Here is a 57,671-nt window from a genome sequence, read left to right as displayed (position 1 = left end):
CGCGGCGCCTGTGGCTGAGCTGAAGCTGTTGTCGGAACACCCGGTGGAAGGCATGCGCGGCGGTAACCTGTCGGGCCTGGCCTTATGCGGTAACGAATTGTGGACAGTCTCCGATCGCGATGACGACCAGATCTACCGGCTCGATACCGCTGGTGATGTCTGGAAAGCAGAGAAATACGGGATTGACGTGCCGCCGGTGCCGGAGTCGGGTTTGCCCTTTGGCCTGCGCTCACGCACCAAGGCAGCTGCGTTGATTCGTGGCGGCGACCTGGATTTTGAAGGCATCAGCTGCGATGCGGCGGGCAACCGTTACATCGTCAGTGAGGCTCACGCGGCGGTTCTCAGGGTGCCTTTCTCCGCAGAACACGGTGATACGGAGTGGCTGAAGATCGCCCCGGGCATGGTTCGCGAAGCTCGGGCCAGTGGCATGTTGCTGCACTTCAATGCGTTGTTTGAAGGCATCGTGGTGAACCCGGAAGGCAATCAAATCTGGCTCGCGGCAGAGCGTGAGCGGCGCGGGCTGATCTCCATCAAGCGCCCGCAAACCCTTTGGGATTGTGATGGCCCTTGTGTGTTGCTGAGCGAGGCCGGCCAGGAGATGCAGCCGGCGCAGTTCCCGGGCGCCAAGGCGGTGTCCAAGGACTTTGCCGATTTGGCGCTGTTCAATGGCAAGCTGTTTACCCTGGAGCGCAATGCGTTTCAGGTGTGTCGCCGGGATGCGGTCACGGCCCAGGTGGAGTTGTGCTGGTCGTTTGCCGATGAAGCGCTGACGCCGAATCGGCGTTATGCCCAGGCCTATGGGTTGGCCGAAGCCTTGGTGGTGGACGCTGACGGTGCCTGGATCGGCATCGACAATAACTTCGGCGCCCGCGCCGATGGCGAAAAGCGGCCGGTGGTCTATCGTTTCGCCGCCCCTGCGGGTGGCTGGAGCGCCAAGCCATGAGTGCGCAACCACCCGGCAAGCGCGCCGGCCGTGTGTTGATGTTCGTCGCGTGGGGCGCGGGATTGTTTTTGACGACACGATTTTTTGGGCAGTGGGAAGCGCGTCAGGAAAATCCCAATGCCGTGGTGACCTCGGAGCAACACGAGGGTTACATCGAAGTCAAACTGCTGGGCAACGGCCAAGGGCATTTCGTCGCCACTGGCCAGATCAACGGCCAGCCGGTGCAGTTCATGCTCGACACCGGGGCCACCGACGTGGCGGTTCCGGCTGAATTGGCTGACCGTCTCGGGCTTAAACGCGGCATGCCGGTTGGTGTGAGTACGGCCAACGGGCGAACCCAGGGCTTCCGGACCGAACTGGGCCGCTTGCAACTGGGCGATATCGTTCTGCAGGACGTGCGCGCCCTGGTGGTGCCAGGGTTGGGCGACGAACAGGTATTGCTGGGCATGAGTGCTTTGAAACAACTTGAATTTACCCAGCGCAGCGGCACCTTGCTGCTGCGCCAGACCAAACAATGATGAGGCCCGCATGAGTGACATCCTTGCAGACAGCTTAGACGGCGTAGAACGCCGGTCGCTGGCTGACTTCACCGAAAGTGCCTACCTCAACTACTCCATGTACGTGATCATGGACCGTGCCTTGCCGCATATCGGCGACGGCCTGAAGCCCGTACAGCGGCGCATTATCTATGCGATGAGTGAGTTGGGCCTGGACGCGGACTCCAAGCACAAGAAGTCGGCGCGTACCGTCGGTGACGTGCTCGGTAAGTTCCACCCCCACGGCGACTCGGCGTGCTACGAAGCCATGGTGCTGATGGCCCAGCCGTTCAGCTATCGCTACACGCTGGTGGATGGCCAGGGTAACTGGGGTGCGCCGGATGATCCCAAGTCCTTCGCCGCCATGCGTTACACAGAAGCACGCTTGTCGCGGTATTCGGAAGTGCTGCTCAGCGAACTGGGCCAGGGCACGGCCAACTGGGGCCCGAACTTTGACGGTACCCTTGACGAACCGTTGGTGTTGCCAGCACGTTTGCCGAATATCCTGCTCAATGGTACCACCGGCATCGCCGTGGGCATGGCCACTGACGTGCCGCCCCACAACCTGCGGGAAGTGGCCAGCGCCTGTGTGCGCCTGCTGGATGAGCCGAAGGCTACGGTCGAGCAGCTCTGCGAACATATCCAGGGCCCGGACTACCCGACCGAAGCGGAAATCATCACGCCTCGCACAGATCTGCTGAAAATCTACCAGACCGGTAAAGGCTCGGTGCGCATGCGCGCGGTGTACCACATCGAAGATGGCGACATCATCGTCACCGCGCTGCCGCACCAAGTGTCCGGCGCCAAGGTGCTGGAGCAGATTGCCGCGATGATGCAGGCCAAGCCGTCGAAGCTGCCGCAAGTCGCCGACCTGCGTGACGAGTCCGACCACGAGAACCCGTGCCGCATCGTGATCATCCCGACCAACAGCCGGGTCGACCACGAAGTGCTGATGCAGCACTTGTTCGCCAGCACGGAGCTGGAGTCCAGCTACCGGGTCAACGTCAATATCATCGGCCTGGACGGCAAGCCGCAGTTGAAAAACCTGCGGGCATTGCTGGTGGAATGGCTGGAGTTCCGGGTGCAGACCGTGCGTCGCCGCCTGCAATTCCGCCTGGACAAGGTCGAGCGCCGCCTGCACCTGTTGGACGGCTTGCTGATTGCCTACCTCAACCTGGATGAAGTGATCCACATCATCCGTACCGCCGAACACCCGAAGGCCGAACTGATCGCGCGCTTTGAACTCAGCGAAATCCAGGCTGACTACATCCTCGACACCCGTCTGCGTCAGTTGGCGCGGCTGGAAGAGATGAAGCTGCGCGACGAACAGGACGCGCTGCTCAAGGAACAAGCCAAACTCCAGGCCCTGCTGGGCAGCGAAGCCAAGCTGAAGAAGCTGGTACGCACCGAGCTGATCAAAGACGCCGAAACCTATGGCGACGACCGCCGTTCGCCGATTGTCGAGCGCGCTGAAGCCAAGGCCCTGACTGAAACCGAGCTGCTGCCTAACGAGAAAATTACCGTCGTTCTGTCGGAAAAGGGTTGGGTTCGCTCAGCCAAAGGGCATGATATTGACGCTACCGGCCTGTCGTACAAGGCCGGCGACGGTTTCAAAACCGCTGCGGCGGGGCGTTCCAACCAGTTTGCGGTGTTTATCGACTCCACCGGTCGCAGTTATTCGGTGCCGGCGCATACGTTGCCGTCGGCGCGGGGGCAGGGTGAACCGTTGACCGGGCGCCTGACACCGCCGCCGGGTGCGAATTTTGAGTGCGTGCTGCTGCCGGACGATGATTCGCTTTACGTCATCGCCTCCGATGCGGGTTACGGCTTCGTGGTCAAGGGTGAAGACCTGCAGGCCAAGAACAAGGCGGGCAAGGCGTTGTTGAGCCTGCCGAACAACGCCAAGGTAATCCTGCCGCGTCCGGTGGAAGACCGTGAAGGCAATTGGCTGGCATCGGTGACCACCGAAGGGCGCCTGCTGGTGTTCAAGATCAGCGATTTGCCGCAGTTGGGCAAAGGCAAGGGCAACAAGATCATTGGTATCCCCGGGGAGCGGGTGGCCAGTCGCGAAGAGTACGTGACCGACATCGCAGTGATCCCGGAAGGCTCGACCCTGGTGTTGCAGGCCGGCAAGCGCACGTTGTCACTGCGCCCTGACGACCTCGAACACTACAAGGGAGAGCGAGGGCGTCGTGGCAATAAACTGCCGCGCGGCTTCCAGCGAGTGGATGCTTTACTGGTGGAAACACCGGTTTAACGCGATATAGAGCGCCCGATCTACGATTTAACCCGTAGATCGACGCTTTCGCGCTGGAGTCATGGCGCATATTCACGGATGATATGGCCTTTCCAGCGCCGGCGTGGCTGAGCGCGTATAGGTTATTTTTAAGTATTACATTGTGGTTCGCCTTGTGGCAGCCACCTGGATGGGATGATGACTGCTCCGCGCCTTCCTTTATTTTTGTTGCTCGCTGGCGTTTTGGGCCTGGCGGGTTGCAGCACACATCAACCTGTGTCGCTGTATCAGCTGGACAGTGGAAGTCCGGCTCAGCCTGCACAAAGTGCCGGCATGGCCGTATTGCTTGGCCCGGTTGTGGTGGCCGACTACCTGCAACGTGAAACCCTGCTGCAACGTCAGAACGACGGCAGCCTGCAAGGTTCCACCGATGGTCGCTGGGCCGGTAGCCTGTCGTCCGACATCAATCAGTTGATGTTGCGCCAGGTGGCTGGCCATCTGGACAGCCAGCGTGTGGTATTGGCGCCGGCGCCGTTGGGTTTTGCCCCAGACGTACAGGTGCTGCTGACCATTACGCGGCTGGACTCGGGCGTTTCGCAGCCCGCGATCCTCGACGCGCAGTGGCGCTTGATCGACCGCCGCGGCCAGGTGCGGGATAACCGCATCGTGCACTTGCAGGAAGAACACGCCGGCAGCACCGCGTCCCAGGTCCAGGCCCAGGGTGTGTTGCTGCAGCATTTGGCTGAGCAGCTGTCCATCGCTCTCAAGCCATTGGCCAATCAGCCGGCGGTTGCAGAGGCGCCACGCAAACAGGCCCCGGCGCAGCCCAAGGCTGCGGCACCGGAGAAGCCGAAGATGCCGATGGCCGTGCCGATTCGTACGGATATGGAAGTGTTCAGGTTCTGACCTGGCATACCAACGAAAAGGCCCCCCTGTAGGAGCGAGCTTGCTCGCGAAAAACACAAGAGCGACACGTTTTACCAGTACGCCACCCGGAGCAAGCTCGCTCCTACAGAGAGCCAATAAAAAGCCCGCCAATGAGTGATCATTGGCGGGCTTTTTTATGGCTTAGGGTTAGTTCTTCGCCCGCGTCTCATGCATCCGCGCCAGCTGGCGCTCAAGCATCGACGGGTAAGGCTCCATCAACCGCTCCACACAGCACGCACCCTCAGGGCTGGCAATCGGGCGGATCCGCGCACGCTGGCGAATCAGCACGTCGTCACTGATCTTGCGCTCCACCAGCAGCAGGTTGCGGCTGTGTTGCGACAAGGCCAGGGCGTCCTGGGCAATCTCGGTCAGCAGCAGATCAATCTGGCTCATGCCATACAGATCGTCACCCACCGTCAGGCCCAGTTGCAGCTGCAAGGTGATGCCGCTGTCGGCCACTTCGATCTGCAGCGCATGGCCCAGGGCCCGCAGCAGCTCACCGCAGCAGATGGCGTTGGTCAGGTAGTCTTCGCCGCTGTCTTCGCTGTGGAACAGCATCAACGTGCTGCCATCGTTCAGGGTGTGCAACTCGCTCTGATACAGCGAGGCAGCCTGGTCGAGGCAATCACGATAGCGCTCCAGCAACTCCGTCAGGCGTGCCCGCGGCAAGCGGCGCAGTTGGTCCTGTGCGCCCAACTGCACGGCCAATACGGCGCTGTGCTGGGGCTGGGTGCTGCGCACAGGTGCCGGTTGCGGCACGGTGGTCGTTGGCGCTGAGTTGTCGCGAAGATCGGCGAACGGGTCTTCTTCGTCCAGTTCGTCTTCTTCGGCCTTGATCACCTGACGGGCTGCCGGCTTGAGACCGGCCACCGGCGCGGACTCGTCGAAGCTTGGGTCGCGCAGGTTGCGCACTTCAAACTCGGGCTCGTCGTCTTCGTACTCGGTGTCGTCGAACTCGGGCTCGGGTTCAACCTCGGGCACCACGGGCTCCGGCGCGAAGCTGGTGTGCAGCTGGCGGGCGAGGTCGCCGATTTCGTCCTGGCGGTCGGTGGCCGGGGTGTGCTCGTCGATATCCCGCAGCCAGATGCGCAGTTGCATCAGTGGCGTGGAGATATGCCGGCCCAGGCGCAGGCTCAAGGCCAGGGACAGGGCCAGCAGGATCGCACTCAATATACCCATGCTTTGCAGGCTGATGGTCATCGGCTGCTGGAACTGTTGCATGTCCAGGCTGATGCGCAGTTGGCCGGCCTTCACGTCCTGAAACGTGATATTGCTCTGGTACAGGCCTTCGGCTTCACCCAGCAGGCCGTTTTTCGGGCGTTGCCCGGCTTCGGCCATGATCCGGTTGTCCACGCTATAGATAGCGGCGTGGGCCACCAGCGGGTTCTTGGTCAGGTTGTTGAGCAGCACATTGAGGCTGAGGATGTCGTTGGACACCAACAACTCAGTCGCCGAGGTGGCGGTCTGGGTGGTCAGGCTCTCGCCCAGGGCGTCGGCCTGCTCATGCATGGCCTGCTTGAACTGCAAACCCATCACGCAGGCGTAGATGACCAGGGCCAGAGCGACCAGGATCACGTTATGGCTGGCGATGCGTAATGCGATCGGTACACGGCGGTGGCGCAGTGCCCGGAAGATCAGCAGGAAGAAGTTATCGGTTTTTACTGGCGTGGGCCGGTTCACTTAAGCTCGGCTCTTTAGTCCGTGAAGTTGACGCGCAGTATAGCGACAGGCCCAAGACCGGCAAAGCGCTGGCTGTGCCCGATGGTCACTGAAAGTGGGTAGAATGCGGTTTTTTTCCAGCTCGGGGGTGCGCTTTGCGCGAAATTGTCCTGATTAACATCACAGGTGAAGACCGTCCGGGTCTCACCGCAGCCATTACCGGTGTTCTGGCCCAGGGTGGTGTGAACATTCTCGACATCGGCCAGGCGGTGATTCACGACACGCTGTCGTTCGGCATCCTGGTGGAAATTCCCAGCACCGAGCAGGCCTCTTCCGTGCTCAAGGACATCCTGTTTACGGCGTATAAGCTCGATCAACAGGTGCGTTTCACCCCGGTGTGTGAAGAGGATTACCAGAGCTGGGTGGCCGGCCAGGGCAAGAAACGCCATATCGTGACGCTGTTGACCCGCAAGGTGACGGCTGAGCAATTGCAGCGGGTCAGTTCGATCACAGCTCAGTACGGTTTGAATATCGACCATATTGACCGTCTGTCGGGTCGCATGCCGTTGGACACGCCAGCGGACAAGGGCAAGGGCTGCATCGAGTTCTCCGTACGCGGTGAGCCGGCAGATCCTCAGGCCCTGCGTGCCGAATTCCTGAGCGTTGCCCAGGAACTGAACGTCGATATCGCCTTCCAGGAAGATTCGCTGTTCCGTCGCAACCGTCGCCTGGCGGTGTTCGACATGGATTCGACGCTGATCGAAGCCGAAGTCATCGACGAGTTGGCCAAGGCTGCCGGTGTCGGTGAGCAAGTCTCGGAAATCACCGAGCGTGCCATGGCCGGTGAGCTGGATTTCCGTGCCAGCTTCAAGGAGCGCCTGGCGCTGCTCAAGGGGCTGGATGTGAGTGTGCTGGACTCCATCGGTGCTTCCCTGCGACTGACCGAAGGCGCCGAAACCCTGTTCGCCGAACTCAAGCGCCTGGGCTACAAGACTGCGATCCTGTCGGGCGGCTTCACCTACTTTGCCAAGCAATTGCAGGCCAAGCTGGGCATCGACTATGTGTTCGCCAACGAGCTGGAAGTGGTGGACGGCAAGGTGACGGGCGTGGCGGTGGAGCCGATTGTCGACGCACAGCGTAAAGCTGACTTGCTGCGGGAATTGGCACACAAGGAAGGGTTGCGTCTGGAGCAGACCATTGCGGTCGGCGACGGGGCGAATGACTTGCCGATGCTGGCGATTGCCGGGTTGGGTGTGGCGTTTCGTGCCAAGCCGCTGGTCAAGCAGTCGGCCAAACAGGCGATTTCGACTTTGGGGCTGGATGGCGTGCTGTACCTGCTGGGCTTCCGCGACCGCGACGGTCAGCTCTGAAGATCGTTCCCACGCTTTGCGTGGGAACGCCGCCCTGGACGCTCCGCGTCCGATTTTGAGGTTGGGACGCGGAGCGTCCCGGGATGCATTCCCACGCGGAGCGTGGGAACGATCGTTGGGTTAGGCTTTCGGCAAACCCATGCCCTGGCCCATCTGCACCGGCGTCCCCGCGCGCATTTCTGCCGACCATGTCACCTGGTCCGGCCCAAACAGCACGATTGCCGTCGAACCCAACTTGAAGCGTCCCAGCTCCGCGCCTTTTTCCAGGTAAATCGGCCCGCGGGCAGCTTCGTCGTAGCGGAAGGTTTTCAGTTCGCGCTTCGGCGGTGTAACCAGGCCGGCCCATACGGTTTCAATCGACGCCACGATCATCGCGCCCACCAACACCACAGCCATCGGGCCACGTTCGGTGTCGAAAATGCAGGCAACACGCTCGTTACGTGCAAACAGCTCCGGCACGTTTTCGGCGGTGGTCTGGTTCACCGAGAAGATGCGGCCAGGGATGTAGACCATTTCCCGCAGGGTGCCGGCCAGTGGCATGTGCACCCGGTGGTAGTCCTTCGGCGACAGGTAGACCGTGGCGAAATCACCGCCCATGAATGGCGCAGCCACCGCCGAATCGCCACCGAGCAATTCCAGCACGCTGAAGCTGTGGCCCTTGGCCTGGAATACCCGACCATGTTCAATCGGGCCCAACTGGCTGACGGCGCCGTCGGCCGGGCTCAACACCGCGCCTGGAGTTTGATCCAGCGGGCGTGCGCCGTCTTTCAGGGCGCGGGTGAAGAAGGCGTTGAAGTGCTCGTAAGCGGTCACGTCTTCAACCAGGGCCTGGGACATGTCCACTTGATAGCGCTTGGCGAACCAGGTGGTGAACGCATTCTTGAACCAGCGCACGCGGCATTCGGCAATGCAGCCGGCCAGACGCGACAGCAGGTGGTGGGGCAGCAAGTACTGGCTGAGGATGAACAACTGCTTTTTCATTAACTGTCCTTAAACCTTAAATCTCAACGGGGGTGTCGGGGTGGTTGCCCCATTCGCCCCAGGAACCGGCATAACCTTTGACTCGCGGATAACCGAGCGCCTTGGCCACCAGGTAGGTGAAGCCAGAACGGTGGTGAGTCTGGCAGTGGGTGATGATTTCTTTGTCCTTGGTCAGCCCTAGGTCTTCGAGGATCTGCGGCATGTCGCGGCGGATGCGCAGTTGGCGGGCCTTGTCCATGCCGGCGGTCCATTCGAAGTTCACCGCGCCCGGGATGTGTCCACCCTTGGCCGCGAGGACTTTCTCCCCGGAGTATTCCAGCGGGCCGCGAGCATCCCAGATGCCCAGGTCGGCAGCGCCGAGGCGGCTTTGCAGGTACTCGCGGGTGGCGGTGGGTTCTTCATGCAACGTCAGGCTGACCGGGCCGCCGGCGCTGGCCGGTACCTCGGTGGACACGGGGTGTTTTTCTTCCAGCCACGCCAGCAGGCCGCCGTCGAGGTAGTGGTATTTCTTGTGGCCGATGACGTCGAGCATCCAGATGAATCGCCCGGCCCAGCCGCCGCCTTCGTCGTCGTACACCACGTAGGTGGCATCCGGGGTGTGGCCCAGTTCGCCGAACAGCTTTTCCAGATCAGCCTTGCCCGGCAGCAGGCCCGGCGCTGGCGCCTGTCCCAGTTGGGTGCGCTTGGGGTCGACAAAGCGTGCGCCGGGGATATGCCCTTCGGCGTAACGCGCGGCGCTGGTGAGGTCCACCAGAATCAGGTGTTCTGCATCAAGGCGACCGAGCAGGTCGCTGGCCTCGATAACCAGCGGCAAGCCAGAGAAGTCAGGCATGTGAGGTCTCCTGGGCATAAAAGTTGGGCGCTAAAGGAGGGCGATTGTAGCGCAAGCTTCAGGCGCTGCGGTTGGTAAAGCTGTGCAGGGCCTTTTCGATGCATTGGGCGGTTTTGCCGAAGGCCTGCACGGTGGTTTCCGAGAACGGCCCGCCACCCTGGTCGGCCACCATCAGCATCACCACCCGGCCATTGCAACTCAGGGAGCGCAGCAGCAGATGTTCGCCCTTGAACAGGCGGCGCAGTTGCGCAGGCAGGAGTGCCGAGAACTGAGCATGGTTGTCGGGGTTGAGGCGCACCTGGGCGGACTTGGCCAGCAGGCGTTGCAGCAGGGTGCTTTGTGTCGCGTCGAGGCTCAGGTGGTCGGCGTCCTTGGGCAGGCCGTCGACTTGATGCACCCGCAAGGCGCTCAGGGTTTTGTCCGCCATCAGCAACATCACCCGTTGCATGCCGCAGGCCACGAGGGCTTCCTTGGCGCAGGTGGTCAGGTGCATGGCGTTGGCAAAGCGGCTCGGCTCTACCAGCAATTCGGTGCAGCGCTTGCGCCAGATCGCCAGGGATTCGGCGGTGGGCGGCGGTGCCGGCAGCAACCCGTGGTGAACGCGCTGCACATCCCAGGGCCAGATCAACGACAACGCCGGGTGCCACAGGTCGCGCATGAGGGTGTTGCGGGCACTGATCGCTGCGTGTTGGTGAGACTGTTGTTGCACCTCGGCCAGCGATTGTTGCAAGTAAAGCGCGGTCAGGTATTGCCATCGTTGGGTGTGCGGGCAGGTCCACGACTCCTGCGCCGCCAGCGCCAGGCCGTTGGCCAACAGCACGGTATTCGCCGGCTGATTCAGCCAGCGGCGCAGGTTCGGGTCGGCATCCAGCAACTGCTGTTGGCGCAACGGCTCGTCTTCGCGGGCGATGCGCAGCGCCTTGGCCAGCAAACGCTGTTCCGTCAGCAGCAACGTATAACCCTGGGACACCCAGATCGGCAGGCGCCAGGCCTCGGTCAATCCCAGGCACAGGTCCAGCAGGCGTACGCCAAATAATTCCTGTTCGACTGTGCGGGCCGATTCGCCCTTGTGAATCACCCGCAGCTCCCATTCTTCCAACAGCTTGGGGTACGCAATCGCCATCGGCCACAGCGGCGAAAGAAACAGCAGGCTGCCCCAGTGGATGTCCTGCCACAGCCGCGCCAGGCGGCTGGCGAAGAGCCCGCTGGCTTGTTGCGATGCGTGTTGGCTGATCATCTGCAATTGGCGCAGGGCCACGGGGATTTCATTCAGTGGCACTGAAAGCAAGCGCGACAGCAGTTCCTCGGTGCGTTTGAGGCCGAGGCGATTGATCGCCACTTCGAGGTTTTCCGCCGGTTCCGCCAGGCTGCCGTGGGCCTGGTTATTCGCCTCGCGCATCACGCTGAGGACCAGTGCCGGGCTGTTCTGCATCAGCTCCGCAATATCGCGCAACGAACTACGGTTGTCGCCGATGGCCTTGCAGACCCGGTCGTGGCTCGCCTGTGGAACAGGCAAGAGCACATCGTCCAGACGCTTTATCCAAGCGGCCAGCGTCGTGGGTTTTTGAGGTGGGACTGTCGTTTCATTTGCCATGATTGGGGCGCGATCATCACTTGCGGTCAACACGCCCGGGACGGGCCGAACTGGTTTTTCGCCATAACGAGCTATAGTCTGGCGCAGATTTGCCGATAAGTAGAACAAGAGTTTTCAACTCTTGCGAATATGACCCTGAACCCGACGGCGCAAGTACTCATCCCCTATGGCTAAAATTATCGGCATCATCGTCGTCATCGCGAGCGTGCTCGGCGGATACGTCCTTTCCCACGGCAAGATTGCGGCGCTGATCCAGCCCTTCGAAGTGCTGATTATCGGCGGTGCGGCGTTCGGTGCATTCCTGCAAGCCAACCCTGGCTACATGACCATGCACGTGATCAAGAAGTCGCTGGGCATGTTCAGCTCGCGCTTCTCCCACACCTTCTACCTGGAAGTGCTGGGGTTGATCTACGAGATCCTCAACAAGAGCCGCCGCGAAGGCATGATGGCCATCGAAGGCGACATCGAGGACGCTTCGGCGAGCCCGATTTTCGCCAAGTACCCGGCGGTGCTTAAAGACGAGCGCATGACCGCCTACATCTGTGATTACCTGCGCATCATGTCGTCCGGCAACATGGCGCCCCATGAGCTGGAAGGCCTGTTCGACATGGAACTGTTCAGCCTCAAGGAAGAGCTGGAACACCCTTCCCACGCCGTGACCGGCATCGCCGATGGCATGCCCGGTTTCGGTATTGTTGCGGCGGTTCTCGGGATCGTGGTGACCATGGCCTCCCTCGGCGAAGGCGACCAGAAGGCCATCGGCATGCACGTGGGTGCGGCACTTGTGGGTACCTTCTTCGGTATTCTCGCGGCCTATGGTTTCTTCGGCCCGCTGGCCACTTCCCTGGCCCACGATGCCAAGGAAGAAGTGAATTTGTACGAAGCGATCAAGGCGTGCCTGGTGGCTTCGGCTTCCGGCATGCCGCCTTCGCTGGCGGTGGAGTTCGGGCGCAAGGTTCTGTATCCGAAGCACCGTCCAAGCTTCGCTGAGCTGGAACAAGCGGTTCGCGGTCGCTAAGCCATGGAAAACAACCAGCCGATCATCATCAAGCGCGTCAAGCGCTTCGCTGCGGGGCACCATGGCGGCGCCTGGAAAATCGCCTTCGCCGACTTTGCGACGGCGATGATGGCGTTCTTCCTGGTGCTGTGGCTGATGTCCACTGCCACGCCGGAACAGAAGATCGCCATCGCCGGTTACTTCAAGGACCCCATCGGTTTCTCCGAGAGCGGCACGCCTTTTGTGATCGACCTCGGTGGTTCGCCGCAACTGGCGCCCGAGCGCACCATCAATCCTGAAATCAAGACCGACTCGCCCCAGGAAAAAATTCCGATCGAGCGCGATACCGTCGAGGCCATGGCTGATCAGGTTGAGCAGGAACGCCTCGAGCTGTTGCTGCAAGAGCTGCAAACCAAGGTTGAGGAAAACCCGCAACTGCTGAAGTTCAAGGACCAGATTTCCTTCGAAATCACGCCAGATGGCTTGCGCATCCAGATCACGGACGCCGCCAACCGGCCGATGTTCGACTCTGGCAGCGCGCGGTTGAAGCCGTACTTTGAAGACATCCTGCTGGCCATGGCCGACACCATCAAGGCCGTGCCGAACAAGATCAGTATCAGTGGCCACACCGACGCCAAGCCATATGCAGGGCAGGGCGACTTCGGTAACTGGGAGCTCTCGGCCAACCGGGCCAATGCCGCGCGTCGTGCACTGGTCGCGGGTAGCTATCCGGACCCGCAAGTGGCACGGGTGGTGGGGTTTGCTTCCTCGCAGCTGTTTGATCCCAAGGATCCGTTCAACCCGATCAACCGACGCATTGATATCGTCGTGCTGACCAAAAAGGCCCAGCGTGCGATTGAAGGTGACCCGCCCGTCACGACGCCGGTACCGACCCCGGGTGACGGTGCGCCGGGCGAAGTGCCGGCAGACCCGAACGCACTGCCGCCCGAGCAGGAGCCGTTGCCGGCCCATGAGCTGCGGCAGAAGCTGAACCTGTTTGATGACGGTGGAATGAAGGATCCGACTCAACCTGCCACTGGCTCGTAAGCCGGACACAAAAAGGCCGCGATGATCGCGGCCTTTTTGTATCTGCTACATCCTGTAGGAGCGAGCTTGCTCGCGATGGACGTTAACGATGACGCGTGCTCTCTGAATGCACGCGGCGCCCTCACGCTTTTCGCGAGCAAGCTCGCTCCTACCTGTTAATAGCTGGTCTCGGGCAAGCTGGCGATGATCGAGCGATAGCTGTTCATCCGCTGCTGCTGCACGCGGCCGTCTTCCAGTGCCTTGAGCAGGGCGCAACCCGGCTCGCGGTCATGTTTGCAGTCGCGGAAGCGGCAGGTGCCGATCAAGTCGTTGAACTCGATAAAGCCCGCTTCAACATCGGCACGGCTCACATGGCCCAGGCCGAATTCACGAATGCCCGGGGAGTCGATCAGTTCACCGCCGCCCGGGAAGTGGAACAACCGTGCAGTGGTGGTGGTGTGGGTGCCCTGGCCGGACAGCTCCGACAATGGACCCACACGGGTTTCGACTTCCGGCAACAAGCTGTTGACCAGGGACGACTTGCCCACACCCGACTGGCCGACGAACACGCTGATGCGTCCATCCAGTTCAGTCTGCAATTGCTCCATGCCATTGCCGTGATGCGCCGAGACTTCCAGCACCGGGTAGCCGAGGGTGCGGTACACCGCCAGCAGCGCGTTGAGCGCCGGGGCGTTCTGCTCGTCGATCAGGTCGAATTTGTTCAGCAGCAACAGCGGGCGAATGCCGGCGTGTTCGGCGGCTACCAGGTAGCGGTCGATCAGGTTGGCATGGGGCTCGGGCAGTGGCGCGAAGACGATGACGATCATGTCGACGTTGGCCGCCACCGGCTTGAGCTGGCCGCGGCTGTCGGGGCGACGCAGTTCGGTGGTTCGCGGCAACTGGGCGACGATGACGCCGATGCCCTGGTTGCCAGCACGCCATACCACCCGGTCGCCGGTCACCAGTGCAGGCAGGTTCGCGCGCAAGTGGCAACGGAATACCTGGCCGGCGTGGTCGCCTTCTGTGGCCTCGACTTCGACCTGCACACCGAAGTGCGCGATCACCAGCCCCGTTTGCTCGGGGCCCAGGTCGCCGCCCTCAAGCGCTTCCACGGCGGAGGACTCACGTTTGGCGGCGCGAGCAGCGCGTTCGCCCTGAATCTTTTCGATGCGCCAGTTTTGGCGACGGTTGAGCTGGCGTTTGGCCATTGGTGTTCCGTGTCGATAATGCAAAGGTTAGGTAAAACGGTCGCGAGTCTAGCACGCCCTGCCTGCTAAACTGCGCAGCTACGCCAAGGTGCCAAGGAACCACGACATGCAAAACCCACAGAACCTGATTTGGATCGATCTGGAAATGACCGGTCTGAACCCTGACACCGACGTCATCATCGAGATGGCGACCATTGTCACCGACAGCAACCTCAACACCTTGGCCGAAGGTCCGGTGATTGCCATTCACCACAGCGATGCTGTGTTGGCCACCATGGACGAGTGGAACACCCGCACCCACGGCAACTCGGGCCTGACCCAGCGCGTGCGCGACAGCCGCGTGAGCATGGCCGAGGCTGAAGCGCAAACCATCGCCTTCCTGGAAAAGTGGGTGCCCAAGGGCAAGTCGCCGATCTGCGGCAACAGCATTTGCCAGGATCGCCGCTTTCTTTATACCCACATGAAAGCGCTGGAAAGCTACTTCCACTACCGCAACCTGGACGTGTCGACCTTGAAGGAACTGGCCGCGCGCTGGGCGCCGGAAGTCAAAGACAGCTTCCATAAAGGCAGCACCCACCTGGCGCTGGACGATATTCGCGAGTCGATTGCCGAGCTGCAGCATTACCGCAAGCATTTCATCAAGTTCTGATTTGAGTCGTGGTGAAGAGCTGTTGTGGCGAGGGAGCTTGCTCCCGCTGGGCTGCGAAGCAGCCCTGAAAAATGGGACTGCTGCGCAGTCCAACGGGAGCAAGCTCCCTCGCCACATTAGGACGAGCTTTAAGCTCTTGAGGGCTCGCCCCCTTTTGGTGCCATCACCAAATGATTAGACTGCGCGCCTCTTTGCAAGGATCGCCATCATGCTGCTGATGCTCTACCTCGTCGCCATTACCGCCGAAGCCATGACGGGCGCCTTGTCCGCCGGGCGGCGGGGCATGGATTGGTTCGGTGTGGTGCTGATCGCCTGTGTGACGGCACTGGGCGGCGGTTCGGTGCGTGACGTGTTGCTCGGCCACTACCCGCTGACCTGGGTCAAGCACCCGGAATACCTGGTGCTGACCTCCATCGCAGCTCTGGTGACAATCTTCATCGCCCCACTGATGCGCCACCTGCGCTCGCTGTTCCTCGCGCTGGACGCCGTCGGTCTGGTGGCCTTTACCCTGATCGGTTGCATGACCGCCCTGGAAATGGGCCACGGCATGCTGGTGGCGTCGGTCAGCGGTGTGATCACTGGGGTATTCGGCGGCATCCTGCGGGACATCTTCTGCAACGACATCCCGCTGATCTTCCGCCGCGAGCTGTACGCCAGCGTCTCGTTCCTGGCCGCCTGGTTCTACATGCTGTGCATCTATCTGGAGCTGCCCAGCGAGCAATCGATCCTGCTGACGCTGTTCAGCGGCTTTCTATTGCGTCTGTTGGCGATCCGCTTCCATTGGGAAATGCCCAAGTTCGTCTACAACGACGACGTGCACTGACGTTCGGCGTGCTGGTTCAGCGCCCATTCCACATGTTCGCGCACCAGTTCCGACGGGTACTCCCTTCGCGCCTTCAACGCTTCCAGCACCGGAATGCTTGACGGCGCATTGCCCAGGCCCACCGCCAGGTTACGCAGCCAGCGTTCATAGCCGGCGCGGCGCAGGGGCGAGCCTTCGGTGCTGCTGAGAAATTTGTCTTCGTCCCACATGAACAATTCGGCCAGTTCTGCGTTATCCAGATTGTGCCGTGGCTTGAAATCACCTTCGTCGGTAGGCCGGGCGAAACGATTCCACGGGCAAACGATCTGACAGTCATCACAGCCGAATACCCGGTTGCCGATCAGTGGGCGCAGGTCTTCTGGGATCGCGCTTTTCAGCTCGATGGTCAGGTAGGAAATGCAGCGTCGGGCGTCCAGCACGTAGGGGCCGACGAAGGCGTTGGTCGGGCAGATGTCCAGGCAGGCGGTGCAACGACCACAGTGTTCGGTGGCGTGGGGTGGGTCGACCGGCAATGGCAGGTCGACAAACAACTCGCTCAGGAAGAAGTAGCTGCCTGCCTTGCGGTTGAGTACCAGGGTGTTTTTGCCGATCCAGCCCAGCCCGGCTTTTTCGGCGATGGCTTTTTCCAGCACCGGGGCGCTGTCGACAAACGCACGGAAGCCGAACGGGCCGATCTGCGCCTGAATCCGGTCGGCCAGTTGCTGCACGCGTTTGCGGATCAGCTTGTGATAGTCGCGGCCCAACGCGTAACGGGAGATGTAGGCTTTTTCGGGTTTGGCCAGCAATTGGGCCATTTGAGTGTCGCCGGGCAGGTAGTCCATGCGCAGCGACACCACGCGCAAGGTGCCGGGCACCAGTTCTTCCGGGTGTGAGCGCTTGCTGCCGTGGGCGCCCATGTAGTCCATTTCGCCGTGGTAGCCGGCGTCGAGCCAGCGCTGCAGGTGCTGCTCATGCTCGGCGAGGTCGAGGCCGCTGATGCCCACTTGTTGAAAGCCCAGCTCGCGGCCCCAGTCTTTGATCGATTGGGCGAGGGCGGGCAGGTCGTAGGTAATAGCAGGCATGAACAAGAGAAACCGCAGGTTAGATGCGTATAATTCTGCCAGACATCGGAGCTTGAAGACGCATGCCGCAGACAAAACACGAAATACCCGACGTTCAGCACCTGTTGCCCGGCCAATTGCCGCAACTCGCTGCGCGTTCCCCGGACGTCCATAAAGGCCAGTTCGGCCATGTATTGCTGATCGGTGGCGACCGGGGTTTTGGCGGCGCCGCCTTGCTCAGCGCCGAAAGTGCCCTGCGCAGTGGTGCCGGCATGGTTTCCCTGGCGACTCGCAGCGAGCACGTTGCAGCGGCGCTGGCGCGGTTGCCGGAAGTCATGACCGTGGGCGTGCACTCGGCCAATCAGTTGATGGGCTTGCTGGAAAAGATTTCCGTGATCGTCATCGGCCCGGGCCTGGGCGAAGCCTCTTGGGGCAAAAGCCTGCTGTCGGTAGCGGCCAACGCCAGGCAGCCGCAGGTCTGGGATGCCGACGCCTTGAACCTGCTGGCGACGGGCAGCGTCAGCTTGCCGGCCAATTGTGTGATCACTCCACATCCTGGCGAAGCCGCCCGCTTGATGGGCATTTCGACAGCCGAGGTTCAGGCCGACCGCCTTAACGTAGCGCGCGCGTTGAGTCAGAAATTCAATGCAGTAGCGATCCTCAAGGGCGAAGGCAGCTTGATCGCCAGCCCGGACGGCCGCGTTGCCCGCTGTGATCAAGGTCACCCGGCAATGGCGACGGCCGGCCTGGGCGACGTGTTGGCTGGCCTGGTCGGTGCTTTATTGGCTCAAGGCATGTCGGCATTTGATGCCGCCTGCCTGGCGGTCTGGCTGCATGCCACTGCCGGAGATCGCCAGGGCATCTATGGACGCGGGCTGGCCGCCAGTGACCTGATTCCTGCCATTCGTCAGTTACTGGAGGAGCAATCGCCGTGTCTGAAGTAGTCCTTTTCCTGTCCGATGAAGACGCCATGGTCGCGCTGGGCAACCGTATCGCCCAGGTGACGAAAGGCTCGGGTTTGATCTTTCTGGAAGGCGACTTGGGCGCCGGGAAAACCACCTTGTCCCGGGGCATCATTCGCGGGTTGGGGCATCAAGGTGCTGTGAAAAGCCCTACGTTCACTTTGGTAGAACCCTACGAAATTGGCGACGTACGAGCTTTCCACTTCGACCTGTATCGCCTGGTGGATCCCGAAGAACTGGAATACATGGGCATCCGCGATTACTTCGATGAAGACGCGTTATGCCTGATCGAGTGGCCAGATAAAGGCACAGGCTTTTTGCCAAAGCCGGACCTGACCATTACCATTACCCCGCATAAGCATGGACGTCAGCTGAAGTTGTTGTCCCAGAGCGCGCGCGGCGAGTCGTGGTGCGCCGCTTTGGCATTGGAATTCAAATAATTGATGGGGTTAGGTATGCGCTTTCGCGCGTTGGTTACTGTCGTAGGGGTGTTGCTTGCGGCAATGACTTTCAATGCACTGGCGGCCTCACAGGTGAAAAGTGTTCGCCTGTGGCGGGCACCGGATAACACGCGACTGGTATTCGACCTGTCTGGCCCGGTTCAGCACAGCGTCTTCACCCTTACGGCGCCCGATCGCCTGGTGATTGATATCAACGGTGCGACCCTGGCCGCGCCGTTGAAAGTCGCCATGGCCAATACCCCGATTACCGCGATGCGCTCGGCCCAACGTACGCCGACCGATCTGCGGGTGGTCATCGACCTGAAAAAGGCCGTGACCCCGAAAAGCTTCGTGCTGGCGCCCAACGCGCAATATGGCAACCGGCTGGTGGTCGACCTGTTCGACAACGCCGCCGATGCCGCGCCGCCGCCCGCGCCAACCCCAAGCGTTGCGACGATACCGGCGGTGCCGGTCAACCAGTCCCAGCCTCAGGTCAAATTGCCGCCACCACCACCTGCACCCGCGGGCAAGCGTGACATCATCGTGGTCATCGATGCCGGTCACGGCGGCGAAGACCCTGGAGCCTCCGGCTCGCGCGGCCAGCATGAAAAAGACGTGGTACTGGCCATCGCCCGCGAACTGCAGCGCCAGATCAATGGCATGAAAGGCTATCGCGCCGAGCTGACCCGTACCGGCGACTACTTTATTCCGCTGCGTGGCCGTACCGAAATCGCCCGCAAGAAGGGCGCCGACCTGTTCGTCTCGATCCACGCCGACGCCGCCCCTTCGGCTGCTGCGTTTGGTGCTTCGGTGTTTGCCCTGTCGGATCGCGGCGCCACTTCCGAGACCGCCCGCTGGCTGGCGGACAGTGAAAACCGTTCCGACTTGATCGGCGGGGCCGGCAACGTGTCCCTCGACGACAAGGACAAAATGCTCGCCGGCGTATTGCTCGACCTGTCGATGACCGCCTCGCTGACCTCCAGCCTGAACGTCGGGCAGAAAGTCCTGAGCAATATCGGTCGTGTCACTTCGCTGCATAAACAGCGCGTGGAGCAGGCCGGGTTCATGGTGCTCAAGTCGCCGGATATTCCGTCGATCCTGGTGGAAACCGGGTTTATCTCCAACTCCAACGAAGCCTCGAAACTGGCCTCTTCCAGCCACCAGCAGGCGTTGGCGCGTTCCATCAGCGCCGGTGTTCGCCAGTTCTTCCAGCAGAACCCGCCGCCGGGCACCTACATCGCCTGGCTGCGTGATTCCGGGAAGATCGCCCAGGGTCCGCGTGACCATCGCGTGCAACCGGGCGACACCCTGGCAATGCTGGCGGTGCGGTTCCAGGTGTCTGCGGCAACCTTGCGCAGTGCCAACAACCTGAAGACCGATGAACTGAAGGTCGGCCAGGTGTTGACCATCCCGGGCACTGAACTGGCGGCGCAATAATGAGCGAAACAGTCTTGAGCAACACTTCGCGCATTGAGCTGCTAAGCCCGCGCCTCGCCAACCAGATCGCGGCGGGCGAGGTGGTCGAGCGGCCAGCGTCGGTGATCAAGGAGTTGCTGGAAAACAGCATCGACTCCGGCGCCAAGCGCATTGACGTCGACGTTGAATTGGGCGGCGTCAAGCTGCTGCGGGTGCGCGACGACGGTAGCGGGATTTCCTCCGACGACCTGCCGCTGGCCCTGGCCCGTCACGCCACCAGCAAGATTCGCGACCTGGAAGACCTTGAGCGAGTGATGAGCCTTGGGTTTCGTGGTGAGGCCCTGGCTTCCATCAGCTCCGTGGCTCGCCTGACCCTGACGTCCCGCACCCGCGACGCCGATCAAGCCTGGCAGGTTGAAACCGAAGGTCGCGACATGGCGCCCCGAGTCCGGCCGGCTGCGCATCCGGTGGGCACCTCGGTGGAAGTGCGCGACCTGTTCTTCAACACCCCGGCCCGGCGCAAATTCCTCAAGGCCGAAAAAACCGAATTCGATCACTTGCAAGAAGTCATCAAGCGCTTGGCCCTGGCCCGTTTTGATGTGGCTTTCCACCTGCGCCATAACGGCAAGACCATCCTCAGCCTGCATGAGGCCCATGATGATGCGGCCCGTGCCCGGCGCGTCTCGGCTATCTGCGGCGCGGGGTTCCTGGAGCAGGCGCTGCCGATCGAGATCGAGCGCAATGGCCTGCGCCTTTGGGGTTGGGTGGGTTTGCCGACCTTCTCCCGTAGCCAGGCAGACTTGCAGTACTTCTTTGTGAACGGCCGGGCGGTGCGCGACAAACTGGTGGCCCACGCGGTGCGCCAGGCGTATCGCGACGTGCTGTTCAACGGGCGGCATCCGACGTTTGTGCTGTTTTTCGAGGTCGACCCGTCGGTGGTGGACGTTAACGTGCACCCGACCAAGCACGAAGTGCGCTTCCGTGACGGTCGCATGGTTCATGACTTCCTCTATGGCACGCTGCACCGCGCCTTGGGCGATGTGCGCCCCGATGATCATCTGGCCGCACCGATTGTCACGGCTGTCGTCCGTCCCTCGGGGCCGGAAGCCGGTGAGTTCGGGCCCCAGGGCGAAATGAGCCTGGCGGCCAACTTGCTGCAATCGCCGCAAGCCCAGCCGAGCTATACCGCTCCAGGCTCAGGTGCTGGCGCCGGCTATCAATACCAATACACGCCGCGCCCGCAATCAGCGTTGCCAGTCGCCGAAGCCCAGGCAGCCTATCGCGAGTTTTTTGCACCGCTGCCAGGCGCCGAGTCGGGGGCTGCCGCCTTGCCGGAAGGCCAGGGCGACGTGCCGCCGCTGGGTTACGCGTTGGCCCAGCTCAAGGGCATCTACATCCTTGCGGAAAACGCCCACGGCCTGGTGCTGGTGGACATGCACGCCGCCCACGAGCGGATCATGTACGAGCGCCTGAAGATCGCCATGGCCAGCGAAGGCCTTAGTGGCCAGCCGCTGCTGGTGCCGGAATCCCTGGCGGTCAGCCAGCGCGAGGCCGATTGCGCCGAAGAACACGTCAGCGTGTTCCAGAAGCTGGGCTTTGAGCTGCAACGCCTGGGCCCGGAAACCCTGGCTATCCGCCAGATCCCGGCTTTGCTCAAGCAGGCCGAGGCCAACCGGCTGGTGGCTGACGTACTGGCGGACTTGATGGAATACGGCACCAGCGACCGTATCCAGGCTCACATCAATGAACTGCTCGGCACCATGGCCTGCCACGGCGCCATCCGCGCCAACCGCCGGCTGGCCCTGCCGGAAATGAACGGTTTGCTGCGGGACATGGAAAACACTGAGCGCAGCGGCCAATGCAACCACGGCCGGCCGACCTGGACCCAGATGGGCCTGGACGATCTCGACAAATTGTTCTTGCGCGGCCGTTGATGAGTGCCTTGCCCCCCGCGATCTTCCTGATGGGCCCGACGGCCGCCGGCAAGACCGACCTGGCCATCGAGCTGACCAAGGTCTTGCCGTGCGAACTGATCAGTGTCGACTCTGCACTGGTTTACCGGGACATGGACATTGGCACCGCCAAGCCCTCAAAAGAGCTGCTGGCCCAGTATCCGCACCGGTTGATCGACATCATCGATCCCAGCGAGAGCTATTCGGCGGCGGATTTTCGCACCGATGCCCTGGCAGCCATGGCCGATATCACCGCGCGGGGCAAGATTCCGCTGTTGGTGGGCGGCACGATGCTCTACTACAAGGCGTTGCAGGAAGGTCTGGCTGATATGCCGCCGGCCGATCCACAGGTTCGTGCCGACCTTGAGGAAGAGGCTGCGCGCCTTGGCTGGCAGGCCTTGCACGACCAGTTGGCGGCTGTGGATCCGGTTTCCGCCGCGCGGATTCATCCCAATGACCCCCAGCGCCTGACGCGAGCCTTGGAAGTCTGGCGGGTCAGTGGCCAGACCATGACTGAACACAGGCTGAAACAAACTGCGCAAAGTGCTGAAGCAGGCGCCTCGGGACACTCACAATTGCCCTATACTGTGGCGAATCTGGCCATCGCTCCGACGGATCGCCAGGTGCTGCATGAACGAATTGCACAAAGATTCACAATTATGTTGGAACAGGGGTTTGTGGACGAGGTCGTAGCACTGCGTTCAAGAGGTGACCTGCATGCGGGGTTGCCTTCGATACGTGCTGTAGGCTACCGCCAAGTCTGGGATCATCTGGATGGCAAGCTGACGTCAGCCGAAATGCAGGAGCGCGGCATCATTGCCACGCGCCAATTGGCAAAACGCCAGTTCACATGGCTGCGCAGCTGGACTGATTTACACTGGTTGGACAGTCTGGATTGCGACAATCTGTCACGCGCCTTGAAATACTTGGGAACGGTCTCCATATTGAGCTGAGTCCTTGCAATTGCCGTCTATCCTTGGGGGTGTGACGGCCATAAGCTATCTATTTTCCGATTTTTTATTATTGATCCTTAAAGGAGTGCGGCACATGTCAAAAGGGCATTCGCTACAAGACCCTTACTTGAATACTTTACGTAAAGAGAAAGTTGGGGTTTCCATCTATCTGGTCAACGGTATCAAGCTGCAGGGCACGATTGAGTCGTTCGACCAGTTCGTGATCCTGCTGAAAAACACCGTAAGCCAAATGGTTTACAAGCACGCTATCTCGACCGTAGTGCCGGTTCGTCCGATTCGTCTGCCTAGCGCAACCGAAGAACAGGGTGACGCCGAGCCTGCACCAGGTAACGCCTGATAGGAGTCTCCTTTGTTCTTTGAGCGCCACGGTGGTGGTGAGCGAGTAATCCTCGTTCACTTGGATGGACAGGACCCTGAGGCGCGCGAAGATCCGCAGGAGTTTCAGGAGTTGGCAAATTCGGCCGGTGCCGAGACCGTCGCGTTTTTTAACGTGCCGCGTCATCGGCCAACCGCCAAATTCTTGATTGGCAGCGGTAAGGTCCAAGAGCTGCACGACTTGGTCCATGCCGAAAAGGCCGATCTGGTGATTTTCAATCACATCCTCACGCCCAGTCAGGAACGTAACCTCGAACGAGTTTTCGAGTGTCGCGTGATCGACCGCACGGGTCTGATTCTCGATATTTTCGCTCAACGCGCCCGTACCCATGAAGGCAAGCTCCAGGTAGAACTGGCCCAGCTTGACCACATGAGCACCCGGCTGGTTCGCGGCTGGACTCACCTTGAACGTCAGGGTGGCGGTATCGGCATGCGTGGTCCGGGTGAAACCCAGCTGGAAACCGACCGGCGTCTGCTGCGGGTGCGCCTGCGACAGATCAAGGGCCGCCTGGAGAAGGTGCGCAGCCAGCGCGAACAATCGCGACGTGGCCGTATGCGTGCGGATATCCCGACCGTTTCCCTGGTGGGCTATACCAACGCCGGCAAATCCACGCTCTTCAATAACGTGACGAAATCGGACGTGTACGCGGCCGACCAACTGTTTGCGACCCTCGACCCGACCTTGCGCCGTCTGGAACTGGACGACCTGGGGCCGATTGTCCTGGCCGATACCGTGGGTTTCATTCGTCACTTGCCCCACAAGCTGGTCGAGGCATTTCGGTCTACGCTCGAAGAGTCGAGCAATTCCGACCTCCTGCTGCACGTAATCGATGCGGCTGAGCCGGATCGCATGTTGCAGATTGAACAGGTCATGGTGGTGTTGGGTGAGATTGGTGCCCAGGACTTGCCCATCCTCGAGGTCTATAACAAACTCGATTTGCTTGAAGGCGTTGAGCCACAAATCCAGCGCGACGAAAACGGCAAGCCCCAGCGGGTCTGGCTGTCGGCGCGTGATGGCAGTGGCCTGGAATTGCTTGAACAAGCCATTGCCGAGCTGTTGGGCAGCGATTTGTTTGTTGGCACCTTGCGCTTGCCTCAGCGTTTTGCTCGACTGCGTGCACAGTTTTTCGAGCTGGGCGCGGTACAGAAAGAAGAACACGACGAAGAAGGTGTCAGCTTGCTGGCCGTTCGAATACCGCGCGCGGAGCTGAATCGGCTGGTCAGCCGGGAAGGTGTTGTGCCGGCGGAGTTCATCGAACAACACACTTTGCAATAAAAGCCTGAAAAAGCGGTTGTGCCGCTGTGACAGGCATTCTGTAGCATTGGTCGGCGCGCCGTGGGTGCGTCTTTGCTTTATCAGATGGAGAGCGCTATGGCTTGGAATGAGCCGGGTGGCAACTCGAATAATCAGGATCCTTGGGGTGGTAAACGCCGCAATAATGGCGACCGCAAGGGGCCACCAGATCTCGACGAGGCCTTCCGAAAGCTGCAGGAAAGCCTGAATGGGTTGTTCGGTGGTGGAAAAAAACGTGGTGGTGACGAAGGCGGTCGTACGAGCAAGGGCGGTGGTTACGGCTTGCTTGGCATCGGCCTCGTCGTGCTGGCGGCCGTTTGGCTGTACAGCGCCGTCTATGTAGTGGACGAGCAGGAGCAGGCCGTGGTGCTGCGCTTCGGCAAATACTACGAGACGGTCGGCCCCGGCCTGAACATCTACTTCCCGCCGATCGACAAGAAGTACATGGAAAACGTCACGCGTGAGCGTGCCTATACCAAGCAGGGCCAGATGCTGACCGAAGACGAGAACATCGTCGAAGTGCCGCTGACCGTGCAGTACAAGATCAGCAATCTGCAGGACTTCGTGCTGAACGTTGATCAGCCGGAAATCAGCCTGCAACAAGCGACCGAAAGTGCCCTGCGTCACGTGGTGGGTTCCACTGCAATGGACCAGGTGCTGACCGAAGGTCGTGAATTGATGGCCAGCGAGATCAAGGAGCGCCTGCAACGGTTCCTCGATACCTATCGCACCGGTATCACCGTAACCCAGGTCAACATACAGAGCGCAGCCGCACCGCGTGAAGTACAGGAAGCCTTCGATGACGTGATCCGTGCCCGTGAAGACGAGCAGCGTTCACGCAACCAGGCTGAAACCTACGCCAACGGCGTGGTGCCGGAAGCCCGTGGTCAGGCCCAGCGTATCCTTGAAGATGCCAACGGTTACCGCGACGAAGTGGTTTCCCGCGCCAAGGGTGAGGCAGATCGCTTCACCAAGCTGGTGGCCGAGTACCGCAAGGCACCGGAAGTCACCCGTGAGCGTCTGTACCTGGACACCATGCAGGAAGTGTTCACCAACACCAGCAAGGTTCTCGTGACCGGCAGCAAGGGCGGGCAGAACAATCTGCTGTACCTGCCGCTGGACAAGATGATCGAAGGTGGTCGTAGCAGCACCAGCGCACCGGCCTCCGGTTCAACGGCTGCTGCCAACGAAGCGAGCGCCCGTGCGGCCGCTGACTTGCTGCAACAGCAAACACGTACCAGGGAGAGTCGTTGATGAGCAATAAATCGCTGACCGCCCTGATTGTGGGCGTCGTCGTGGTCATCGCTGCCTGGAACTGCTTCTACATCGTGTCTCAGACCGAGCGCGCGGTGTTGCTGCAATTCGGTCGCGTGGTCCAGGCAGATGTCCAGCCGGGCCTGCATGTGAAAGTCCCCTACGTCAACCAGGTGCGCAAGTTCGACGGCCGCCTGATGACCCTGGATGCACCGACACAACGCTTCCTGACCTTGGAAAAGAAAGCTGTGATGGTTGACGCCTACGCCAAGTGGCGCGTCAAGGACGCCGAGCGCTTCTACACCGCGACCTCCGGCCTCAAGCAGATTGCTGACGAGCGTTTGTCGCGCCGTCTGGAATCGGGCCTGCGTGACCAGTTTGGTAAACGCACCCTGCACGAGGTGGTATCCGGTGAACGTGATGCGCTGATGGCTGACATCACGCGTTCGTTGAACACGATGGCGGAAAAAGAACTGGGCATCGAAGTGATCGACGTTCGGGTCAAGGCTATCGACCTTCCGAAGGAAGTGAACCGTAGCGTGTTCGAGCGTATGAGCACCGAGCGTGAGCGTGAAGCTCGTGAGCACCGCGCCAAGGGTAACGAACTGGCAGAAGGGATCCGTGCGGATGCCGATCGTCAGCGTCGCGTACTGTTGGCAGAAGCTTATCGTGAGTCTGAAGAGGCTCGTGGTGATGGTGATGCTCAAGCCGCGTCGATCTACTCCAAGGCGTATGGCCAGGACCAGGAGTTCTACGCGTTCTACCGTAGCCTGCGTGCCTACCGTGAAAGCTTCGCGAACAAAACCGACGTCATGGTGCTGGACCCAAGTAGCGATTTCTTCCGCTACCTGGAAAAGTCCAAGTAACCCACATGTAGTCTGAGAATCACTCCGTCGGGCGGCTAAAATGCCGGGCGGGGTGATCCTTTCAGAAAACGGGTGTATGATGCGGCAGCCGGGAAATTCCCGGCTTTTTTGCGTCTGCATGTTTGATTGTGGTTTTGCTCCGCAGGCGCCACAGGTTTTTCGAGGAAAGTGCCCGACGAGGCCGATTGTTGGTCGTTCGTCACGTCGCTCTTGCGCGTGGTTTATGCAGGGGCCGGGTATTTTCTGCTTCACTCAAGGCTCGCCCGAGGGCTGGCCGCCCGGATCATAGGGGAATGGCGTAATGGCAACGGTAGACCGCTGGCTGCTGCCAGATGGCATCGAAGAAGTACTGCCACCAGAAGCTGCGCGCATTGAAATCGCGCGCCGCCAGGTGTTGGATCTGTTCCAGAGCTGGGGTTACGAGTTTGTCGTGACCCCCCATATCGAGTACCTGGAATCCCTGCTGACCGGCGCGGGCCAGGACCTGGATCTGCGCACCTTCAAGGTCATCGACCCGCAATCGGGCCGGCAAATGGGTTTTCGTGCCGACATCACGCCGCAAGTCGCGCGCATTGATGCGCACACCCTGCGTCGCGAAGGGCCAAGTCGGCTGTGCTACGCCGGCAGCGTGCTGCATGCTCAACCGCGTGCCTTGTCGTCTTCCCGTAGCCCGATCCAGTTGGGCGCCGAGTTGTACGGCGATGCGAGCCCGAGCAGCGACGTGGAAGTCATCAGCCTGATGCTGGCCATGCTGCAATTGGCCGATGTGCCGGATGTGCACATGGACCTCGGGCATGTCGGCATCTACCGCGGCCTGGCCCGTGCGGCCGGTTTGTCGGGTGAAGTGGAACAACAGTTGTTCGATGCCCTGCAACGCAAGGCCATCGATGAAGTGATCGCCCTGACGGCGGGCGTGCCTGCTGACCTGGCCGGCATGCTGCGTGCGCTGGTAGACCTGTGTGGCGGCCGTGAAGTACTGACCGCCGCCCGTGATCGTCTGGCGAACGCGCCGGCTGATGTATTGGCGGCCCTGGACGACGTGGTGGCGATTGCCGAGCAGTTGTCTGCGCGCTTCCCGCAGTTGCCGCTGTACTTTGATTTGGGTGAGCTGCGCGGCTACCACTACCACACCGGTGTGGTGTTCGCGGTGTTTGTCCCGGGTGTTGGTCAAGCCATCGCCCAGGGCGGTCGTTATGACGATATCGGCGCCGACTTCGGTCGCGCCCGTCCGGCGACCGGCTTCTCCACCGATTTGAAAACCCTGGTGACCCTGGGGCGTGCTGAGGTCGTGCTGCCGTCTGGTGGCATCTGGATGCCCGACAGTACGGACGCAGCACTCTGGCAGCAGGTTTGCCAGTTGCGCAGTGAGGGTCAACGTGTGGTCCAGGCCTTGCCTGGGCAGCCATTGGCCGCCGCCCGTGAAGCGGACTGCGACCGGCAATTGATTCTGCAGAACGGGCTTTGGCAAGTATCGCCACTGGCTTCTTGAGTTTTCCTGCCGGCCGCTGCCGGCACCAAGTTTGCGCGAATGAGGACAAGTGTTATGGGTAAGAATGTCGTAGTCCTGGGCACCCAATGGGGTGATGAGGGCAAAGGCAAGATCGTTGATCTGCTGACCGAACATGCTGCCGCCGTAGTGCGCTACCAAGGTGGCCACAACGCTGGCCACACCCTGGTCATCGATGGCGAAAAAACCGTCTTGCACCTGATTCCGTCGGGTGTACTGCGCGAAGGCGTGCAGTGCCTGATCGGCAACGGCGTGGTGGTTGCACCTGACGCCCTGCTGCGCGAGATCACCAAGCTGGAAGAGAAAGGCGTACCCGTGCGCGAGCGCCTGCGTATCAGCCCTTCCTGCCCGCTGATCCTGTCCTTCCACGTTGCGCTGGATCAGGCCCGTGAAAAGGCCCGTGGCGAGCTGAAGATCGGTACTACCGGTCGCGGTATCGGCCCGGCCTACGAAGACAAGGTTGCACGTCGCGGCCTGCGTGTGGGCGACCTGCTCAACATGCCGCGCTTTGAAGACAAGCTGCGTGAACTGGTGGATTACCACAACTTCATGCTGGTGGGTTACTACAAAGAGCCGGCCATCGAGTTTGAAAAGACCCTGGCTGAGTGCAAGGAATACGCTGAGCTGCTCAAGCCGCTGATGCTGGACGTGACTGCCGAGCTGCACGACCTGCGTCGCGCTGGCAAAGACATCATGTTCGAAGGCGCCCAGGGTTCGTTGCTGGACATCGACCACGGCACCTACCCGTACGTCACCAGCTCCAACACCACCGCTGGCGGCGTTGCGACCGGTTCGGGCGTTGGTCCGATGTTCCTGGATTACATCCTCGGCATCACCAAGGCGTACACCACGCGTGTGGGTTCGGGTCCGTTCCCGACTGAACTGTTCGACGACGTTGGTGCGCACTTGGCCAAACAAGGTCACGAGTTCGGCGCAACTACTGGCCGTGCTCGTCGTTGTGGCTGGTTCGACGCCGTTATCCTGCGTCGCGCTATCGATGTGAACAGCATCTCGGGCATCTGCCTGACCAAGCTGGACGTACTCGACGGCCTGGAAACCATCAACATCTGCATCGGCTACAAAGATGCGCAAGGCAACGACGTTGCCCCAACCGACGCTGACAGCTACGTAGGCCTGCAGCCTGTGTACGAAGAAGTGCCGGGCTGGACCGAATCGACCGTGGGCGCCAAGACCCTGGAAGAACTACCAGCGAACGCTCGCGCTTACATCAAGCGCGTTGAAGAGCTGATCGGTGCGCCAATCGACATTATTTCGACGGGCCCGGACCGCAACGAGACCATCGTTCTGCGTCACCCGTTCGCTTAATAAGCTGTTGATGTAAAAAGCAAAGGGCTCCTTCGGGAGCCCTTTGTCGTTTCCGCCTTGTAAACGGCACGGCCCTTGCTATGGTTCTTTCTTTCGCGGTGCTATCAAATTAATGGCACCCGTGGTGGAGGGATTCCCAGTGTCTGCCGTTCTCTCATTGTTACAAAGCCGACTGTTGCGGCCGGTGTTCGTTACCCTAGGTATCGCTCTTTTGGTGCAAGTGCTGGTGGCTGTCGCTCTGACCCGGAGCACGGTCACGGCCCTGGAAGCCGATTTAGACAACCGGCTGGGTGTCGACAGCCAAAAGCTTTCCGGTGAACTGGCCCAGGCCGGCAAGGAAGTCACCTCGAGTCTGGACAGCCTGTCTTCCAGTACTCGTCAGCGTCTCACTGCGGGGCTTTCCACACGCCTGCAGGACGAGCAGAAGCAACTGCGTGCGACCCTGGAAAAAGACCTGAAGGACTCCGCCAACGATATGGCGCAACTGCTGGCCTCTGTGGCGCCCCGCGCCATGTGGGACAGCGACGTGCCGACGCTGTCGGAATTTGCTCGGCGTGCCCAGCGCAATCCCAATGTGTTGTTCGTGGTCTACGACGATGCCACGGGCCAGCACCTGACGCGCTACCTGAACCGGGATAACCCGATTAACGCTGCGCTGCTCGAGAAAGGGCAGGGCGAGCGTGCCCTGGATAAGGTGTTGGATGCGGCGAAAAACGATCCGGCGGTCTACTACCTCGAGGCGTCCATCAGCCCCAATGGCGTGGAAATCGGCAAGGTCATCATGGGGGTTTCGACCGCTTCGGTGGACGTTGATCTGGCGGCGCTGGATAAGCGCTTCGCCGCGCTGATTGCCAGCAGTGATCAACTGGTGGGTGACAGCCTCAAAGGTGCCGCCGCTGACAGTGCTGCCGCCATGGGCGCGCGTTTGCAGTCGGCACAAGCAACCGCGACCCAGATGACCGCCAACACCACCAATGCTGTGCAAGAGGCGGCAGGTACCTTGCGCTGGCGCATCGGCATGGGCCTGGCGGTCGTAGGCTTTGGCGTGCTGTTGCTGATTGCCGTGGTGCTCGGGCGTCGGGTGGTCAATCGCCTGAAGCTGCTGATTGCAGCGATGGACGATCTGGCGGCAGGCGAGGGCGACCTGACCAAGCGCGTGCAGATCAACAGCCGTGATGAAATCGGCGACATGGCCTCAGCGGTCAATCGCTTTGTGGATAAGTTGCAGCCCATCGTGCGTGAAGCGGGTGATGTGGCCCAGCGTACCGGCGTGGAAATCGGCGCGATGACCCTGCGTAATGCCGGTGCCGATGCCGCCGCCGGCCTGCAGCGTGATGAGGTTGCCGAAAGCCTGCGGGCGCTGTCGCAAATGGCCGACGAGGCGCAGGCGGAAAGTCACGCGATGCAGGCGGCGTTGCAGCAGGTGGTGGATATTCGCCAGGCCACTGATGAAAACTCGCGTACGTCAGCCGAAGTCGGCAGCCTGATCGAGGCGTTGGCGGGGCAGGTGCAGGCCGGGTCTAAGGTGATCGAGCGTCTGGCGCAGCAAAGCGAGCAGATTGAGGTGGTATTGACGGTGATCCACGGGATTGCCGAGCAAACCAACCTGCTGGCACTCAACGCAGCGATTGAAGCGGCGAGAGCCGGCGAGACCGGGCGCGGTTTTGCAGTGGTGGCGGACGAGGTCCGAGCCCTGGCAAGTAAAACCCAGAGTTCTACCGGTGATATCCAGGCGCACATCGTGGCCTTGCAGCAAGGCGCCCGTGAGGCGGTAGAGACCATCGGCAAGGCCGGGCGCCAGGCCAGCGAAGGTCTGTTGGTATTGCGCGATAGCGTGCGCCTGCAGCAGTCGGTGCAGGCCTCGGTGGAGCAGGTGCATGCAGCGATTGGTCTGGCGACGCGTGCGGCTGAGCATCAGGCGCAAGGCGCGCATGCGGTGCGTGGGCGGGTGGAGATCATTCATGCCCAGGCCGAGCGCGCGGCTCAGGCAGTGGTGGAGACTACCGCCAGTGGCAAGGTGCTGGATGGGTTGGCGGCGCAGTTGAAGGCGAGCCTGGGGCAGTTCCGGGCTTGATGTCGCCTGGTGCGGCCCTTTCGCGAGTAAGCCCGCTCCCACATTCGACCGAGTTCCACTTCTGGAATGCTAGTAAATGTGGGAGCGGGCTTGCTCGCGAAAGCTATTTCAGCGGCTCAGATACATCCGCGTCGTAAGCAGATACACCGGTAACCCCGACACCAGAATCAACAGCGCCGCGTACGGCGCGGCAGCCGCGAATTCCACATTCGAGGTATGCGCCCACACGGCAGTCGCCAGTGTGTTCAACCCAGTAGGGCTAAGCAGCAGCGTCGCCGTCAATTCCTTCATCGCATCCAGAAACACCAGCGCAAACGCCGCGCCCAATGCCGGAAAAATAATCGGCAGTGTCACCCGGCAAAATGCACTGAACGACGAAGCTCCCAGCGTTCTCGCGGCCTCTTCCAGCTGAGGTGCCGCCTTGTTCAGTGCCGTACGGATCGGCGCCTGGGCCAGCGGCAAAAACAGCAATGCATAAGCGATCAGCAACAACGCGGACGTCTGATACAGCGCCGGCACGTAATGCAGGGCGAAGTACACCAACGTCAGCGCAATCACCAGGCCGGGCAGCGCGTGCAGCAGGTACGGCAGGCGTTCGGCCCACAGCGCGAGTTGACCCTTGTAGCGCACCACCAGCAAGCCCACCGGCACTGCAAACAACAGGCACAGTGCTGCGCCGCCCAGCGATAGTGCCAAGGAAGAAAGCAGCGCCTCGCTGATCTCTGCAACCGGAAACGCCGCCGAACTGCCCACTGCCAGCCAGTAACCGAGCATGCCCAGTGGAATACCGCTGCCGATGATTGCCAGTAGCAGGCAATACAACTGCCCCAGCGGCGCCCATTTGCCGAGCCGAACCTGCTCGGCATGCCGCGCCGCGCCCTGGCCGGTGCGCACATGCCGGCCTTTGCCGCGTACCCGCAACTCCAGCCAGAGCAGCGTCAGGCACATCACCAGCAGCACCGCCGAGAGCATCGCCGCATTGGCGTTACTGAATTCCAGCTCGAATTGCTGATAGATCGCGGTGGTAAACGTCTGCAGGCCGATGATCGACAGCGCGCCGAATTCCACCAGCATATGCAGGGCAATCAGCAGCGCCCCGGCCAGTAGCGATGGCCACAACAGCGGCAAAGTGATGCGAAAGAACACGCCCCAGCGATTCAGGCCGAGGGTGCGGGCCGATTCTTCCAGGGATGGATCAAGATTGCGCAGGGTCGCCGCCACCGGCAGAAACACCAGCGGGTATTTGGACAGGGTCATCACCAGGATCGCCCCGCCCAGCCCCTCGAAATTGGCGCTCAACGAAACCCAGGTAAAGCTGCTGACAAACGCCGGCACTGCAAACGGCAGGCACAGGATCACTCCCCAAATACGCCGCCCCGGCAAGTTGCTGCGTTCCAGCAGCCAGGCCAGGGACAAGCCGATCACGCCGCAGGCCACGGTCACACCGACCATCAGCGCCAGGGTGTTGCGCAGCAGCCCGAACACATAAGGCCGCCACAGCAAATGCACCGCCTCGGCCCAGCCCGCTTGCCAGGCCTTGAGGCCGACATACGCCAGCGGCAACAGGCTCAGGCCTACCAGCAGCAGGACCGGCAATAACAACCAGATCGAAGGGCGTTTGCGTCTCGGCGTAAAACCCCCGCGCAAGGCGGGGGCGGGGAGCGATGGGTTCATCAGTTCAAGCCAACGTCACGTTCCAGTTCCAGGGCTTCTTCGGCGTTGCCCAGGTCGGCAGGGGTGACTTTCGGCGGTTGCAGCTCGCTGAAAGGCTTGAGGCCGCGGTTGGACTCCATGCCCTTGCGCAACGGGTATTCGGCAGAGGTGTTGGTGATCACCCGCTGGCCTTCTTCGCTGGCCATGAAGGCCAACAGTTGCTGGGCTTCCTTTGGGTGCTTGCTGGATTTCAATGCTGCTGCGGCAGACACGGTGATCAGGCCGCCGGCATCACCGTCGGTGAAGTAGTGCAGCTGCGAATCCAGGTTGGTTTTTTCTTTCTTCAGGGCGAACCAGTAGTAGTTGTTCACCAGGACGGTGGCGACTTCGCCATTTTCTACGGCTTTGAGCGCAACCATGTTGTTGCTGTAGACCTTGCCGAAGGCGCGCAGGCCGGTCAGCCACTCTTCAGCTGCTTCGCGACCGTGCAGCTTGATGATCGCCACGGCCTGTTCCTGGAAGGCGCCGCTGGTGGGTACGAAACCAACCTTGCCTTGCCATTCAGGGCCGGCGAAATCCAGCACCGATTTGGGCAGGTCTTTCTCGGCGATCAGTTTCGGGTTGAACGCCACGACGCGGGTGCGTGCGGTCACGCCCATCCAGGCGCCGTTGGCGGCCACGTATTCCTTGGGTAGAACGTCGAGGGTGCTGGCGTCGATGGTCGCCAGCAGGCCTTGCTCGCCGAGTTTATTCAGCGGCGGTGATTCTTCGGTGTAGATCACGTCGGCAGGGGAGCGGTCGCCTTCTTCGACGACCTGGCTGGCCAGCTGGTTACTGCTGCCCTTGCGCACATTGACGTGGATGCCGGTCTTGGCTTCGAAGGCCTTGGCAAGTTCATCGCCGACCTCCTTGTGTTGGCCGTTGTACAAGGTCAGTGCAACCTTGTCGGCAGAATAAGCAGCGGGCGAGAGCAGGGTCAGGCCGAGCAGAGTGATGGTCATGCCACGCAGAAGGGATGTCTTGAGACGGGTATCGCGGATCATCATCCGGGGTGTTCCTCACTTGAGTGCAACAAATCGTTGCTAGGATAAACGATAAAGTTTCTCAGGTGCGGTCATGAGGCAAATCGGCCTGGAAGTTTTCAAACCCCGGAAACGCAAAAACCCGCTTTCGCGGGTTTTTGTGAGACTCAAGGTTAAAACCTCAAGTTTGGAATTGGTGCCCAGAAGAAGACTCGAACTTCCACGACCTTGCGGTCACCAGCACCTGAAGCTGGCGTGTCTACCAATTTCACCATCTGGGCAGCGTCAGCAACGTTGCCGCTGTTGATGGAGCGAACTATACGGAGGGCTTTTTGATCTGTAAACCCCTGATTTGATTTTATAAATCAACTTTATGGTTAAAAATCAAAGGCTTGAAACGCAAAAACCCGCTTTCGCGGGTTTTTGTGAGACTCAAGGTTAAACCTCAAGTTTAGAATTGGTGCCCAGAAGAAGACTCGAACTTCCACGACCTTGCGGTCACCAGCACCTGAAGCTGGCGTGTCTACCAATTTCACCATCTGGGCAGTATCGTCAACGTTGCCGTCGTCGATGGCGCGCACTATACGGAGCACTTTTTGCGCTGTAAAGCCCCGTTATCAAAAAAGCCTGGAAAATTTCGCGGGCGGTCGCGCAAGGTGCATTTCGAGGGCTACAAAGTGCTTTTACGGGCTTGTCGACACCTGAAATTTCCCGTTTCAATACGCGTATGCCAAACTAACCCGCATATAGACAAGGTGAAAACTCTCTAATGGCCGATTGGCAGTCCCTCGATCCCGAGGCCGCTCGTGAAGCGGAAAAATATGAAAACCCTATTCCTAGCCGCGAACTGATCCTGGCGCATCTCGCCGATCGGGGTTCGCCTGCTAGCCGCGAGCAGCTGGTTGAAGAATTCGGTCTGACCACCGAAGACCAACTCGAAGCCCTGCGTCGCCGCCTGCGCGCCATGGAGCGCGATGCCCAGTTGATCTACACCCGCCGGGGCACCTACGCGCCAGTGGACAAGCTTGACCTGATCCTCGGTCGCATTGCCGGCCACCGTGACGGTTTCGGCTTCCTGATTCCGGACGACGGCAGCGACGACCTGTTCATGAGCCCGGCGCAAATGCGCCTGGTGTTCGATGGCGACCGTGCCCTGGCGCGCGTTTCCGGCCTCGACCGTCGCGGCCGCCGCGAAGGCGTGATCGTCGAAGTCGTGTCCCGTGCCCACGAGTCCATCGTTGGTCGCTACTTCGAAGAAGGCGGCATCGGTTTTGTCGTGCCGGATAATCCGAAGGTCCAGCAGGAAGTGCTGATCACCCCGGGCCGCAATGGCGCCGCAAAAGTCGGTCAGTTCGTCGAGGTGAAAATCACCCACTGGCCAACTGCGCGCTTCCAGCCACAGGGCGATATCGTTGAAGTGGTCGGCAACTACATGGCGCCGGGCATGGAAATCGATGTTGCGCTGCGCACCTACGATATCCCTCACGTCTGGCCTGAGGCTGTGCTCAAAGAAGCCGCCAAGCTCAAGCCGGAAGTTGAAGACAAAGACAAAGAGAAGCGCATCGACCTGCGTCATCTGCCGTTCGTCACCATCGACGGCGAAGATGCCCGCGACTTCGACGATGCGGTCTACTGCGAAGCCAAGCCTGGCAAGTTGCGCCTGTTCTCCGGCGGCTGGAAGTTGTTCGTCGCGATTGCCGACGTGTCCAGCTACGTGAAGATCGGTTCGGCCCTGGACAACGAAGCCCAGGTGCGCGGCAACTCGGTGTACTTCCCTGAGCGCGTAATCCCGATGCTGCCTGAGCAGCTATCCAACGGCCTGTGCTCCCTGAACCCGAAAGTCGACCGTTTGGCCATGGTGTGCGAGATGACCATCTCGAAAACCGGCGAAATGACCGATTACCAGTTCTACGAAGCAGTGATCCACTCCCAGGCCCGCCTGACCTACAACAAGGTCAGCACCATCCTGGAACAGCCGAAAACCAGCGAAGCGAAAGCTCTGCGCGGTGAGTACGGCCACGTCGTGCCGCACCTCAAGCAGCTCTATGCGCTGTACAAAGTGCTGCTGGGCGCTCGTCACGTGCGTGGCGCGATCGACTTTGAAACTCAGGAAACCCGGATTGTCTTCGGTTCCGAGCGCAAGATCGCCGCAATTACCCCGACCACTCGTAACGATGCCCACAAGCTGATCGAGGAATGCATGCTGGCGGCCAACGTGGCCACCGCAGAGTTCCTGAAAAAGCACGAGATTCCTGCGTTGTACCGGGTGCACGACGGCCCGCCGCCGGAGCGTCTGGAGAAGCTGCGCGCGTTCCTCGGTGAGCTCGGCCTGTCGCTGCACAAAGGCAAGGACGGCCCGACGCCGAAGGACTACCAGGCTCTGCTCGCAAGCATCAAGGATCGCCCGGATTACCACGTGATCCAGACCGTCATGCTGCGCTCCCTGAGCCAGGCGGTGTACAGCGCTGATAACCAGGGCCACTTCGGCCTGAATTACGAGGCGTACACCCACTTCACCTCGCCGATTCGCCGTTACCCGGACTTGCTCACGCACCGGGCGATCCGCAGCGTGATCCATTCCAAGCAGAACACCCCGCACGTCCAGCGCGCCGGTGCCATGACCATTCCGAAAGCACGGATCTATCCGTACGACGAAGCGGCCCTGGAACAGCTGGGCGAGCAGTGCTCCATGAGCGAGCGCCGCGCTGACGAAGCGACCCGCGACGTAGTGAACTGGCTCAAGTGCGAGTTCATGAAAGACCGCGTGGGCGAGTCGTTCCCGGGTGTGATTACCGCCGTGACCGGTTTTGGCCTGTTCGTCGAGTTGACCGACATCTACGTCGAGGGCCTGGTGCACGTCACCGCCTTGCCGGGTGACTACTACCACTTCGACCCTGTGCATCACCGCCTGGCGGGCGAGCGCACCGGTCGCAGCTTCCGTCTGGGCGACACCGTGGAAGTGCAGGTCATGCGCGTCGACCTCGACGAACGCAAGATCGACTTCGGTATGCCCGACAAGCCGGCCGAGCCGACTGGCCGTAAAAAACGTGGCGGCGAAACGACTGCGCCGGCCAGCAAAGGCAAAAGTGCTCCTGCGAAAGCAGCGGTCGCCGAACCTGCGCCAGCCAAGCCTGCTCGTCGTTCGTCTGCCAAGGACAAGGCCCCAGAAGCTTATCGCCCAAGCGATGCCGCGGCGAAAAACGCCGAGCTGCGCAAGAGCCGCGAGTTGAAGCAGCAGTTGCTCAACGAAGCCAAAAGCGGTGGTAAAGCGGCGTCTGGGGGAAAGTCCCGCGAGGCGGAAAAACCGTCGAGCAAGCCGAGTAAACACCGTAAAGGCCCGCCAAAAGCGGGTTCGGCCCCCGCGAAAAGCGGCGGGTCGCGCAAACCTAAGGCCAAGTCATGAGTCTGGAAAAAATCTACGGCGTGCACGCCGTAGAAGCATTGCTGCGTCACCACCCGAAACGCGTCAAGCAGGTGTGGTTGGCCGAGGGTCGCAGTGAGCCGCGCGTTCAAGCGCTGGTCGAACTGGCCAACCAAAATAAAGTCGCCATCGGCCAGGCCGAGCGTCGTGAAATGGACGTTTGGGTCGAAGGCGTTCACCAGGGTGTGGTTGCGGACGTAAGCCCGAGCCAGGTCTGGGGCGAAGCGATGCTCGACGAGCTGCTCGATCGCACCGAAGGCGCACCGCTGTTGCTGGTGCTCGACGGCGTGACCGACCCGCACAACCTCGGCGCCTGCCTGCGTTCGGCGGATGCTGCCGGTGCGCTGGCGGTGATCGTGCCCAAAGACAAGTCGGCAACCTTGACCCCTGTGGTGCGTAAAGTCGCCTGCGGTGCGGCGGAAGTGATTCCGTTGGTAGCCGTGACCAACCTGGCGCGCACCCTGGAGAAACTCCAGCAGCGCGGCCTGTGGGTCGTGGGTACGGCGGGGGAGGCCGAGGTCAGTATTTATGACCAGGACCTCACCGGCCCGACCATTTTGATCATGGGGGCTGAAGGCAAGGGCATGCGTCGCCTGACCCGTGAGCACTGCGACTACCTGGTGCACCTGCCGATGGCCGGTAGCGTCAGCAGCCTCAACGTTTCAGTCGCAACGGGCGTCTGCCTGTTCGAAGCCCGGCGCCAGCGTGGCGCCAAGGCTAAAGCCAAGAGGTAACCAAGTCTGGCGCAGGTCAAAATGTGGGAGGGGGCTTGCTCCCGAATACGGTGTATCAGCCAGTGCATTTGGTGACTGGCACGCCGCTTTCGGGAGCAAGCCCCCTCCCAAATTTGTTTTTGTGGTGTGTGGGGCTGTTCAAATAATCACCAATCACCTTGCGCCCTTTCTCCCCCTTCTCTACAATTGCGCCCCTTGCCTTCATGGCAGGCACGCATGTGCCTCCCTTCGGCAAGATCCATAAGTGTCATTCACTCCTTGTCTGACCGTTTTTGAGCGGCAGGCTACAACCCGTAAGGAGCATTCATGCGTCATTACGAAATCATCTTTTTGGTCCACCCGGATCAAAGCGAGCAAGTCGGCGGCATGGTAGAGCGTTACACCAAGCTGATCGAAGAAGACGGCGGCAAAATCCACCGTCTGGAAGATTGGGGCCGTCGTCAACTGGCCTACGCAATCAACAATGTTCACAAGGCTCACTACGTGATGCTGAACGTTGAATGCACTGGCAAGGCCCTGGCCGAGCTGGAAGACAACTTCCGCTACAACGATGCAGTGATCCGTAACCTGGTCATCCGTCGCGAAGAAGCCGTTACCGGCCAATCCGAGATGCTCAAGGCTGAAGAAAACCGCAGTGAGCGCCGTGAGCGTCGCGACCGTCCTGAGCACGAAGGCGCTGAAAGCGCTGATAGTGATGACAGCGACAACAGCGATAACGCTGACGAGTAATCCACGGACCTTTTAAGGAGCCTATCAAATGGCACGTTTCTTCCGTCGTCGTAAATTCTGCCGCTTCACCGCTGAAGACGTGAAGGAGATCGATTACAAAGATCTCAACACTCTGAAAGCCTACGTATCCGAGACCGGCAAAATTGTTCCAAGCCGCATCACCGGTACCAAAGCTCGTTATCAGCGTCAGCTGGCCACCGCTATCAAGCGCGCCCGCTTCCTGGCCCTGCTGGCCTACACCGACAGCCACGGCCGCTGAGACCGGGCAGTCGACAAGTAGTAAGGGATTGAATGCATGCGCGCCTTAGCTGAGTTCATCATGCGCGGTCGTGTGCAGGCCACTCTGGTAGTGGCTGGATGTGCAGCGTTGCCGTTGTTGTATTGGTTGGGTGCTGCTGCAGGTTGCCTTGTGCTCCTGCGGCGCGGTTTGAAGGACGCCCTTGGCGTTCTTGCCCTGGGAATGCTGCCGGCCTTGGTCTGGTGGTTGAAATTCGATGATCCACGGGTACTTCTGGTACTGCTCGGTTCATCGGCCCTTGCGTTGGTTTTACGCGCAAGTGAGTCTTGGGTCCGTACGCTGCTGGTCAGCGTGGCATTGGGGTTGGTGTATTCACTGGCGCTTGGCGCGGCTTTCCGCCCGCAAATCGAGGCGCTGGCGCAGGAGATCATAAAGATCCTGCCGCTGGCCCTCGGGGATCTCTACCAGCAGTTATCGGTAGAGGAGCGAGCGCGCTTTGCGTCAGTGGTTGCACCGATGCTTACCGGCCTGATAGCGGCACTGTTGCAGATCGTCAGCGTGCTGAGCCTGATTCTTGGGCGTTATTGGCAGGCGTTGTTGTATAACCCGGGTGGTTTTGGTCGCGAGTTTCGCAGTATCAGAATCCCCGCTGGACCAGCGATGTTGCTGCTGGCGTTCATGGTGGTCGGGCCGACTTTTGGCCTGGCGCTATTGGTGCCGTTGTGCAGCGTACCGCTGGTATTCGCCGGGCTATCCCTGATTCATGGGCTGGTGGCGCAAAAGCGACTGGGCAGATTCTGGCTGGTGGGGTTATACGTGACGCTGTTGCTGTTCATGCAGCTGATCTATCCGTTACTCGTGGTCTTGGCCATTGTCGACGGCCTGATTGATTTTCGCGGTCGTCTGGCGCCGAAAGACGCCGATAACGCGAACGGTGAAGGTTAAAAGTTAGAGGATTTTCACATGCAACTGATCCTTCTGGAAAAAGTCGCCAACCTGGGCAACCTGGGCGACAAAGTGAACGTTAAGGCCGGCTACGGTCGTAACTACCTGCTGCCATACGGCAAAGCCACCGCTGCAACCGCTGCCAACCTGGCTGCGTTTGAAGAGCGTCGTGCTGAGCTGGAAAAAGCAGCAGCAGACAAAAAAGCTTCGGCCGAAACTCGCGCTGCCCAACTGGCTGAGCTGGAAGTGACTATCACTGCCACCGCCGGTGACGAAGGCAAGCTGTTCGGTTCGATCGGCACCCACGACATCGCTGATGCACTGACCGCCTCCGGCGTTGAAGTGCAGAAGAGCGAAGTTCGTCTGCCGAACGGCACCATCCGCAACGTTGGCGAATTCGATGTAGCCGTGCACCTGCACGCTGAAGTCGAAGCAACCGTACGCGTTGTTGTGGTAGCAGCTTAAGCAGCACCTAACTGACTGGCACCTCGCGTGCCGGGCGGTTAACATCGGGCACGATCCTGTTTACAGGTCGTGCCTTTTGTTTTTCTGCCTTTTGTTTTCTGTAGCCCCTGATTCTCCAACTATTCCAAGTGGCCATGAACGATATCTCCGCTCCTGAGCAATATGATCTGCAAACCGCTGCCCTGAAGGTGCCGCCGCATTCCATCGAGGCCGAACAGGCCGTGCTCGGTGGTTTGATGCTGGACAACAACGCCTGGGAGCGCGTGCTGGATCAAGTCTCGGACGGCGATTTCTACCGTCATGACCACCGCCTGATCTTCCGCGCCATTGCCAAGCTGGCCGACCAGAACTCACCGATCGACGTGGTGACCCTGGCCGAGCAACTGGACAAGGAAGGCCAGACATCCCAAGTGGGCGGCCTGGGTTACCTGGGCGAGCTGGCGAAAAACACGCCATCGGTCGCCAACATCAAGGCCTATGCGCAGATCGTCCGCGCGCGGGCCACGTTGCGCCAACTGATCGGCATCGCCACCGAGATCGCCGACAGTGCCTTCAACCCGGAAGGCCGTACCGCGGAAGAGATTCTTGACGAAGCCGAGCGGCAGATCTTCCAGATCGCCGAGGCCCGCCCGAAAACCGGCGGCCCGGTCAGCGTCAACGACCTGCTGACCAAGGCCATCGACCGTATCGATACCCTGTTCAACACCGATAACGCCATTACCGGCCTGTCCACCGGCTACACCGACCTCGACGGCATGACCAGCGGCCTGCAGCCGTCTGACCTGATCATCGTCGCCGGCCGTCCGTCCATGGGTAAAACCACCTTCGCCATGAACCTGGTGGAGAACGCCGTGTTGCGCAGCGACAAGGCCGTCCTGGTTTACTCCCTGGAGATGCCAGGTGAATCGCTGATCATGCGTATGTTGTCGTCCCTGGGCCGCATCGACCAGACCAAGGTGCGTGCCGGTCGCCTGGAAGACGACGATTGGCCGCGGCTGACCTCGGCGGTCAACCTGCTCAACGACCGCAAGCTGTTTATCGATGATACCGCGGGCATCAGCCCGTCGGAAATGCGCGCGCGTACCCGACGCCTGGTGCGTGAGCATGGCGACATCGCCCTGATCATGATCGACTACCTGCAACTGATGCAGATCCCGGGTTCCAGCGGCGACAGCCGGACCAACGAGATTTCCGAGATTTCCCGCTCGTTGAAAGCCCTGGCCAAGGAATTCAACTGCCCGGTGGTTGCCCTGTCGCAGCTCAACCGATCTCTTGAGCAACGTCCGAACAAGCGCCCAATCAACTCCGACTTGCGGGAATCCGGAGCGATCGAGCAGGATGCTGACGTGATCATGTTCGTGTACCGGGACGAGGTGTACCACCCGGAAACCGAGCATAAAGGCATCGCCGAAATCATCATCGGTAAACAGCGTAACGGGCCAATCGGCACCACGCGCCTGGCCTTTATCGGCAAATACACCCGCTTCGAAAACCTGGCGCCGGGTAGCTATAACTTCGACGACGAGTAAAAAGTCGTCCTGCCAATTCCGACTGCAAAGGTCGGAATTGGTCAAAATTTGTGCTATATTCCGCGCCCGCGATTTTTCATCTCAACACCGGTCACCGTCATGCAAACAGCCAAGCCGTTATTTGACTATCCCAAGTACTGGGCCGAATGTTTCGGTCCTGCGCCATTCCTGCCGATGAGCAGGGAGGAGATGGATCAGCTTGGCTGGGATTCATGCGACATCATCATCGTCACCGGTGACGCGTATGTAGACCATCCGTCGTTCGGCATGGCAATCATCGGCCGGTTGCTGGAGTCCCAGGGCTTCCGCGTCGGGATCATTGCCCAGCCCAACTGGCAGTCCAAAGACGACTTCATGAAGCTCGGCGAGCCGAACCTGTTCTTCGGCGTCGCGGCCGGCAACATGGACTCGATGATCAACCGCTACACCGCCGACAAGAAAATCCGTTCCGATGACGCCTACACCCCCGGTGGCATGGCTGGCAAACGTCCGGACCGCGCGAGCCTGGTCTACAGCCAGCGCTGCAAGGAAGCCTACAAGCACGTGCCAATCGTGCTCGGCGGCATCGAAGCGTCCCTGCGCCGCATTGCCCACTACGACTACTGGCAGGACCGGGTACGTAACTCGATCCTGATCGACGCCTGCGCCGATATCCTGCTGTACGGCAACGCCGAGCGGGCCATCGTCGAAGTCGCCCAGCGCCTGTCGTGGGGCCACAAGATCGAAGACATCACCGACGTGCGCGGCACCGCGTTCATTCGCCGTGACACGCCTGAAGGCTGGTACGAGGTGGATTCCACCCGTATTGATCGTCCGGGCAAGATCGACAAGATCATCAACCCGTACGTGAATACCCAGGACACCCAGGCCTGCGCCATCGAGCAGGAAAAGGGCCCGACGGACGACCCGGAAGAAGCCAAGGTCGTACAGATTCTGGCCAGCCCGCGCATGACCCGTGACAAGACAGTCATTCGTCTGCCGTCCGTGGAAAAAGTCCGCGGCGACTCGGTGCTGTATGCCCACGCCAACCGCGTGCTCCACCTGGAAACCAACCCGGGCAACGCGCGCGCCCTGGTGCAGAAGCATGGCGAAGTGGACGTGTGGTTCAACCCGCCACCGATTCCCATGACCACCGAAGAAATGGACTACGTGTTCGGCATGCCTTACGCCCGTGTTCCACACCCGGCGTACGGCAAGGAAAAGATCCCGGCCTACGACATGATCCGTTTCTCGGTAAACATCATGCGTGGCTGTTTCGGCGGCTGCACCTTCTGCTCGATCACCGAGCACGAAGGCCGGATCATCCAGAACCGTTCCGAAGAGTCGATCATTCGCGAAATCGAAGAGATCCGCGACAAAGTGCCAGGCTTCACCGGCGTTATCTCCGACCTCGGCGGCCCGACTGCGAACATGTACCGCATCGCCTGCAAGAGCCCGGAAATCGAATCCGCGTGCCGCAAGCCGTCCTGCGTGTTCCCGGGTATCTGCCCGAACCTGAACACTGACCACTCGTCGCTGATCCAGCTGTATCGCAGCGCCCGTGCGTTGCCGGGTGTGAAGAAGATCCTGATCGCTTCCGGCCTGCGCTACGACCTCGCCGTCGAGTCGCCGGAATACGTGAAAGAGCTGGTGACCCACCACGTTGGTGGCTACCTGAAGATCGCCCCGGAACACACCGAGGAAGGTCCGCTCAACCAGATGATGAAACCGGGCATCGGCAGCTATGACAAGTTCAAGCGCATGTTCGAGAAGTACACCAAGGAAGCGGGCAAGGAGCAGTACCTGATTCCTTACTTCATCGCTGCCCACCCGGGCACCACCGATGAAGACATGATGAACCTGGCCCTGTGGCTCAAGGGCAACGGCTTCCGCGCTGACCAGGTGCAGGCGTTCTACCCGTCGCCAATGGCCACGGCCACCGCGATGTACCACTCGGGCAAGAACCCGCTGCGCAAGGTCACCTACAAGAGCGACGCGGTGACCATCGTCAAGAGCGAAGAACAGCGCCGTCTGCACAAGGCCTTCCTGCGCTACCACGACCCGAAAGGCTGGCCGATGCTGCGTGAAGCCTTGACCCGTATGGGCCGTGCCGACCTGATCGGGTCGGGCAAGGAGCAACTGATCCCGTTGCATCAGCCGTCCACCGACAGCTACCAGAGCGCCCGTCGCAAGAACTCGACGCCAGCTGGCAGCCACAAGGTTGCGAAGGAAACCACCACCAGGATCCTCACCCAGCACACCGGCTTGCCGCCCCGTGGCAGTGACGGCAGCAACCCGTGGGACAAGCGTGAGCAAGCCAAGGCCGCGGCCATGGTGCGCAACAAGCAGGCCGCCAAGGAACGCACCGACGCAGCCAAGGGCAAAGGCAAGAAGCCAGCCCGCAAGCCGGTCGTGCCGCGTTGATCGCAGCCTGAAACGCAAAACGCCAGCCTCGTGCTGGCGTTTTGCTTTCTAGCGGGTGGGTAGCCTGTTTGTTAAGGTGGCGCCCATTCGAGCGCCATCGCAGGCAAGCCAGCTCCCACATTTGACCGGGTTCCAGCATGAGAATGCGGTCAAATGTGGGAGCGGGCTTGCTCGCGAAAGCGCCAGTTCAGACACCACCCATTTCAAGGAAGAACACCCCCATGAGCAGCCCCCTGCTTGGCATCGGCATGGACTCCAACCGCTCCCAGTTCATGGCGCGCCAGCGTATCGAAAGCCAGATCAACCTGCCACGCCTGTTTGCCGCCATCGACGCCGACCCCGGCATTGTGGGGGCGGGTGTGGTGTATATCGATGCTGACTTCAATGTCGTCACCCTGCGCGAATTCCAACCCCTCTGCAGCATTGCGCCCAAGCGTGTGATCTTGCGTGAAGCGCAGAGGTACATTGCGCCGGCGCAGTTCGCCCAGCAGGTTCAGGACAACCCCCGTGAATCGCGGCTGGTTGGGGAAGCGATCAACACCACGTTGTCGTGTGCCGGTGCTGTTATCGGCTGGGTAGTGGTGCTCAGCGGATCCGTTGCAATACCGTTTTCGGCGGGCGCCAGTACTGTGATTGCAGCCCTCGGCTACACCGCTGCGGCAGCCAGTACTGTTCAGTGTTTTGCTGGTGGCTACCGCACCGTCAACGAAATAAGAAACCCATCGCGCAACGACGAGCTCGACGGCGAGGAATGGTATCAATACACGATGATTGCGTTGGACGCCGCATCGTTGGTAGGTGTCGGCGCATCGTCACTGACCACCCTCAAGCTGGTTCGGCTGAATAAGGCGACAACCGGCAAAAGTGTTCGGGAGGTGCTGAAGGGCTTGAATCGGCAGGAGCGCGCCAAACTGACCAAGGAGTTGCTAAGTATTAACGACCCTCGCCTGACTTCGAAGATGCGCAAGTTGCGGCAGTTATCGGGTGAGTTGCCCAAGCGATTCACGCCCACACAGGTCAAGCATGCAACGGTTACGCAAATACAGGACGCTCTGGGCGCTTCCATTGGTTTCACTGGAAGCGCGCTCTCCGGGAATGTTCGGACCATTGCCGTAGGTCTATATGAGGAGATCGAGTAATGAACCAAGCGCCGAGCATTCGCGGCTTTCTATCACAGTACTTTCCCGTTTTCATGGGAGCGATATTTGCATCGGTATTTTCCCTGGTCTTTGCGGTGCCGTTGTTTTTTGACAGCTATTTCCGGGACCTTTCTCTGGCTGATAACGCCAAGTACTCCTTTATCGGCGGAATCGCTCTGACGATGATCATCGTGCACTGCAACTTCATGATCGCCCGTGGGCGCCCGCAGTGGGTGTGGCCGCTGGTGGTGTTGCTGGGGCTTTGTTTTGTGTGTGTGCTGCCCACGATCGAGTATCGGCCACACATGTTTATTTATGGAATGAGCGTGCTTTTACCCTTGCTCGCGCTGCTATTGCTCAACAGCAAGCGCCACCGCGAAATGCGTCAGAAGCTGCTCGAAGTGCGCCACCTGCGCGAAGCCATAATCGCCAGGCACAAGGCCCGTTGAGTGGGTAGTGCCGTCACCACCATGCTCGTATCAAGCGGCCAAATTAAAAATGCTTGGGGCGCAACGGCGGGCCTTATAGGGAGTGCTTATACGGGCAACGTAAAAACCATCGCATTGGGGTTGTATGAGGAGGTCGGAGAATGAGCGAGCTGATGACGCTTCGTGATTTTTTCAGGCATTACTTCCTTACTTTTATCGGTGGTGTATTTGCGGCCTATTTTTCTTTGGGCTTCGCTACAGCGCTTTCCTTTGCGACCTATTTTCGTGATTCACCTCTCGCTGGCGGTTTGGGCTTTTCGATCATGCTCGTCGGAGCATTGCTGATCCTGTTAACGGTCCATAGCAATTTCATGATTTTGCGCGGGCGCCCGTCGTGGGTGTGGGTAATGGTGAGTATTTACTTCGCCTGCTTTCTGTTTGTGCTTCCCATGATTCAGTACACGCCGCACGCCGTTCTTTATGGCCTGGCGTTGGTTTTTCCGCTGTTTGGCCTCTTGATACTCAACAGCTCTGTTCAGCGAGATATGCGCATTAAACTCGTGGGAATTCGCCACATTCGGCAGGCATCAGAAGCCCGGCATAAAAACCGATAGGTATCACAGCACGGATCGACATCTGGGTACTTTCACCACCCACCCTCACACTCCCGCCACAAAAATGTGCAACCCTCGCACCACGACGGCAGCCATCGCGCCGTTTTGGTGCTGTACTGCACCGGGTCCCACGATAAAGCGCAATGACTGCTGCTCTGGCATAAGTCTTGCGCGCTTTGTTTTCATGCCCTGGCTCGCAGGAGGCCGCCGTGTCGATTCATGTCGCGTTGCACCACGTTACGCATTACCGCTACGACCGCGCGGTCGAACTCGGCCCACAGATTGTCCGTCTGCGTCCGGCGGCTCATAGCCGCACGCGGATTCTTTCCTACGCGCTGAAAGTGTTGCCGGAACAGCACTTCATCAATTGGCAGCAAGACCCCCAGGGCAATTACCTGGCACGTCTGGTGTTCCCGGAAAAAACTGACGAGTTGCGCATTGAGGTCGACCTGGTCGCCGAGATGGCGGTGTTTAACCCTTTCGACTTTTTCCTGGAACCCTACGCCGAAAAAATTCCGTTCAGCTACGCCGCCGATGAGCAGCGCGAGCTGGCGCCATACCTGGAAACATTGCCGCTGACCCCGCGATTCGCCGCCTACCTGGCGGGTATCGACCGCACACCGTTGCCGGCCGTGGATTTCCTGGTAGGCCTCAACCAGCGTCTGGCCGCCGACATCGGCTACCTGATCCGCATGGAGCCGGGCGTACAGACCCCGGAATTCACCCTCGAAAACGCCTCCGGTTCCTGCCGGGATTCAGCGTGGTTGCTGGTGCAACTGCTGCGCAATCTCGGATTGGCGGCGCGGTTTGTGTCCGGTTATCTGATCCAGCTGACCGCCGACGTCAAAGCCCTGGACGGCCCGTCCGGCACCGAAGTGGATTTCACCGACCTGCATGCCTGGTGCGAAGTGTATTTGCCCGGCGCCGGTTGGATCGGTCTAGATGCCACCTCCGGCTTGTTCGCCGGTGAAGGGCATATCCCGTTGGCTTGTAGTCCTGATCCTTCCTCAGCAGCGCCCATCAGTGGCCTGGTGGAACCCTGCGAGTGCGAATTTACCCACGAGATGTCCGTAGAGCGGATTTGGGAAGCCCCACGGGTTACCAAGCCCTACACCGAAGAGCAGTGGCTGGCGATCCAGGCCTTGGGCCGGCAGATCGACGGTGACCTGCTCAAGGACGACGTGCGCCTGACCATGGGTGGCGAGCCGACCTTCGTCTCCATCGACGACCCCGACGGTGCGGAATGGAACACCGCCGCTCTCGGTCCGGACAAACGCCGCCTGTCTGCCGAGCTGTTCCAGCGCATGCGCAAGCACTACGCGCCCAAGGGCCTGGTGCACTTTGGCCAGGGCAAGTGGTACCCCGGCGAGCAACTGCCGCGCTGGTCCCTCAACTGCTACTGGCGCCGCGACGGCGTGCCGATCTGGCACAACAGCGCGCTGATCGCCGATGAGCAGGAAAGCTATGGCGCCGACGGCGTGATGGCCGGGCGTTTTCTGGCCAGCGTCGCCGAGCGCCTGAAACTGCCTACGCATTTTGTATTCCCGGCCTACGAAGACAATTTCTATTACCTGTGGCGCGAAGGCGCCTTGCCGCAGAACGTCAGCGCCGAAGATCCGCGCCTGGAGGACAAGCTTGAGCGCGAACGCCTGCGCAAAGTGTTCAGCCAGGGCCTGGATAAAGTCATCGGCCAAGTGCTGCCGCTGGCGCGCACGGCGGCGAATGACCGCTGGCAGAGCGGCCGCTGGTACCTGCGGGACAACCATTGCCGCCTGGTGCCGGGTGATTCACCACTGGGTTATCGCCTGCCACTGGCCTCGCAGCCGTGGGTGACGGCGGCGGACTATCCGTTCGTGCACCCCACCGATCCCAACCAGGATCTGGCAGACCTGCCGACCCCCTCACAGTTGCAAAGCCACGGCGAGGCGGCCGAGAGCAAAGAGCGCACTCCGAAGATCGACGAATCCGCCGACTGGCTGACCCGCACCGCCCTGTGTGCCGAAGCGCGGGAAGGCCGGCTGTACCTGTTCATGCCGCCGCTGGAGCGGGTCGAGGATTATCTGGAGTTGGTGGCGGCCATCGAAGCCACTGCCGAAGAACTGCATTGCCCGGTGCTGCTGGAAGGTTATGAGCCGCCGAGTGATCCGCGCCTGAGCAACTTCCGGGTGACACCGGACCCGGGTGTGATCGAGGTCAACGTGCAGCCGTCCGCCACCTGGGACGAGTTGGTGGAGCGCACCGAGTTTCTCTACGAGGAAGCCCGGCAAACCCGCCTCACCACTGAAAAATTCATGATCGACGGCCGCCACACCGGCACCGGTGGCGGTAACCATTTCGTCCTCGGTGGCGCCACGCCGAAGGATTCGCCGTTCCTGCGGCGTCCCGATCTGCTGCGCAGCTTGATCAGCTATTGGCATAACCACCCGTCGTTGTCCTACCTGTTTTCCGGCCTGTTCATCGGCCCGACTTCCCAGGCGCCACGGGTCGACGAAGCGCGTAACGATGCGCTGTACGAGCTGGAAATTGCCTTCGCGCAGATGCCCGAAGTGGGCGAAGAATGCCCGCCCTGGTTGGTGGACCGCCTGCTGCGCAACCTGCTGATCGACGTCACCGGCAACACCCACCGCGCCGAGTTCTGCATCGACAAGCTCTACTCGCCGGACGGTGCCACCGGCCGCCTGGGCCTGCTGGAATTGCGCGCCTTTGAAATGCCGCCCCATGCACGCATGAGCCTGACCCAACAACTGCTGCTGCGGGCGCTGGTCGCGCGCTTCTGGCGTGAGCCCTATGCGCCGCCGAAGCTGGCGCGCTGGGGCACGGAACTGCACGACCGCTTCCTGCTGCCGCACTTCATCGAGCAGGATTTTGCCGACGTGATTGTCGAGCTGAACGCTGCCGGTTATCCGCTGCGGGCCGAATGGTTTGCTGCGCACTTGGAATTCCGTTTTCCCAAGGTCGGCGACTATGCGGTCAGCGGCATCGAACTGGAACTGCGCCAGGCCCTTGAACCCTGGCATGTGCTGGGCGAGGAGGGCGCGGTGGGCGGCACGGTGCGTTACGTGGACTCGTCCCTGGAGCGCTTGCAGGTCAAGTTGAGCGGCCTGCCACCCCAGCGTTACCTGCTGACCTGCAACGGCATTCCGGTGCCGTTGCAACCCACCGGGCGTGTCGGCGAGTTTGTGGCTGGCGTGCGCTATCGCGCCTGGCAGCCGGCCAACTGTTTGCAGCCGACCATCCCGGTGCATGCGCCGCTGGTGTTTGATCTTTTGGACACGTGGATGCAGCGCTCGCTGGGTGGTTGCCAGTACCATGTCGCCCATCCGGGCGGGCGCAATTACGACAGCCTGCCGGTGAATGCCAATGAAGCTGAAAGCCGGCGAATGGCGCGGTTTTTCCGTCTGGGACACAGCCCTGGAAAATTGCCGGTGCCGAGTGTGGTGATCAACGATGAGTTGCCGATGACCCTGGATTTACGACGTTTCCCCAATAAGAATGACTAAACGCAATTCAAAATGTGGGAGCGGGCTTGCTCGCGAATACGGTGTGTCAGAAACACATTAAGTGACTGACACTCCGCTTTCGCGAGCAAGCCCGCTCCCACACAAGCCCGCTCCCACAGTTGGATCGCGTGGTTTGTGAGTTAACCTGACTTCCCTTGCCCCTGCCGAGCGTTCCATGCCCGACTTGCTCGACCGTTACCCGCTGACCGCGGGCACTTATCACGAACTGCTGGACGACAGCGGCGCGGTTCGTGCCCATTGGCAGCGCCTGCTCGATCACCTGCAACGCAGCACCCCGGTGCAACTCGCCCAGCGCCAGGCCTTGCTGACCCGGCAGATCCAGGAAAACGGCGTGACCTACAACGTCTACGCCGACCCCAAGGGCGCCGATCGCCCCTGGGAACTCGACCTGTTGCCCCACGTGCTGGCGGCCGATGAATGGAAGCAACTGTCCGCCGGTATCGCCCAACGTGCGCGCCTGCTGAATGCGGTACTGGCCGACCTCTACGGCCCGCAACGCTTGATCGCCGAAGGTTTGCTGCCGGCAGAACTGGTGTTTGGCCACAACAATTTCCTGTGGCCGTGCCAAGGCATCCAGCCGCCCGACGGCGCCTTTCTGCACCTGTACGCCGTGGACCTGGCGCGCACGCCGGATGGCCGCTGGTGGGTCACCGCCGACCGTACCCAGGCCCCGTCCGGCGCCGGTTATGCCCTGGAAAACCGCACCATCGTGTCTCGCGCCTTCCCGGACCTGTACCGTGACTTGCAGGTGCAGCACCTCACCGGGTTCTTCCGCACCTTGCAGGAAACCCTGGCCCGCCAGGCGCCGAGCGACGACCAGCCACCGCTGATCGTGCTGCTGACCCCGGGCCGTTTCAACGAAAGCTATTTCGAGCATTTGTACCTCGCCCGCCAGCTTGGCTACCCGCTGGTGGAAGGCGGCGACCTGACCGTGCGCGACGCCACGGTGTACCTCAAGACCCTCAGCGGCCTGCGCCGGGTGCACGCGATCATGCGCCGCCTGGACGACGACTTCTGCGACCCGCTGGAGCTGCGCACCGACTCGGCCCTCGGCGTGCCCGGCCTGTTGGACGCTGTGCGCCAAGGCAATGTGCTGGTGGCCAACGCCCTGGGCAGCGGCGTGCTGGAATCCCCTGGCCTGCTGGGCTTCCTGCCGAAGATCAATCAATTCCTGTTTGGCGAAGAACTGATCCTGCCGTCCATCGCCACCTGGTGGTGCGGTGAGGCGCCGGTGCTGGCCGAAGCCCTGGAAAAACTGCCGGAACTGCTGATCAAACCGGCGTTTCCGTCGCAAAGTTTCACCCCGGTGTTTGGTCGCGACTTGAACGACGAACAACGCGAGGCCCTGGCCGAACGCATGCGCGCGCGGCCTTACGCCTATGTCGCCCAGGAACTCGCGCAGCTGTCACAGGCGCCGGTCTGGCACACCGTCGACGATCACCTGCAACACCGCGCCATCGGCATGCGTGTCTACGCCGTGGCCAGCGCCGACGGTTACCGGGTACTGCCCGGTGGCCTGACTCGTGTGGCCGCCGAAGCCGATGCCGAAGTGGTGTCGATGCAGCGCGGCGGTGCGAGCAAGGACACCTGGGTGCTTGGCGAACGCGCCCTCGGCACCGAGCAATGGCGCGCCCAGCGGGCCATCGGCGCACATGACCTGGTGCGGCGCGATCCGTACCTGCCGTCGCGGGTGGTGGAAAACCTGTTCTGGTTTGGCCGCTATTGCGAGCGCTGTGATGACAGTGCGCGCTGGCTGCGCATCGTCCTCGCCCGCTATGTCGACGGAGACGACCCGCTGGCGCTGCAGGCGGCGGTTGAGCTGGGTGAGAACCTGCGACTGTTGCCGGAGGAGGGCGAATTGCCTGAGCGGCTTCAGGCGGCGTTGCTCGGTGACGATTGGCCGTCGAGCCTGCGGGCCAACTTGCAGCGCTTGCAGTGGGCGGCGTCCCAGGTGCGCGGCAAGCTGTCCCGGGAAAACTGGCAGGCGCTGGTGGAGTTACAGCGCGAAGCCCTGGAGCTGGAGAGCGAAGAGCCGGACTTCGGCGAACTGCTGGATTTCCTCAACCGCTTGGTGATGTCCTTGGCGGCGCTGTCGGGCTTTGCCCTCGACGACATGACCCGCGACGAAGGCTGGCGTTTCTTGATGATGGGCCGGCGCATCGAGCGCCTGCAATTTCTCAGCAGCAGCCTCGCCGCCTTCCTGGGCGGTGTGGCGGTGTTCGATCAGGCCGGGCTGGAATGGTTGCTGGAACTGGGCAACAGCAGCATCACCTATCGTTCGCGCTACCTCGCGGTGCCGCAATTGATTCCGGTGCTGGACCTGTTGCTTTTGGACGAGCAGAACCCCCACGCGGTGCTGTTCCAGCTGAAACTGGTGAGCCGCACCTTGCGCCGCCTGAATGACGATTTCGGCGTGCCCCGGGAAACCGGGTTGGCGCCGTTGGTGGAGCGCCTGGCGCGCTTTGACCTGGGCTGCCTGGAGAACCCGCTGTTCGGCGAGTCCAGCGTGCGCGCTGCGCTGGATGGCCTGGCCGACCTGCTGCAAGCGGTGGCCGATGAAAGCGGGCAAGTCTCCGACCGCCTGGCCTTGCGCCATTTTGCCCATGTGGACGATGTCAGCCAGCAAACGGTGTCTGTGTGATGAGTGCCCGCTACCAGATTTTCCACGATACCCATTACCACTACGACAGCCCGGTGTCCCTGGCCCAGCAGCTGGCGCACCTGTGGCCGCGGCCTTGCGCCTGGCAGCGCTGCAGCTCGCAGCAACTGGAGATCAGCCCCGAGCCGACCTCGCGCCGGGATGAGCTGGACGTGTTTGGCAATCCGATCACCCGGCTGGCGTTCGAGCGGCCCCACGATGAGCTATTGGTCAACGCCGGGCTGACGGTGGAAGTGCTGGCGCGTCCGGTGCTGGATTTCAGCCTGTCGCCGGCCTGGGACCAGACCCGCAACGGCCTGACCTACAGCAGCCAGCCGATGTCGGCCGAGGTGATCGAGGCCTGCCGCTATCGGTTCGAATCACCCTACGTGCATTTGAAGAAAAGCTTCGTCGAGTTCTCCCAAGACTGTTTCCCGGCGGGTCGTCCGTTGCTGCTGGGTGTGCAGGCGTTGATGGAAAAGATCTTCAGCGAGTTCACCTTCGACGCCGAAGCCACCCAGGTCGCCACGCCGCTGGTGGAAGTGCTGGAGCGCCGGCGCGGCGTGTGCCAGGACTTCGCCCACCTGATGCTCGCGTGCCTGCGTTCCCGAGGCCTGGCGGCGCGGTATATCAGTGGTTACCTGCTGACCCAGCCACCGCCCGGCCAGCCACGGTTGATCGGCGCGGATGCGTCCCACGCGTGGGTGTCAGTGTTTTGCCCGGTGTCGGGTTGGGTGGATTTTGATCCGACCAACAATGTGCAGCCGGCACTGGAACACATCACCCTGGCCTGGGGCCGGGATTTCTCCGATGTTTCGCCGTTGCGGGGGGTGATTCTGGGGGGAGGGAGCCATGACCCGGAAGTGCGGGTGACGGTGATGCCGCTGGAGTAATGCGCAAGATCGTTCCCACGCTCCGCGTGGGAATGCCTGCCGTGACGCTCTGCGTCACCCTGCACATATCTCAAATCGGGACGCGGAGCGCCCCAGGATGCATTCCCACGCGGAGCGTGGGAACGATCACCTATTCAGCGTCTTTCGGTGCTTCGGTTTCGTCTGTAGCCACTGTACCTTCAGCATCCGGGTTCAGTGCACCGGCTTCTTCGTCGGCTGCAGTTTTCTTGCGCTGCAGCTTTTCCTCTTTCTTCTGCTCTTTGGCCAAGTCTCTCTGACGTTTGGCGAAGGAGTAATTAGGTTTTGCCATGGGCGATCCTCTGGGGTCGAAGGTGAGGTTGAGCGGCGCGTATTCTGCCTTTAATCGCGTCCCAAGGGTTAATCGGGTTTTTGGTCCACCCATTTGGGCAAGACCAGCGGTTGCCAGGCATCCAGTACGTCAAGCAGCTCAGCCGGCGATTCGCTCATTTGCAGCATGGCACGATGCGGTGCACGGACGAAACCTTCGCCGACGATATGATCAAGAAAATCGGTCAACTTGCGGTAAAAACCATTCACTTCGAGCAAACCCAGCGGTTTTCCGTGGTAACCGAGCTGGCCCCAGGTCCAGACTTCGAACAGTTCTTCCAGGGTGCCCAGGCCGCCTGGCAGCGCAATAAAGGCGTCGCTCAGTTCGGCCATGCGGGCCTTGCGGGCGTGCATGCCGTCGACCACTTCCAGGCGGGTCAGGCCTTTGTGGCCGATTTCCAGGACCTTCAGGCTTTCGGGAATAATCCCGATCACTTCACCGCCGGCTTCCAGGGCGGCATCGGCGACGATGCCCATCAGGCCCACGGCGCCACCGCCGTACACCAGGGTCAGCTTGCGTTCGGCCAGCGCGCGCCCGAGGGCCACGGCTGCTTCACGGTAGGCCGGGTTGGTGCCGCTGCTGGCACCGCAAAACACACAGACAGACTTCAAGGACATACCTGACTCCACTCAGTTGTGGCTAAAGAGTAAAGGCTGGCCTGCGTCTCTCAAAGGATTAAACCTCGCGTTGAGGCGTTTCACAGGTGCCGCTGGCGCCACAGGCATAGGCGGCAAGCAGGCTGCGGAACAGGCTATTGAGGTGCATGGCTCGGACTCCGGAAGGGTGATGAGCCGATCATAGGCCGGCATCAGTACTTTGGCCGGTAGATTGTGTCGATGAGTCTGATAGCCTAAAGTTGTATACAATCTGTTGACTCAGATCATAAGAATTCCCGCCTGCCTCAGGCACCCTTGTCGCAATACGCGTTTTTTAAACCCTGCCCTGGAGATTCACATGTTTGCCAAACTCGTTGCTGTTTCCCTGCTGACTCTGGCTAGCGGCCAGTTGCTTGCTGCAGAGTGCAAGGTCACTGTCGACTCCACTGACCAGATGTCCTTCAACACCAAGGCCATCGAAATCGACAAGAGCTGCAAGACGTTCACCGTTGAGTTGACCCACTCCGGCAGCTTGCCGAAAAACGTCATGGGCCATAACTGGGTGCTGAGTTCCGCCGCCGACATGCCTGGCATCGCCAGCGACGGCATGGCCGCCGGCATCGACAAGAACTACCTGAAAGACGGCGACACCCGCATCATCGCCCACACCAAGATCATCGGTGCTGGCGAGAAAGACTCCGTGACCTTCGATGTGTCGAAGCTGGCGGCAGGTACTGATTACGCATTCTTCTGCTCGTTCCCAGGCCACATCTCGATGATGAAAGGCACTGTGACCCTGAAGTAATCACCCTTGTAGGAGCGAGCTTGCTCGCGAAAACCTCAAAGGCACCGCGCTCATCCAGGATGGGCGCGTTTTCGTTGACGATCTTCGCGAGCAAGCTCGCTCCTACAGTGCTCAGGGTGCAAACGGCATTACCCGCTTGTGCTCGGTCTTGCGATAGGTGTCGCAGATGATCTTGAAGGCTTCCTCGCGCACCGGCTCGCCGTGCAGGAACGCATCGATCTCGGCATAGGTCACGCCATGGGACGCTTCATCCGGCTTGCCCGGCGAGAGGTCTTCCAGGTCGGCCGTCGGGATTTTCTCCACCAACGATTCCGGTGCACCAAAGTGCCGGGCAATCGCGCGCACCTGGTTCTTCACCAGCCCGCTCAGCGGCGCCAGGTCGCAGGCGCCATCACCGAACTTGGTGAAAAAGCCCATCACCGCTTCCGCCGCATGGTCGGTACCGATCACCAAACCACTGGCCGCGCCGGCGATGGTGTACTGCGCCACCATGCGCATGCGCGCCTTGGTGTTGCCCAGCACGAAGTCCCGGGAGACCGCGGCCTTGCCTTCAAACGCAGCCACTTCATTGGCCAGGGATTTCACCGCCGGGCCGATGTTCACCGTGTGGCGCTCGTCGGGTTCGATAAAGTCCACGGACGCTTGGGCATCGTGTTCGTCGAACTGGGTTTCGTAGGGCAGGCGCACCGCGATAAAGCGGTAAGCGTCGTCGCCCTTGGCGGCCCGCAACTCTTCCATCGCACGCTGGGCCAGCAGGCCGGCGGTCAGCGAGTCGACGCCGCCGCTGATGCCCAGCACCAACGTCTTGAGGCCTGAATTGAGCAGGCAGTCCTGGATAAAGGTAACGCGCCGGGCGACCTCCGCCTCAAGGGCGGCCTGGTCCTTGAACGGTGGTTGGACCTTGAGCTGTTCAGCAATCTCGCGCTGTACGGCTTGCATGATTCACTCCTTGCTGGGTAGGGCAGGTACTTTGAAAACGTGGCGCAAATAAGCGACGAAGTTCGGATCGGTGCAGTGGGTCTTGCCCGCTTCATCAGAGATCTTTGCGACGGGCTGGCCATTACAGGCGGTCATTTTAAGCACGATGCTCATCGGTTCCACACCTGGAATGTCACAGGTCAGGTTGGTGCCGATGCCGAAGCTCACATTGATCCGACCACGCAGCGCGCGGAAAATCTCCAGCGCCTTGGGCAGCGACAGGCTGTCGGAGAACACCAGGGTCTTGCTCATCGGCTCGATCCCCAGCTTGTGATAGTGGGCGATTGCCTTTTCGGCCCATTGCACCGGGTCACCGGAGTCGTGGCGCAGGCCGTCGAAGAGTTTGGCGAAGTACAGGTCGAAATCGCCGAGGAACGCATCGGTGGTGATGCAATCGGTCAGGGCGATGCCCAGCAGGCCACGGTATTCCCGCACCCAGCAATCGAGGGCGGCGATCTGGCTGTCGATCAGGCGCGGGCCGAGTTGTTGGTGGGCCATGATCCATTCGTGGGCCATGGTGCCCAGCGGCTTCATATCAAACTCACGGGCCAGGTGCACGTTGCTGGTGCCGACAAAACGCCCGGGGAAGTCGTGCTTGAGCACGCTCACCACTTCTTCCTGCACGCGGTAGGAGAAGCGTCGGCGCGTGCCGAAATCCGCCACCTGCAATTCGGAGAGCTCTTCGACGCTGGCATTCGCCGTCAGCCAGTCGAACTTGCGATACAGCTGCTCGCGGGCCTGTTCGAGGATCACGGTCTGGTAGCGATAGCGGTTACGCACTTCGCTGACGATGGCCAGCATCGGCACTTCAAACAGGATCACATGCAGCCACGGCCCGCGCAGGCGGATAAACAGCTCGCCGTTTTCGATGCCGGTCTGGACGTAGCGCAGGTTGAAGCGAAACAGCCCGAGGAAGCGCAGGAAATCCGGCTTCATGAAGCTGATGCGTTCCAGGAAGCCCAGTTGGTCGGGGCTCAGGCTCAGCTCGGCGAGGCGCTCGATCTGGTAGCGGATCTCCGCCAGGTACGGGCGCAGGTCTTCACTGTTACGGCAACGAAACTCCCATTCAACTTCCACGTTCGGGTAGTTGTGCAGCACCGCCTGCATCATGGTCAGCTTGTAGAAGTCGGTGTCGAGCAGGTTCTGCACGATGCGATCGGCAAACACACTCTCGCTCATAACGGGAATCTCCAGACGGGTCGGCGATGGGCGCCGACCTTTACGCACAATTAAGGAATGGCGCTAGTGGCGCATAGACCTGTGTTGTTTTGCCAGTGTTTTTTCAGCTGAGCACTGTTGTTTGGCCCCTG

General features: G+C 60.9%; 48 protein-coding genes, 2 tRNA genes and 1 pseudogene (1 of these 51 running past the window's edge). 37 read left to right on the top strand and 14 right to left on the bottom strand.

Annotated elements, in window-relative coordinates:
• The 4 genes from SNL23_RS06915 to SNL23_RS06900 all read left to right on the top strand — a co-directional run.
• A protein-coding gene (locus tag SNL23_RS06915) for an esterase-like activity of phytase family protein (RefSeq protein WP_076018075.1) crosses the window boundary here: on the top strand, positions 1-943 show its 3' portion. Its footprint begins 62 nt before the window's first position; the window shows 943 of its 1,005 coding nt (coding positions 63-1,005); its start codon lies beyond the left edge, outside the window; the stop codon is at positions 941-943.
• On the top strand, positions 940-1,461 hold the full coding sequence (locus SNL23_RS06910) for a retropepsin-like aspartic protease family protein (RefSeq protein WP_318301895.1): 522 nt from the start codon (positions 940-942) through the stop codon (positions 1,459-1,461). The genes SNL23_RS06915 and SNL23_RS06910 overlap by 4 nt, the downstream gene beginning before the upstream one ends.
• Before the next feature lie 10 nt (positions 1,462-1,471).
• Entirely contained in the window at positions 1,472-3,736 is a 2,265-nt protein-coding gene (parC, locus tag SNL23_RS06905) for a DNA topoisomerase IV subunit A (RefSeq protein WP_318301894.1), read from the top strand.
• A 177-nt stretch (positions 3,737-3,913) separates the two neighbouring features.
• A complete protein-coding gene (locus SNL23_RS06900) occupies positions 3,914-4,621 on the top strand; it encodes a PqiC family protein (protein WP_076018072.1) in 708 nt (235 codons plus the stop codon).
• A 168-nt stretch (positions 4,622-4,789) separates the two neighbouring features.
• Here SNL23_RS06900 and SNL23_RS06895 read toward each other — a convergent pair whose 3' ends face one another.
• The gene (locus tag SNL23_RS06895) at positions 4,790-6,322 is read right to left on the bottom strand and encodes an AhpA/YtjB family protein (protein WP_167664819.1); all 1,533 of its coding nucleotides are present in this window, start codon (positions 6,320-6,322) and stop codon (positions 4,790-4,792) included.
• A 134-nt stretch (positions 6,323-6,456) separates the two neighbouring features.
• Between SNL23_RS06895 and serB the strand changes: the two genes are divergently transcribed.
• Positions 6,457-7,671, top strand: a complete 1,215-nt coding sequence (gene serB, locus SNL23_RS06890) for a phosphoserine phosphatase SerB (protein ID WP_318301893.1) — start codon at positions 6,457-6,459, stop codon at positions 7,669-7,671.
• 120 nt (positions 7,672-7,791) lie between these two features.
• On the opposite strand, the gene asd is transcribed toward serB, so the two are convergent.
• From asd to SNL23_RS06875, 3 genes are read right to left on the bottom strand one after another with little or no spacing between them, the layout of a single operon-like run.
• Positions 7,792-8,652 (bottom strand): archaetidylserine decarboxylase, encoded by an 861-nt coding sequence (gene asd, locus SNL23_RS06885; protein WP_318301892.1) that lies wholly within the window; start codon positions 8,650-8,652, stop codon positions 7,792-7,794.
• Between the two features lie 16 nt (positions 8,653-8,668).
• On the bottom strand, positions 8,669-9,484 hold the full coding sequence (locus tag SNL23_RS06880; RefSeq protein WP_076018068.1) for a rhodanese-like domain-containing protein: 816 nt from the start codon (positions 9,482-9,484) through the stop codon (positions 8,669-8,671).
• Between the two features lie 58 nt (positions 9,485-9,542).
• Complete coding sequence (locus SNL23_RS06875; protein ID WP_318301891.1) at positions 9,543-11,078, bottom strand: HDOD domain-containing protein; 1,536 nt, start codon at positions 11,076-11,078, stop codon at positions 9,543-9,545.
• A gap of 166 nt (positions 11,079-11,244) precedes the next feature.
• On the opposite strand from SNL23_RS06875, the gene motA reads away from it, so the two are divergent.
• Together motA and motB are read left to right on the top strand one after the other, a co-directional pair.
• The gene (gene motA / locus SNL23_RS06870) at positions 11,245-12,096 is read left to right on the top strand and encodes a flagellar motor stator protein MotA (protein WP_076018066.1); all 852 of its coding nucleotides are present in this window, start codon (positions 11,245-11,247) and stop codon (positions 12,094-12,096) included.
• A 3-nt stretch (positions 12,097-12,099) separates the two neighbouring features.
• Positions 12,100-13,122, top strand: coding sequence for a flagellar motor protein MotB (motB, locus tag SNL23_RS06865; protein ID WP_076018065.1), 1,023 nt, complete (start codon positions 12,100-12,102; stop codon positions 13,120-13,122).
• 155 nt (positions 13,123-13,277) lie between these two features.
• Here the strand turns inward: motB and rsgA are convergent, their stop codons facing one another.
• The gene (gene rsgA / locus SNL23_RS06855) at positions 13,278-14,309 is read right to left on the bottom strand and encodes a small ribosomal subunit biogenesis GTPase RsgA (protein WP_076018064.1); all 1,032 of its coding nucleotides are present in this window, start codon (positions 14,307-14,309) and stop codon (positions 13,278-13,280) included.
• A 106-nt stretch (positions 14,310-14,415) separates the two neighbouring features.
• Here rsgA and orn point away from each other — a divergent pair, with 106 nt between their 5' ends.
• Both orn and SNL23_RS06845 read left to right on the top strand, forming a co-directional pair.
• The gene (gene orn / locus SNL23_RS06850) at positions 14,416-14,958 is read left to right on the top strand and encodes an oligoribonuclease (protein WP_076018063.1); all 543 of its coding nucleotides are present in this window, start codon (positions 14,416-14,418) and stop codon (positions 14,956-14,958) included.
• 205 nt (positions 14,959-15,163) lie between these two features.
• Entirely contained in the window at positions 15,164-15,781 is a 618-nt protein-coding gene (locus SNL23_RS06845) for a trimeric intracellular cation channel family protein (RefSeq protein WP_173860422.1), read from the top strand.
• Here SNL23_RS06845 and queG read toward each other — a convergent pair.
• A complete protein-coding gene (gene queG / locus SNL23_RS06840; RefSeq protein ID WP_318301890.1) occupies positions 15,760-16,842 on the bottom strand; it encodes a tRNA epoxyqueuosine(34) reductase QueG in 1,083 nt (360 codons plus the stop codon). The genes SNL23_RS06845 and queG overlap by 22 nt on opposite strands.
• A 62-nt stretch (positions 16,843-16,904) precedes the next feature.
• Here queG and SNL23_RS06835 point away from each other — a divergent pair, with 62 nt between their 5' ends.
• From SNL23_RS06835 to SNL23_RS06780, 12 genes are all read left to right on the top strand, one after another.
• The gene (locus SNL23_RS06835) at positions 16,905-17,765 is read left to right on the top strand and encodes an NAD(P)H-hydrate dehydratase (RefSeq protein ID WP_318301889.1); all 861 of its coding nucleotides are present in this window, start codon (positions 16,905-16,907) and stop codon (positions 17,763-17,765) included.
• A complete protein-coding gene (gene tsaE / locus SNL23_RS06830) occupies positions 17,753-18,223 on the top strand; it encodes a tRNA (adenosine(37)-N6)-threonylcarbamoyltransferase complex ATPase subunit type 1 TsaE (protein ID WP_076018059.1) in 471 nt (156 codons plus the stop codon). Before SNL23_RS06835 ends, tsaE begins: the two co-directional genes overlap by 13 nt.
• A gap of 3 nt (positions 18,224-18,226) precedes the next feature.
• Positions 18,227-19,660, top strand: coding sequence for an N-acetylmuramoyl-L-alanine amidase (locus SNL23_RS06825; protein ID WP_197680881.1), 1,434 nt, complete (start codon positions 18,227-18,229; stop codon positions 19,658-19,660).
• A gap of 14 nt (positions 19,661-19,674) precedes the next feature.
• Entirely contained in the window at positions 19,675-21,573 is a 1,899-nt protein-coding gene (gene mutL, locus SNL23_RS06820) for a DNA mismatch repair endonuclease MutL (protein WP_173860421.1), read from the top strand.
• Positions 21,573-22,544, top strand: a complete 972-nt coding sequence (gene miaA / locus SNL23_RS06815) for a tRNA (adenosine(37)-N6)-dimethylallyltransferase MiaA (protein ID WP_076018056.1) — start codon at positions 21,573-21,575, stop codon at positions 22,542-22,544. Before mutL ends, miaA begins: the two co-directional genes overlap by 1 nt.
• Before the next feature lie 94 nt (positions 22,545-22,638).
• On the top strand, positions 22,639-22,902 hold the full coding sequence (gene hfq, locus SNL23_RS06810) for an RNA chaperone Hfq (RefSeq protein WP_003217515.1): 264 nt from the start codon (positions 22,639-22,641) through the stop codon (positions 22,900-22,902).
• Positions 22,903-22,914: 12 nt separating this feature from the next.
• Positions 22,915-24,216 carry a ribosome rescue GTPase HflX gene (hflX, locus tag SNL23_RS06805; RefSeq protein ID WP_318301888.1) on the top strand — a complete coding sequence of 434 codons (1,302 nt, stop codon included), beginning with the start codon at positions 22,915-22,917 and terminating at the stop codon, positions 24,214-24,216.
• A 96-nt stretch (positions 24,217-24,312) separates the two neighbouring features.
• A complete protein-coding gene (gene hflK / locus SNL23_RS06800) occupies positions 24,313-25,488 on the top strand; it encodes an FtsH protease activity modulator HflK (RefSeq protein ID WP_076018054.1) in 1,176 nt (391 codons plus the stop codon).
• The gene (gene hflC / locus SNL23_RS06795; RefSeq protein ID WP_076018053.1) at positions 25,488-26,354 is read left to right on the top strand and encodes a protease modulator HflC; all 867 of its coding nucleotides are present in this window, start codon (positions 25,488-25,490) and stop codon (positions 26,352-26,354) included. The genes hflK and hflC overlap by 1 nt, the downstream gene beginning before the upstream one ends.
• Positions 26,355-26,655: 301 nt before the next feature.
• Entirely contained in the window at positions 26,656-27,843 is a 1,188-nt protein-coding gene (locus tag SNL23_RS06790; RefSeq protein WP_076018052.1) for an ATP phosphoribosyltransferase regulatory subunit, read from the top strand.
• Positions 27,844-27,897: 54 nt separating this feature from the next.
• Positions 27,898-29,187, top strand: a complete 1,290-nt coding sequence (locus tag SNL23_RS06785) for an adenylosuccinate synthase (RefSeq protein WP_076018051.1) — start codon at positions 27,898-27,900, stop codon at positions 29,185-29,187.
• 139 nt (positions 29,188-29,326) lie between these two features.
• The gene (locus SNL23_RS06780) at positions 29,327-31,261 is read left to right on the top strand and encodes a methyl-accepting chemotaxis protein (RefSeq protein ID WP_026078087.1); all 1,935 of its coding nucleotides are present in this window, start codon (positions 29,327-29,329) and stop codon (positions 31,259-31,261) included.
• Between the two features lie 108 nt (positions 31,262-31,369).
• Here the strand turns inward: SNL23_RS06780 and SNL23_RS06775 are convergent, their stop codons facing one another.
• The 4 genes from SNL23_RS06775 to SNL23_RS06760 all read right to left on the bottom strand — a co-directional run bounded on the left by SNL23_RS06775 (position 31,370) and on the right by SNL23_RS06760 (position 34,481).
• Positions 31,370-32,935: an ABC transporter permease gene (locus SNL23_RS06775; protein ID WP_167664826.1), complete on the bottom strand. Its 1,566-nt coding sequence runs from the start codon at positions 32,933-32,935 to the stop codon at positions 31,370-31,372.
• On the bottom strand, positions 32,935-33,960 hold the full coding sequence (locus SNL23_RS06770; protein ID WP_318301887.1) for an extracellular solute-binding protein: 1,026 nt from the start codon (positions 33,958-33,960) through the stop codon (positions 32,935-32,937). Before SNL23_RS06770 ends, SNL23_RS06775 begins: the two co-directional genes overlap by 1 nt.
• A gap of 170 nt (positions 33,961-34,130) precedes the next feature.
• Positions 34,131-34,217 (bottom strand) — tRNA-Leu (locus SNL23_RS06765).
• Positions 34,218-34,394: 177 nt separating this feature from the next.
• A tRNA-Leu gene (locus tag SNL23_RS06760) sits at positions 34,395-34,481 on the bottom strand.
• 224 nt (positions 34,482-34,705) lie between these two features.
• On the opposite strand from SNL23_RS06760, the gene rnr reads away from it, so the two are divergent.
• The 15 genes and pseudogenes from rnr to SNL23_RS06685 all read left to right on the top strand — a co-directional run bounded on the left by rnr (position 34,706) and on the right by SNL23_RS06685 (position 53,633).
• Positions 34,706-37,339 carry a ribonuclease R gene (gene rnr / locus SNL23_RS06755; RefSeq protein WP_318301886.1) on the top strand — a complete coding sequence of 878 codons (2,634 nt, stop codon included), beginning with the start codon at positions 34,706-34,708 and terminating at the stop codon, positions 37,337-37,339.
• Complete coding sequence (gene rlmB, locus SNL23_RS06750; protein WP_318301885.1) at positions 37,336-38,091, top strand: 23S rRNA (guanosine(2251)-2'-O)-methyltransferase RlmB; 756 nt, start codon at positions 37,336-37,338, stop codon at positions 38,089-38,091. Before rnr ends, rlmB begins: the two co-directional genes overlap by 4 nt.
• Before the next feature lie 306 nt (positions 38,092-38,397).
• Complete coding sequence (gene rpsF, locus SNL23_RS06745; RefSeq protein ID WP_003217491.1) at positions 38,398-38,820, top strand: 30S ribosomal protein S6; 423 nt, start codon at positions 38,398-38,400, stop codon at positions 38,818-38,820.
• Positions 38,821-38,848: 28 nt separating this feature from the next.
• Entirely contained in the window at positions 38,849-39,079 is a 231-nt protein-coding gene (gene rpsR, locus SNL23_RS06740) for a 30S ribosomal protein S18 (RefSeq protein WP_002551829.1), read from the top strand.
• Positions 39,080-39,115: 36 nt separating this feature from the next.
• On the top strand, positions 39,116-40,003 hold the full coding sequence (locus SNL23_RS06735) for a hypothetical protein (protein WP_076018046.1): 888 nt from the start codon (positions 39,116-39,118) through the stop codon (positions 40,001-40,003).
• An 18-nt stretch (positions 40,004-40,021) separates the two neighbouring features.
• Positions 40,022-40,468 carry a 50S ribosomal protein L9 gene (gene rplI, locus SNL23_RS06730; protein WP_003171376.1) on the top strand — a complete coding sequence of 149 codons (447 nt, stop codon included), beginning with the start codon at positions 40,022-40,024 and terminating at the stop codon, positions 40,466-40,468.
• Positions 40,469-40,602: 134 nt separating this feature from the next.
• On the top strand, positions 40,603-41,997 hold the full coding sequence (dnaB, locus tag SNL23_RS06725) for a replicative DNA helicase (RefSeq protein ID WP_064450415.1): 1,395 nt from the start codon (positions 40,603-40,605) through the stop codon (positions 41,995-41,997).
• Positions 41,998-42,096: 99 nt separating this feature from the next.
• Positions 42,097-44,400 carry a YgiQ family radical SAM protein gene (locus tag SNL23_RS06720; RefSeq protein ID WP_076018045.1) on the top strand — a complete coding sequence of 768 codons (2,304 nt, stop codon included), beginning with the start codon at positions 42,097-42,099 and terminating at the stop codon, positions 44,398-44,400.
• 221 nt (positions 44,401-44,621) lie between these two features.
• Positions 44,622-45,539, top strand: coding sequence for an NAD synthetase (locus SNL23_RS06715; RefSeq protein WP_318301884.1), 918 nt, complete (start codon positions 44,622-44,624; stop codon positions 45,537-45,539).
• Positions 45,539-45,988 (top strand): hypothetical protein, encoded by a 450-nt coding sequence (locus SNL23_RS06710; protein ID WP_167664828.1) that lies wholly within the window; start codon positions 45,539-45,541, stop codon positions 45,986-45,988. The genes SNL23_RS06715 and SNL23_RS06710 overlap by 1 nt, the downstream gene beginning before the upstream one ends.
• A 39-nt stretch (positions 45,989-46,027) precedes the next feature.
• Positions 46,028-46,132, top strand: a pseudogene (locus SNL23_RS06705) (NAD synthetase); the annotation flags it as partial.
• Entirely contained in the window at positions 46,129-46,581 is a 453-nt protein-coding gene (locus SNL23_RS06700; RefSeq protein ID WP_318301883.1) for a hypothetical protein, read from the top strand. The pseudogene SNL23_RS06705 and the gene SNL23_RS06700, both read left to right, overlap by 4 nt.
• A 209-nt stretch (positions 46,582-46,790) precedes the next feature.
• Positions 46,791-50,081: a transglutaminase family protein gene (locus SNL23_RS06695; protein WP_076018041.1), complete on the top strand. Its 3,291-nt coding sequence runs from the start codon at positions 46,791-46,793 to the stop codon at positions 50,079-50,081.
• Positions 50,082-50,256: 175 nt separating this feature from the next.
• The gene (locus tag SNL23_RS06690) at positions 50,257-52,743 is read left to right on the top strand and encodes a circularly permuted type 2 ATP-grasp protein (protein ID WP_318301882.1); all 2,487 of its coding nucleotides are present in this window, start codon (positions 50,257-50,259) and stop codon (positions 52,741-52,743) included.
• Positions 52,743-53,633 carry a transglutaminase family protein gene (locus tag SNL23_RS06685; RefSeq protein ID WP_076018040.1) on the top strand — a complete coding sequence of 297 codons (891 nt, stop codon included), beginning with the start codon at positions 52,743-52,745 and terminating at the stop codon, positions 53,631-53,633. The genes SNL23_RS06690 and SNL23_RS06685 overlap by 1 nt, the downstream gene beginning before the upstream one ends.
• A 130-nt stretch (positions 53,634-53,763) precedes the next feature.
• Here the strand turns inward: SNL23_RS06685 and SNL23_RS06680 are convergent, their stop codons facing one another.
• A complete protein-coding gene (locus SNL23_RS06680) occupies positions 53,764-53,943 on the bottom strand; it encodes a hypothetical protein (protein WP_076018039.1) in 180 nt (59 codons plus the stop codon).
• 68 nt (positions 53,944-54,011) lie between these two features.
• Positions 54,012-54,599, bottom strand: a complete 588-nt coding sequence (locus SNL23_RS06675) for a TIGR00730 family Rossman fold protein (protein WP_063033377.1) — start codon at positions 54,597-54,599, stop codon at positions 54,012-54,014.
• 337 nt (positions 54,600-54,936) lie between these two features.
• Here SNL23_RS06675 and azu point away from each other — a divergent pair, with 337 nt between their 5' ends.
• Positions 54,937-55,383 carry an azurin gene (azu, locus tag SNL23_RS06670; protein WP_008439083.1) on the top strand — a complete coding sequence of 149 codons (447 nt, stop codon included), beginning with the start codon at positions 54,937-54,939 and terminating at the stop codon, positions 55,381-55,383.
• 111 nt (positions 55,384-55,494) lie between these two features.
• Here azu and nadE read toward each other — a convergent pair whose 3' ends face one another.
• Positions 55,495-56,322 (bottom strand): ammonia-dependent NAD(+) synthetase, encoded by an 828-nt coding sequence (gene nadE, locus SNL23_RS06665; protein WP_076018038.1) that lies wholly within the window; start codon positions 56,320-56,322, stop codon positions 55,495-55,497.
• Between the two features lie 3 nt (positions 56,323-56,325).
• Positions 56,326-57,540 carry a nicotinate phosphoribosyltransferase gene (gene pncB / locus SNL23_RS06660; protein WP_076018037.1) on the bottom strand — a complete coding sequence of 405 codons (1,215 nt, stop codon included), beginning with the start codon at positions 57,538-57,540 and terminating at the stop codon, positions 56,326-56,328.
• Positions 57,541-57,671: the final 131 nt, after the last annotated feature.

The organism is Pseudomonas sp. SED1 (assembly GCF_034044025.1).
GTDB lineage: Bacteria > Pseudomonadota > Gammaproteobacteria > Pseudomonadales > Pseudomonadaceae > Aquipseudomonas.
This window is presented reverse-complemented; position numbering and strand designations above follow the sequence as displayed.

What these genes read in the sequence shown, in the direction of transcription:
- SNL23_RS06910 (WP_318301895.1), top strand. Translation starts at nt 940, where the DNA reads ATGAGTGCGCAACCACCCGGCAAGCGCGCCGGCCGTGTGTTGATGTTC.
- parC (WP_318301894.1), top strand. Translation starts at nt 1,472, where the DNA reads ATGAGTGACATCCTTGCAGACAGCTTAGACGGCGTAGAACGCCGGTCG.
- SNL23_RS06900 (WP_076018072.1), top strand. Translation starts at nt 3,914, where the DNA reads ATGACTGCTCCGCGCCTTCCTTTATTTTTGTTGCTCGCTGGCGTTTTG.
- asd (WP_318301892.1), bottom strand. Translation starts at nt 8,652, where the DNA reads ATGAAAAAGCAGTTGTTCATCCTCAGCCAGTACTTGCTGCCCCACCAC.
- SNL23_RS06880 (WP_076018068.1), bottom strand. Translation starts at nt 9,484, where the DNA reads ATGCCTGACTTCTCTGGCTTGCCGCTGGTTATCGAGGCCAGCGACCTG.
- SNL23_RS06875 (WP_318301891.1), bottom strand. Translation starts at nt 11,078, where the DNA reads ATGGCAAATGAAACGACAGTCCCACCTCAAAAACCCACGACGCTGGCC.
- motA (WP_076018066.1), top strand. Translation starts at nt 11,245, where the DNA reads ATGGCTAAAATTATCGGCATCATCGTCGTCATCGCGAGCGTGCTCGGC.
- motB (WP_076018065.1), top strand. Translation starts at nt 12,100, where the DNA reads ATGGAAAACAACCAGCCGATCATCATCAAGCGCGTCAAGCGCTTCGCT.
- rsgA (WP_076018064.1), bottom strand. Translation starts at nt 14,309, where the DNA reads ATGGCCAAACGCCAGCTCAACCGTCGCCAAAACTGGCGCATCGAAAAG.
- orn (WP_076018063.1), top strand. Translation starts at nt 14,416, where the DNA reads ATGCAAAACCCACAGAACCTGATTTGGATCGATCTGGAAATGACCGGT.
- queG (WP_318301890.1), bottom strand. Translation starts at nt 16,842, where the DNA reads ATGCCTGCTATTACCTACGACCTGCCCGCCCTCGCCCAATCGATCAAA.
- SNL23_RS06835 (WP_318301889.1), top strand. Translation starts at nt 16,905, where the DNA reads ATGCCGCAGACAAAACACGAAATACCCGACGTTCAGCACCTGTTGCCC.
- SNL23_RS06825 (WP_197680881.1), top strand. Translation starts at nt 18,227, where the DNA reads ATGGGGTTAGGTATGCGCTTTCGCGCGTTGGTTACTGTCGTAGGGGTG.
- miaA (WP_076018056.1), top strand. Translation starts at nt 21,573, where the DNA reads ATGAGTGCCTTGCCCCCCGCGATCTTCCTGATGGGCCCGACGGCCGCC.
- hfq (WP_003217515.1), top strand. Translation starts at nt 22,639, where the DNA reads ATGTCAAAAGGGCATTCGCTACAAGACCCTTACTTGAATACTTTACGT.
- hflK (WP_076018054.1), top strand. Translation starts at nt 24,313, where the DNA reads ATGGCTTGGAATGAGCCGGGTGGCAACTCGAATAATCAGGATCCTTGG.
- hflC (WP_076018053.1), top strand. Translation starts at nt 25,488, where the DNA reads ATGAGCAATAAATCGCTGACCGCCCTGATTGTGGGCGTCGTCGTGGTC.
- SNL23_RS06790 (WP_076018052.1), top strand. Translation starts at nt 26,656, where the DNA reads ATGGCAACGGTAGACCGCTGGCTGCTGCCAGATGGCATCGAAGAAGTA.
- SNL23_RS06785 (WP_076018051.1), top strand. Translation starts at nt 27,898, where the DNA reads ATGGGTAAGAATGTCGTAGTCCTGGGCACCCAATGGGGTGATGAGGGC.
- SNL23_RS06775 (WP_167664826.1), bottom strand. Translation starts at nt 32,935, where the DNA reads ATGAACCCATCGCTCCCCGCCCCCGCCTTGCGCGGGGGTTTTACGCCG.
- SNL23_RS06770 (WP_318301887.1), bottom strand. Translation starts at nt 33,960, where the DNA reads ATGATGATCCGCGATACCCGTCTCAAGACATCCCTTCTGCGTGGCATG.
- rnr (WP_318301886.1), top strand. Translation starts at nt 34,706, where the DNA reads ATGGCCGATTGGCAGTCCCTCGATCCCGAGGCCGCTCGTGAAGCGGAA.
- rlmB (WP_318301885.1), top strand. Translation starts at nt 37,336, where the DNA reads ATGAGTCTGGAAAAAATCTACGGCGTGCACGCCGTAGAAGCATTGCTG.
- rpsF (WP_003217491.1), top strand. Translation starts at nt 38,398, where the DNA reads ATGCGTCATTACGAAATCATCTTTTTGGTCCACCCGGATCAAAGCGAG.
- rpsR (WP_002551829.1), top strand. Translation starts at nt 38,849, where the DNA reads ATGGCACGTTTCTTCCGTCGTCGTAAATTCTGCCGCTTCACCGCTGAA.
- SNL23_RS06735 (WP_076018046.1), top strand. Translation starts at nt 39,116, where the DNA reads ATGCGCGCCTTAGCTGAGTTCATCATGCGCGGTCGTGTGCAGGCCACT.
- rplI (WP_003171376.1), top strand. Translation starts at nt 40,022, where the DNA reads ATGCAACTGATCCTTCTGGAAAAAGTCGCCAACCTGGGCAACCTGGGC.
- dnaB (WP_064450415.1), top strand. Translation starts at nt 40,603, where the DNA reads ATGAACGATATCTCCGCTCCTGAGCAATATGATCTGCAAACCGCTGCC.
- SNL23_RS06720 (WP_076018045.1), top strand. Translation starts at nt 42,097, where the DNA reads ATGCAAACAGCCAAGCCGTTATTTGACTATCCCAAGTACTGGGCCGAA.
- SNL23_RS06715 (WP_318301884.1), top strand. Translation starts at nt 44,622, where the DNA reads ATGAGCAGCCCCCTGCTTGGCATCGGCATGGACTCCAACCGCTCCCAG.
- SNL23_RS06710 (WP_167664828.1), top strand. Translation starts at nt 45,539, where the DNA reads ATGAACCAAGCGCCGAGCATTCGCGGCTTTCTATCACAGTACTTTCCC.
- SNL23_RS06700 (WP_318301883.1), top strand. Translation starts at nt 46,129, where the DNA reads ATGAGCGAGCTGATGACGCTTCGTGATTTTTTCAGGCATTACTTCCTT.
- SNL23_RS06690 (WP_318301882.1), top strand. Translation starts at nt 50,257, where the DNA reads ATGCCCGACTTGCTCGACCGTTACCCGCTGACCGCGGGCACTTATCAC.
- SNL23_RS06685 (WP_076018040.1), top strand. Translation starts at nt 52,743, where the DNA reads ATGAGTGCCCGCTACCAGATTTTCCACGATACCCATTACCACTACGAC.
- SNL23_RS06680 (WP_076018039.1), bottom strand. Translation starts at nt 53,943, where the DNA reads ATGGCAAAACCTAATTACTCCTTCGCCAAACGTCAGAGAGACTTGGCC.
- SNL23_RS06675 (WP_063033377.1), bottom strand. Translation starts at nt 54,599, where the DNA reads ATGTCCTTGAAGTCTGTCTGTGTGTTTTGCGGTGCCAGCAGCGGCACC.
- azu (WP_008439083.1), top strand. Translation starts at nt 54,937, where the DNA reads ATGTTTGCCAAACTCGTTGCTGTTTCCCTGCTGACTCTGGCTAGCGGC.
- nadE (WP_076018038.1), bottom strand. Translation starts at nt 56,322, where the DNA reads ATGCAAGCCGTACAGCGCGAGATTGCTGAACAGCTCAAGGTCCAACCA.
- pncB (WP_076018037.1), bottom strand. Translation starts at nt 57,540, where the DNA reads ATGAGCGAGAGTGTGTTTGCCGATCGCATCGTGCAGAACCTGCTCGAC.